The following is a 57,671-nucleotide window of genomic DNA, read 5'->3' as shown; positions in this document are numbered from 1 at the left end:
ACGAATCAAAAGATCGAGATGTCACGTACAATGCTCCACTTCGCGTGAAGGTTCGTTTAATCAATAATGAGACCGGTGAAGTGAAAGAGCAAGAAGTATTTATGGGTGATTTTCCACTCATGACAGACACGGGTACATTTATCATTAATGGGGCTGAGCGTGTCATCGTTTCTCAGCTTGTACGTTCACCTAGTGTTTATTATAATGAGAAATTCGACAAAAATGGAAAACGCGGTGTTACAGCAACGGTTATTCCGAATCGTGGTGCATGGCTGGAATTTGAAACAGATGCCAAAGATGTCGCATACGTAAGAATTGATCGCACACGTAAATTGCCAATCACGGTACTTTTACGTGCACTTGGTTTTGGTTCTGATCAGGAAATAATCGATGTACTAGGTGAAAGCGAGTACCTTAAGAATACATTAGAAAAAGATAATACAGAAACAACAGATAAAGCGTTATTAGAAATTTATGAACGTCTACGTCCTGGTGAACCACCAACAGTAGATAACGCAAAAAGTTTATTGGTTTCACGTTTCTTTGATCCGAAGCGTTACGACCTTGCCCATGTAGGTCGTTACAAAATGAATAAAAAGCTGGACATTAAAAATCGCCTGTTTAATCAAGTGCTAGCTGAACCAGTTGTCGATCCGGAAACTGGGGAAGTCTTAGCGCAAAAAGGTGATAAATTAGAGCGTAAACTACTTGATAAGATAATTCCTTATTTGGAAAATGAGGAGAATAAACTCGGCGCAAAAAGTGTTGAACTACAAGAGGGAGTTCTTGAGGATCCGATACTTGTACAATCAATTAAAATAATAGACCCTACTGACCCAAGTGGTGAAAGAGAATTAGATGTTATTGGTAATGCCGGTGTGGACAGAAACGTTAAAAACATAATGCCTGCTGACATTTTATCGGCGGTTAACTATTTCTTTAATCTACTTCACCGTGTTGGAGGCACAGATGACATAGATCATCTGGGTAACCGCAGACTTCGTTCTGTTGGGGAATTATTACAAAACCAATTCCGTATCGGTCTATCTCGTATGGAACGTGTTGTGCGTGAAAGAATGTCGATTCAGGACACGTCTAGTATTACACCGCAACAATTAATTAATATTCGACCTGTGATTGCGTCAATCAAGGAATTTTTCGGGAGTTCACAGCTATCACAGTTTATGGACCAAACAAATCCATTAGCAGAGTTAACACATAAGCGTCGTTTGTCTGCCCTGGGACCAGGTGGTTTGACCCGTGAGCGCGCAGGATTCGAAGTTCGTGACGTTCACTATTCTCACTACGGCCGTATGTGTCCAATTGAGACACCAGAGGGACCAAACATCGGTTTAATAAACTCGTTGTCCAGTTATGCAAAGGTTAATGAATTTGGCTTTATTGAAACGCCGTATCGTCGAGTTGACCCTGAAACAGGTAAAGTAACAGCACGAATTGATTACCTAACGGCGGATGAAGAAGATAACTACGTTGTAGCTCAGGCGAACGCTCGTTTAAACGAAGATGGCAGTTTTACAGACGATGAAGTAATTGCACGTTTCCGCGGTGAAAATACAGCTGTACCGCGTGAACAGCTTGATTACATGGATGTATCTCCTAAACAAGTTGTCTCGGCTGCGACTGCATGTATTCCGTTTTTAGAAAACGATGACTCTAACCGTGCATTAATGGGAGCTAACATGCAGCGTCAAGCAGTACCGTTGTTGCAACCTGAAGCACCAGTTGTTGGAACAGGTATGGAATATGTTTCCGGTAAAGACTCGGGTGCAGCGATTATTTGTGTTAACGATGGTATTGTCGAACGTGTAGAAGCAAAAGAAGTTCACATTCGTCGTGTTTCTGAAGTGGACGGAAAAGAAGTAAAAGGTGATTTAGACCGTTATCGTTTGCAAAAATACATTCGTTCCAACCAAGGAAGTTGTTATAACCAACGTCCTATCGTAAGCCAAGGAGATCGTGTTACAAAAGGCGAAATTCTTGCGGATGGTCCATCCATGGAAGATGGGGAGCTGGCATTAGGCAGAAATGTCCTTACCGGCTTCATGACTTGGGAAGGTTACAACTACGAAGATGCAATCATCATGAGTGAACGACTTGTAAAGGATGACGTTTATACTTCTATTCATATAGAGGAATACGAATCTGAAGCTCGTGATACGAAACTCGGGCCAGAAGAAATTACCAGAGATATTCCGAATGTTGGCGAGGATGCCTTAAAAGACCTAAATGAAGAAGGAATTATTCGTGTAGGTGCCGAAGTCTCGGATGGAGATATCTTGGTTGGAAAGGTAACACCTAAAGGGGTAACCGAACTATCCGCTGAAGAACGTTTGCTACATGCAATCTTTGGTGAAAAAGCACGTGAAGTTCGTGACACATCACTACGAGTGCCTCATGGTGCTGGCGGAATTGTTTTGGATGTTAAAATCTTTAATCGTGAAGATGGCGATGAACTGCCACCAGGTGTTAATCAGCTTGTTCGAGCATATATCGTTCAGAAACGTAAGATATCTGAAGGTGACAAAATGGCCGGACGACATGGTAACAAAGGTGTTATTTCCAAAATACTACCTGAAGAAGACATGCCGTTCTTACCAGACGGGACACCAATCGATATCATGCTTAATCCATTGGGTGTACCATCACGTATGAATATCGGACAGGTGTTTGAAATGCACTTAGGTATGGCTGCACGTCAACTTGGTATTCATGTGGCAACACCGGTATTTGATGGTGCTTCAGAGCAAGATGTTTGGGATACATTGGAAGAAGCGGGTATGCCAAAAGACGCCAAGACCGTATTATATGATGGAAGAACGGGAGAGCCGTTTGACAACCGTATATCAGTTGGTGTCATGTACATGATTAAACTTGCGCACATGGTTGATGACAAGTTGCACGCTCGTTCAACAGGACCGTATTCACTTGTAACACAGCAACCACTAGGCGGAAAAGCGCAATTTGGTGGACAGCGTTTCGGTGAGATGGAAGTTTGGGCACTTGAAGCATACGGTGCCGCATATACACTTCAGGAAATATTGACGGTTAAATCTGATGATATTGTCGGTCGCGTAAAAACGTATGAATCAATTGTTAAAGGCGACAATGTTGCCGAACCAGGAGTTCCAGAATCCTTTAAAGTCCTTATTAAGGAATTACAAAGTCTTGGCATGGACGTTAAGATGCTCGCAAGTGATGAGTCAGAAATAGAAATGCGTGATCTTGAAGAAGAAGAAACGCAAGCAGCAAGCAAACTGAACTTAGAAGTAGAAGGCAACTAAAAATAACGGAGTGTTGACTCAATACTGGGTCAGCACCTCCATCTATATAATTCTAAGTAATTGGTAAAATCGGACACTAAAAGGGAGGTAGGCCCCTTGCTAGATGTAAATAACTTTGAGTATATGAAAATAGGTTTAGCTTCATCAGAAAAAATTCGCTCTTGGTCATACGGCGAGGTCAAAAAACCAGAAACGATTAACTACCGCACACTAAAGCCAGAGAAAGACGGATTATTTTGTGAACGTATTTTCGGTCCACAAAAGGACTGGGAATGTCATTGCGGAAAATATAAGCGTGTACGGTATAAAGGTGTCGTTTGTGATCGATGTGGTGTAGAAGTTACCAAAGCTAAAGTGCGTCGTGAGCGTATGGGTCATATTGAATTAGCTGCACCAGTATCACATATTTGGTATTTTAAAGGGATTCCAAGTCGAATGGGTCTTGTATTAGATATGTCCCCACGTGCGTTAGAAGAAGTGATTTATTTTGCTGCATATATCGTTACAGAGTCAGGTGATACACCATTAGAGAAGAAACAACTTCTATCAGAAAAAGAGTATCGGGCATATTATGACAAGTATGGCAAAACTTTCAAAGCACAAATGGGAGCCGAAGCAATACGCAAGCTTTTACAGGATATCGATCTTGAAAAAGAAGTTGAAGCATTGCAAGAGGAGTTAAAAACAGCGCAAGGACAACGCAGAACTCGTGCAATCAAACGTTTAGATGTTTTAGAGGCATTTCGCCATTCAGGTAATGACACGTCATGGATGGTCCTTGATGTACTTCCAATTATTCCACCAGAAATTCGTCCAATGGTGCAACTTGATGGAGGACGTTTTGCGACTTCGGATCTGAACGATTTATATCGTCGTGTTATTAACCGTAATAATCGATTGAAACGTTTATTGGATCTTGGTGCACCAAGTATTATTGTGCAAAACGAGAAACGTATGTTACAGGAAGCTGTTGACGCATTGGTTGATAACGGGCGTCGTGGCCGTCCAGTTACAGGTCCGGGAAACAGACCATTAAAATCCTTATCTCATATGTTAAAAGGTAAACAAGGTCGTTTCCGCCAGAACTTACTTGGTAAACGTGTAGACTACTCAGGGCGTTCGGTAATTGTTGTTGGCCCAAGTCTTAAAATGTACCAGTGCGGGTTACCGAAAGAAATGGCGCTTGAGTTATTTAAGCCATTTATCATGAAAGAACTCGTTGAAAGAGGTATAGCTCATAATATTAAATCGGCAAAACGAAAAATTGAACGGGTGCATCCAGATGTTTGGGATGTATTAGAAGATGTTATTAAAGAACATCCTGTACTGCTTAACCGTGCTCCAACGCTGCACCGCTTGGGTATTCAGGCATTCGAACCAACATTAGTAGAGGGTCGGGCAATTCGCCTTCACCCATTAGTATGTACAGCTTATAACGCTGACTTTGATGGTGACCAAATGGCGGTCCACGTGCCACTTTCGGCAGAGGCTCAAGCGGAAGCACGTATTCTAATGCTTGCTGCTCAAAACATCCTAAATCCAAAAGATGGTAAACCGGTTGTAACGCCATCACAGGATATGGTGTTAGGTAACTATTATGTGACACTTGAACGCGAGAATGCAATTGGAGAAGGCAGCGTATTTAAAGATCTTAATGAGGCGCTGATAGCTTATCAAAATGGTTATGTTCATTTACACACGAGAGTTGCCGTGCAGGCATCCAGTTTGAACAAGAGATCATTCACTGATGAACAGCAGACTCAATTGTTAATTACGACAGTAGGTAAGCTCATATTTAATGAGATATTACCTGAATCATTCCCGTATATTAATGAACCAACAAATGATAATCTGGAAATTAAAACTCCAGAGAAGTATTTTGTTAAAAAAGGAACAGATATTAGGGAAGAGATTAAATCACGTGAGATTATTCCTCCATTTAAGAAAGGTATACTTGGAGATATAATTGCTGAAGTGTTTAAACGGTTTAAGATTAGTGAAACATCTAAAATGCTTGACAGAATGAAAGACCTTGGATTCAGCTATTCAACAAAAGCAGGAATGACTGTTGGTGTATCCGACATCGTTGTTTTAGCCGAAAAACAAAAGATTATCGAAGAATCACAATCTAAGGTTGATAACGTGTCAAAACAGTTCCGACGCGGCTTAATTACCGATGAAGAACGTTATGACCGAGTTATTGCAATCTGGTCTAAATCAAAAGATGATATTCAAGAACGTTTAATGCAATCACTTAACCCAAGAAACCCGATATTTATGATGAGTGATTCAGGTGCAAGAGGTAACGCATCTAACTTTACACAGCTTGCAGGTATGCGTGGTCTGATGGCCAACCCGGCTGGTAAAATTATTGAATTACCGATCAAATCAAGCTTCCGTGAAGGTTTAACGGTGTTAGAATACTTTATTTCTACACACGGTGCTCGTAAAGGTCTTGCTGATACTGCACTGAAAACAGCCGACTCTGGTTACTTAACCCGTCGTCTCGTCGATGTAGCACAGGATGTAATAATTCGTGAAGACGATTGTGGTACAGATCGTGGTTTACCTGTTTCAGCGTTAACCGATGGAACAGAATTGATCGAACCACTGTTGGATCGGTTAATCGGACGTACAGCGTTTGAAAAGGTTAGCCATCCTGAAACAGGTGAAGTAATAGTAGATATCAATGAAGTTATCTCAGAGGATCAAGCAAAACAAATTATTGAAGCAGGACATGAGCAAGTTACCATAAGAACTGCTTTCACATGTAATACCAAACATGGCGTTTGTAAGAAATGCTATGGCCGAAACCTAGCAACGGGTGATGAGGTAGAAGTTGGTGAAGCGGTAGGTATTATCGCTGCACAATCTATCGGTGAACCAGGTACACAGCTTACAATGCGTACATTCCACACAGGTGGGGTTGCAGGAGACGATATTACACAAGGTTTACCACGTATTCAGGAGCTGGTTGAGGCGCGTAACCCTAAAGGGCAAGCAGTTATCAGCGAAGTTCATGGTACAGTCTATGAAATAAAAGAAGTAAAAGATAAGCAGGAAATTGTTGTTCAAGGTGATGTAGAACAGCGCTCTTATCCTGTTCCGTACAATGCACGCATGAAAGTTACTGTTGGCGATGAAGTATCCGCTGGTCAAGAGCTTACCGAGGGTTCTGTTGATCCAAAAGAACTTCTTCGTGCACAAGGCGTACAAGGAGTTCAATCATACTTGTTACGTGAAGTACAGCGTGTTTATCGCATGCAAGGTGTTGAAATCGGGGATAAACACGTAGAAGTAATGGTTCGCCAAATGCTTCGTAAAATTCGTGTTGTTGAATCCGGAGATACAAATGTACTCCCTGGATCATTACTCGAAATACACCAATTCAAAGATGCAAACAACGCAGTATTACAGGAAGGAAAACGACCAGCTGTCGGTAAACCTGTATTACTGGGGATCACAAAAGCATCACTGGAGACTGATTCATTCTTATCAGCTGCATCCTTCCAGGAAACAACTCGTGTGTTAACGGATGCTGCCATTAAGGGTAAACGCGACGAACTGTTAGGTCTTAAAGAGAATGTAATCATCGGTAAACTGGTCCCTGCTGGAACTGGAATGCAACGTTACCGTAAGCTCAAATCATCTTTAGATCAAACGAGTGAAAAAGAAGAAGAACAAGAAGAAACAGAGACGGTAAAGTAACCATTTAACTTGGCTTTCGTCGTCGTGACTCTTGAGAGTCCTAGTTGAACTTATGCAGGAAGGAAAGTTCTATAATTTTCTTCCTGCCAAAAACAAGTGACTAAATTTCGGAAACACTAATAAAATAGTAAAATTTCAGTTGACATTAAAAAACGAGAATGATACTATGTTTAAGGTGTTTCCGATTGTACTTGTTACTTTGGAGGATATGCTAATGTCTTATGAAAAAGTAACTCAGGTTCAAACACAGCTGATAATCGGAACGAAGCAAACACTTAAAGCTATGAAAAATGGCGAGGTAAGTGAAGTTTTTATTGCTGATGATGCAGACCAACAAATCACACAAAAGGTAGAGCGTTTAGCTAATGAGCTGGATATGCCTTGTCACCGTGTTGATTCGATGGAACGACTAGGCGCTGCTTGCGGCATAGACGTTGGTGCATCGACAGTAGCAGTAAAACAATAGAGGTTTTGGCGGATTTTTTCGCGAAGGCTTTGTTTTTTGCTAAAGGATGAACCACCTGGATATGTGGGATTACAAATAACCAAAAATTGGGTGGCAACTGGGTTAAATTAAGCTTATAAACAAGAAGGGAGGATAACAATTATGCCTACAATAAATCAACTTGTACGTAAAGGTCGTGTGAACAAACCAAGAAAATCTGACTCTCCTGCACTAAATAGAGGGTACAACAGCTTCAAGAAAAGAGCTACGGATGAAAATTCACCACACAAACGTGGCGTTTGTACACGAGTTGGTACATTAACACCGAAAAAACCGAACTCTGCACTTCGTAAGTATGCACGTGTTCGTTTGTCAAATAACATGGAGGTAACTGCATATATTCCTGGAATTGGACACAATCTACAGGAGCACAGTGTAGTATTGATCCGTGGCGGTCGTGTTAAAGATTTACCGGGTGTTCGTTACCACATTGTACGTGGAGCACTTGATACCGCTGGTGTAGAAGGCCGTGCACAAGGCCGTTCTAAATATGGTGCAAAAAAACCTAAAAAGAAATAATTTTATAATATAGTTCTAGGAAAGGAGGGGGACATATGCCACGTAAAGGACCAGTACCTAAACGCGATGTCTTGCCAGATCCGCTTTATAATTCAAAGCTAGTTACACGTTTAATCAATCAAATCATGATAGACGGTAAAAGAGGTAAAGCACAAAAAATTCTTTATAATGCGTTTGAACTTGTCGCAGAAAGAAGTGGACAAAACGCAATGGAAGTTTTTGAACAAGCAATGAAAAATGTAATGCCAGTACTTGAGGTTCGAGCACGTCGTGTTGGTGGTTCAAACTACCAAGTACCGATGGAAGTACGCCCAGAACGCCGTCAAGCACTAGGTTTACGTTATGTTGTTAATTACTCACGTCTTCGCGGAGAAAAAACAATGGAAGAGCGACTTGCCAATGAAATTCTTGACGCTTCCAACAACACAGGATCATCAGTTAAAAAACGCGAAGAATTGCATAAGATGGCTGAAGCCAATAAAGCATTTGCTCACTATCGCTGGTAATAAAACAAAATAAAGATTTTTACAGGAAGGAGAAGAATACATGGCTAGAGAGTTCTCCTTGGAAAAGACGCGTAATCTTGGTATTATGGCACACATTGATGCAGGTAAGACCACTACTACTGAGCGTATTCTTTTCTATACAGGACGTATTCATAAAATTGGCGAAACTCATGAAGGCGCTTCTCAGATGGACTGGATGGAGCAGGAGCAAGAGCGCGGTATCACAATTACATCCGCAGCAACTACTGCTCAATGGAAAGGTTATCGTATAAACATCATTGATACACCAGGACACGTAGACTTCACAGTAGAAGTTGAACGTTCATTGCGTGTACTTGATGGGGCGGTAACTGTTCTTGACGCGCAATCAGGTGTGGAACCACAAACCGAAACTGTATGGCGCCAGGCAACAACTTATGGTGTACCTAGAGTGGTATTTATTAACAAGATGGATAAAGTGGGAGCAGATTTCCTTTATTCCACAGAGACATTAAAAAAACGTTTAGGTGCTAACGCTCATCCAGTTCAATTACCAATTGGAGCTGAGGATGATTTTGAAGGTATTATTGACCTCATCACAATGGATGCTTACTATTATCTAGATGATCTGGGAACACGTGCAGAAGCGCGCGAGATTCCAGCAGAATATAAAGAAAAAGCAGAAGAGCTGCGTGCTAGCTTAGTAGAAGCTGTTTCCGAGTTAGACGAAGAGCTAATGATGAAGTATCTAGAAGGAGAGGAAATCTCCAACGACGAACTTAAAAAAGCGATTCGTACAGCAACACTAAATATTGAATTTTACCCTGTATTTGTTGGGTCAGCTTTCAAAAACAAAGGTGTTCAACTAATGTTGGATGGTGTAATTGATTATTTGCCAGCACCAACTGATGTTCCACCAATAGAAGGTAAGATCCCTGGTACGGAAGAGGAAGTAGTTCGTGAGTCATCTGATGACGCGCCTTTCTCTGCACTAGCATTTAAAGTGGCGACAGACCCATACGTTGGTAAGTTAACATTCTTCCGCGTATATTCTGGAACATTATCTTCTGGTTCTTATGTTAAGAACTCAGTAAAGGATAAGCGTGAGCGTGTAGGACGTATCCTGCAAATGCACGCAAATTCCCGTGAAGAAATCTCAACTGTATATGCAGGAGAGATAGCTGCCGGAGTTGGTTTGAAAGATACATCAACAGGGGATACACTTTGTGCTGAGAAGGATCTTGTAATCTTGGAATCAATGGACTTCCCTGAACCGGTTATCGGTGTTGCAATTGAACCTAAAACAAAAGCTGACCAGGATAAAATGGCAATTGCTTTAGGTAAACTTGCAGAAGAGGATCCTACATTCAGAACAGAAACAGACGTAGAAACTGGTCAAACAATTATTTCTGGTATGGGTGAATTACACCTTGATATTATCGTTGACCGTCTAAAAAGAGAATTTAAAGTAGAAGCAACTGTTGGTGCACCACAGGTAGCGTACCGTGAGACATTCCGCGGATCAGCTGAAGTTGAAGGTAAATTCGTACGTCAGTCTGGTGGTCGTGGACAATACGGACACGTTTGGGTTAAATTTGAACCTAACGAAGAAGGTGCAGGCTTTGAATTCACTAATAAAATCGTTGGTGGTGTTGTACCACGTGAATACATTCCATCTGTTGAACAAGGTATTAAAGAATCAACAGCAAATGGTGTATTAGCTGGCTACCCATTAATTGATATTAAAGCAACACTTTATGATGGAAGTTATCATGATGTAGACTCAAACGAAATGGCATTTAAGATAGCTGGTTCAATGGCCTTAAAGGCTGCTAAAAACAAATGTCAGCCTGTTCTTTTAGAGCCTATGATGAAAGTTGAAATCGTAATCCCTGAAGAATACATGGGAGATATCATGGGTGATGTTACTTCACGTCGTGGACGTGTAGAAGGAATGGAACCACGCGGGCCGGCACAACTTGTTAAATCATTTGTACCACTTGCAGAAATGTTCGGTTATGCAACTGCATTACGTTCAAACACGCAAGGCCGCGGGACATTTACAATGCACTTTGATCATTATGAACAAGTGCCGAAAAGTATTTCAGAAGAAATTGTCAAGAAAAATGCAGGCGAATAATTGATTTTTTTCTAAATCTGAAGTATAACTTTTATTGAAGGCTAAGAAATAACATAATTGTTATTTCTTGGCTGAAAATATAAAATCTAAAACATACTTTTATTTATTTAAAGGAGGAACTATAAATGGCTAAAGAAAAGTTCGATCGCTCAAAAAGTCACGTTAACATTGGAACAATTGGACACGTTGACCATGGTAAAACAACATTAACTGCTGCAATTACTACTACATTGCACAAACAATCTGGTGAAGGTACTGCAATGGCGTTTGACCAAATCGACCATGCTCCAGAAGAAAGAGAACGCGGTATTACAATCGCAACATCTCACGTTGAGTATGAAACAGATACTCGTCACTATGCTCACGTTGACTGCCCTGGACACGCTGACTATGTTAAAAACATGATTACCGGTGCAGCACAAATGGATGGTGCTATTCTAGTAGTATCTGCCGCTGATGGTCCTATGCCACAAACACGTGAACACATTTTGCTTTCACGCAACGTTGGTGTTCCGGCGATTGTTGTTTTCCTTAACAAAACAGATATGGTAGATGACGAAGAATTACTAGAACTAGTTGAAATGGAAGTTCGCGATCTATTAACTGAATACGACTTCCCTGGTGACGATATCCCAGTAATTAAAGGTTCTGCACTTAAAGCTCTTGAAGGCGATGCAGATTACGAAGAAAAAATCTTCGAACTTATGGCTGCAGTTGATGAGTACATTCCAACTCCAGAACGTGACAATAACAAGCCATTCATGATGCCAGTTGAGGACGTATTCTCAATTACTGGCCGTGGTACTGTTGCAACTGGCCGTGTTGAACGTGGTTCAGTTAAAGTTGGTGACGATGTTGAGATTATCGGTCTTGCTGAAGCTCCATCTAAAACAACTGTAACTGGTGTTGAAATGTTCCGTAAGCTTCTTGATTATGCTGAAGCAGGTGACAACATTGGTGCACTTCTTCGTGGGGTATCACGTGATGATATCAACCGTGGTCAAGTACTAGCTAAACCAGGTTCAATTACACCACATACAAATTTTAAAGCAGAAGTTTATGTGTTATCTAAAGAAGAAGGTGGACGTCATACTCCATTCTTCGCTAACTATCGTCCGCAGTTCTACTTCCGTACAACTGACGTAACTGGAGTTATTCAACTTCCAGAAGGAGTAGAAATGGTAATGCCTGGCGATAATATCGAAATGGATGTTGAGTTAATTTCAAAAATCGCTATTGAAGACGGTACACGTTTCTCAATCCGTGAAGGCGGACGTACTGTTGGATCAGGCGTTGTATCTTCAATTCAAAAATAATTATTATGTTAAATAAAAAGCAGACAGCGTGACGACGCTGTCTGCTTTTTTAGTTTCGTTTTATTCAGCAGGTAAGAAAATAACTTGGCTGTCGAATGCGCAGCACCATTTATTATGAAAATGAATTTAATCTAATTAGAAACATTTTTTATAGCAAATATGTGGTTTTGCGGACACTGTGGACCTTAAAGCATTCTATTAATCAAGGTATATGTTAGAAAACTTGGCATTCGCCAAACCTTAATAGAGATAAGTCTTAGTTGCACTTATGCAGTAAGAAAGTATTTATACTTAACTGCTAAAATAAGGGCTTCTGTCCGGATAACGATAGAAGTCGCGTAGAAATTAGCATAGATTTCGCCTCTTTTATTTCAGAAGCCATTTCTAACGGAATTAGGAATCGCTTCAACTGATTTGGCGGATCCTCATTCCGTTATTTCCTTGAAAACCATCGTTTCAAGCCTGGGTTCGGATCCTCGTTCCGCTATTTGTCATTTTCACCTCAAAATTGGCTGATTTACAGCTATTAACGGAACGAGGATCCGTCTCACCCTTCTAAGAGCACCTTTTTTGCCAATTAGCGGAATGAGGATTCATTTCGCTCGTTTGTCAGACTATCATTCCGAGTGGCAAACTTCATGCCCTAAAGTACGCGTAGTAAATTTCCGGCGGGTTATTATGAGTTGGGGCGGTACCTGGCATTTGCGGTAATTCTCGAGATACTAACCCACATATGAAATGAGAGATTAAGGCGAGTGGTCACGCACACAAAACCCGCTCAACAGAATTTAATTCTAGTTTGAGCAAATTTCTACAAAAAAATTTCTCTAACTCCTTGCAATCAGCGGAATAAGTTTGTATAATACATAGATGTGCAATCAAATAGTTATTCATAAAAAAAGGTTGCATTGACCACGTTTTTTCTTTATAATATTAATGTTGGTCAAAAAAGGCGATGAAGTGAAAGGTTGTTGACACACCCGGCCCCTTTGCCATGGCGGATGGTCAAGAAATTTTCACGGAGAATGTCTATTATAAAATGGGCGAAAAGGAGGGAAAATAATGGCAAAAGAAAAGATTAGAATTCGATTGAAAGCATATGATCACCGTATTTTAGATCAGTCTTCTGAAAAGATTGTAGATACAGCGAAGCGTTCTGGAGCGAGTGTTTCTGGACCGATTCCGTTGCCTACAGAAAGATCTGTTTACACTGTATTGCGTGCGGTGCACAAATACAAAGATGCTCGTGAGCAGTTCGAAATGCGTACTCATAAGCGCTTGATCGACATTGTTAATCCAACACCACAAACAGTTGATTCATTGATGCGTCTTGACTTACCATCCGGTGTGGATATTGAAATTAAATTATAAATTATTGAATTATATAGGAGGTGTAACGGATGACGAAAGGAATCTTAGGTCGTAAAATCGGCATGACTCAGTTATTTTCTGACGAGGGAGAGTTAGTCCCGGTAACAGTTGTTCAAGCTGAGCCAAACGTAGTATTACAAAAAAGAACATTAGAAAATGATGGCTACGAAGCAGTACAAATCGGTTTTGCAGATGAAAAGGAATCACGTACAAACAAAGCGGAAAAAGGCCATGCTGATAAAGCAAACACAGCCCCTAAGCGCTACGTTCGTGAAATCCGTAACGCAAATCTTGATGAATATGAAGTTGGTCAAGAACTTGGCGTTGATGTTTTTCAAACTGGCGATAAAGTCGATGTAACTGGTACTTCTAAAGGGAAAGGTTTCCAAGGGGTTATCAAACGCCACGGACAACAACGCGGACCGTCCACTCACGGCTCTCATTTTCATAGATCGCCAGGTGCGATGGGTGTAATTGACCCAATGCGTGTTTTCAAAGGCAAGAAACTTCCAGGTCAAATGGGTGGTAAACAAATCACCATTGAAAACCTTGATATTGTGAAGGTAGACGCTGAACGCAATCTGCTTTTAATCAGAGGTAATATCCCTGGTGCAAAAAAATCATTCGTAAAAATTGCGAGTGCATTAAAGGCTAACTAATCATATACACGAAGGGAGGATATGTCATGCCTAAAGTAGCACTATTAAAACAAGATGGATCTAAAGCTGGAGATTTTGAATTAAACGACTCCGTATTCGGTATTGAGCCAAACACACATGTTTTGAATGAAGCAGTATTAATGCAACGTTCATCACTACGTCAGGGCACACATGCTGTTAAAAACCGTTCACAAGTTCGTGGCGGCGGAGCTAAACCGTGGAGACAAAAAGGAACAGGTCGTGCACGTCAAGGTTCAACTCGTTCACCACAATGGGTTGGCGGTGGAACTGTATTTGGCCCAACACCACGTAGCTACAGCTATAAACTACCGAAAAAAGTACGTCGTTTAGCACTTAAGTCGGCACTTTCTTCAAAAGCAAAGGAAGAAGACTTGATTGTAGTGGAAAGCATTGCAATAGATGCTCCAAAAACAAAAGAAGTTGTACAAATGCTTAATGCGCTTAATGCAGATAAAAAAGCATTAATCGTAACTGCTGACAGAGACGAAACAGTAGTTCGTTCTGCCAATAATCTACAGAACGTAAATGTACTTACTGTAGAAGAAGTGAATGTACTAGACTTGCTTACGCATGACAAGCTGATCATAACCAAGGATGCAGCTGAAAAAGCAGGGGAGGTGCTTGCATAATGAAAGATCCACGTGATATTATAAAGCGCCCTGTCATTACAGAAGGTTCTGCTGACTTAATGGCAGAAAAGAAATATACTTTTGAAGTAACTCCAAAAGCAAACAAAACAGAGATTAAAGACGCTGTTGAGCTAGTTTTTGGTGTGAAGGTAGAAAAAGTAAACACTATGAATATTAAAGGTAAATTCAAGCGAATGGGCCGTTACGGCGGATACCGTTCAGATCGCAAAAAAGCTATTGTGCAGCTTTCAGAAGATAGTAAAGACCTAGACTTCTTTGAAGGTTAAATAGAGAAACTAGTGAAGGAGGGAAAACAAAATGGCTATTAAAAAATTCAGACCAACAACTAACGGCAGGCGTTTCATGTCTTCATCTGACTTTGCAGAGGTTACTACGGATACTCCGGAAAAGTCACTATTAAGTTCAATTTACAAGCGTGGCGGTCGTAATAACCAAGGTAAGCTTACAGTTCGTCATAAAGGCGGAGGTCACAAGCGTCAATACCGTATAATTGACTTTAAGCGTGATAAAGATGGAATACCTGGACGCGTTGCTACAGTGGAATATGATCCGAACCGCTCAGCTAATATTGCATTAATTCATTATGCAGATGGAGAAAAGCGTTATATATTAGCACCAAAAGGAATCAAAGTAGGACAAAAAATTGAATCTGGCGAACAAGCAGATATTAAGCTAGGTAATAGTCTTGCACTTCAAAACATTCCAGTGGGTACTATTATCCACAACATTGAATTGAAGCCTGGACGTGGCGGACAACTTGTACGCTCAGCTGGGGCAGAAGCTCAGATTCTTGGACGTGAAGATAAATATACGTTGGTACGCTTGAAATCAGGCGAAGTTCGTTTAATATTATCTTCATGCCGTGCAACAATTGGCCAAGTTGGAAACCTTGAGCATGAGCTTATAACTATAGGTAAAGCTGGTCGCTCTCGCTGGTTAGGCAAGCGCCCGACTGTTCGTGGTTCTGTTATGAACCCTAATGATCACCCACATGGTGGTGGTGAAGGACGTGCACCAATCGGACGTAAATCACCAATGTCACCTTGGGGTAAGCCTACACTTGGTTACAAAACGCGTCAGCGTAATAAACCTACAGATAAATATATCGTTCGTAAGCGTAAAAAATAAACGGATGAGACGACGGGCGGTAAGATCCGTCGTTCAATTACGAAAGGAGGTTTATCCATGGGTCGTAGCTTGAAAAAGGGACCTTTTGCAGATGACCATCTATTGAAAAAGATTGATACTTTAAATGAATCTGACAAGAAACAAGTAGTTAAATCTTGGTCTCGTCGCTCAACAATATTCCCTACTTTTGTTGGTCATACGATTGCTGTATATGACGGACGTAAACACGTACCTGTCTATGTTACAGAAGATATGGTCGGACATAAATTAGGTGAATTCGCGCCAACCCGTACTTATAGAGGACACGGTGGCGATGATAAGAAAACAAAACGCTAATGAGAGGAGGCGCTCCACATGCAAGCTAAAGCCGTTGCGAAATCTGTTCGTATTGCTCCTCGTAAAGTTCGTTTAGTCGTAGATTTGATTCGAGGAAAAGAAGTTGGTGAAGCAGTAGGAATACTACGCCACACACAACGTGGTGCTTCTCCAGTTGTAGAAAAAGTACTAAATTCTGCAATTGCGAATGCGGAACACAACTATGAAATGGAAGCAGATAACCTGGTAGTTTCTGAAGTATTTGTAAATGAAGGTGCTACATTGAAACGTTTTCGTCCACGTGCACAAGGACGTGCAAGTAAAATCAATAAACGCACAAGCCATATTACAGTGGTTGTAACTGAAAAGAAGGAGGGATAGTCAGTGGGTCAAAAAGTAAATCCAAAAGGTCTTCGCGTTGGTATCATTCGTGACTGGGAGTCAAAGTGGTATGCAGGCAAAGACTATGCAGACTTACTACACGAAGATATTAAGATTAGAGAATATCTTGAAAATCGCTTACGCATTGCTGCTGTTTCTTCTATCGACATCGAACGTGCAGCAAACCGTGTAAACATCACCATTCATACTGGTAAACCAGGTATGGTTATTGGTAAAGGCGGTTCAGAAGTAGAAGCTCTACGTAAATCATTAAATAGTCTGACTGGCAAGCGTGTTCACATCAATATCGTTGAAATTAAGAAAGTTGATTTAAACGCTGTATTAGTTGCTGATAACATTGCTCGTCAATTAGAAAATCGTATTTCATTCCGTCGTGCTCAAAAGCAAACTATTCAACGCGCAATGCGCGGAGGAGCAAAAGGAATTAAAACACAAGTATCCGGACGTTTAGGTGGCGCAGACATCGCTCGTGCGGAACATTACAGTGAAGGAACAGTACCACTACACACATTGCGTGCTGATATCGACTATGGCACAGCTGAAGCTGACACAACTTATGGTAAGTTGGGCGTTAAAGTGTGGATCTATCGTGGAGAAGTCCTTCCAACTAAAACTAATAAGTAAGGAAGGGGGAAATGCATTATGTTAATGCCTAAACGTGTGAAATATCGTAAGCAACATCGTGGTAAAATGAATGGCCGTGCTAAAGGTGGAACTACAGTAGCTTTTGGTGAATATGGTCTACAAGCACTTGAAGCTTCTTGGATTACAAGTCGTCAAATCGAGGCCGCTCGTATTGCAATGACTCGTTACATGAAACGTGGCGGTAAAGTTTGGATTAAAATCTTTCCAGACAAACCATATACTGCAAAACCCCTAGAGGTCCGCATGGGTTCCGGTAAAGGTGCTCCAGAAGGATGGGTAGCAGTAGTTAAACCAGGAAAAATAATGTTTGAAATCGCTGGTGTACCAGAAGAAGTTGCACGTGAAGCGTTGCGTCTTGCTTCTCATAAACTGCCGATTAGAACTAAATTCGTAAAACGTGAAGAAATTGGTGGTGAAATCAATGAAGGCTAATGAAATTAGAGAACTAACCACTGCCGAAATTGAACAAAAAGTTAAATCGTTAAAAGAAGAACTATTTAATTTACGCTTTCAGCTAGCAACAGGCCAATTGGAAAACACCGCACGTATTCGTGAGGTAAGAAAGTCTATTGCTCGTATGAAAACAGTTGTACGTCAACGTGAAGTAAGCGTGAATAACTGAAACAAGAGAGGAGGATAACCTCAATGACTGAGCGTAATGATCGTAAAGTATATACAGGCCGTGTCGTTTCAGACAAAATGGATAAAACAATTACTGTTTTAGTTGAAACTTACAAGTTTCATTCCTTATACGGTAAGCGTGTAAAGTACTCTAAAAAATTCAAAACACATGATGAAAATAATCAAGCTAAAAATAATGATGTTGTTCAAATCATGGAAACTCGTCCGCTATCAGCAACTAAACGTTTCCGTCTAGTTGAAATCGTTGAAGAAGCGGTAATAATATAATAAAGTTCGCTCGGAAGGTATCCGAAGGGAGGTCACAGCGATATGATTCAACAAGAAACTCGTTTAAAAGTTGCAGATAACTCTGGTGCTCGTGAAGTATTAACCATTAAAGTATTGGGTGGTTCTGGACGTAAAACAGCTAACATTGGTGATGTAATTGTTTGTTCCGTAAAACACGCAACACCAGGTGGCGTTGTTAAAAAAGGTGAGGTTGTAAGAGCCGTCATCGTACGTTCAAAGACAGGAATGCGCCGTAAAGATGGATCATATATTCGTTTTGATGAAAATGCTGCCGTAATTATCCGTGATGATAAAGGTCCACGAGGTACTCGTATCTTCGGACCAGTTGCACGTGAATTACGTGAAGCAAAGTTCATGAAAATCGTATCTCTAGCTCCAGAAGTTCTATAATGAGTAATGAAAAGCCTTGTCAAGGAGGTGCGTAAAGCATGCATGTAAAAAAAGGTGATAAAGTCAAAGTAATTTCCGGTAAAGACCGTGATAAACAAGGTACTATTTTAGAAGCATATCCTAAAAAAGAACGTGTCCTAGTAGAAGGTATCAATATGATTAAAAAACACGCAAAACCTTCACAAGACAATCCACAAGGTGGAATTCTTAACCAGGAAGCACCAATTCATGTTTCTAACGTAATGCCATTAGATCCAAAATCCGGTGAACCAACTCGCGTTGGATATGAAGATCGTGACGGAAAAAAAGTCCGCATCGCTAAAAAATCCGGTGAAGCATTAGATAAATAGTTTAGCGACGAAAGGAGGGCGACATGATGAATGAACTTAAACAAAAGTACCATGACGACGTATTGCCGTCATTAATGAATAAATTTAATTATGATTCTGTTATGCAAGCACCGTCTATCGAGAAAATTGTTATCAACATGGGTGTTGGTGATGCAGTACAGAACTCAAAAGCATTAGATAATGCAGTTGAAGAACTTGCACTAATTTCTGGGCAAAGACCAATGGTGACTCGTGCTAAAAAGTCAATTGCTGGATTTCGTTTGCGTGAAGGGATGCCAATTGGAGCAAAAGTAACGCTTCGTGGCGATCGTATGCATGAATTCCTACAAAAGCTTATTGCAGTTTCACTTCCACGTGTTCGTGATTTCCGTGGTATCTCAAAGAAAGCATTTGATGGTCGTGGCAACTATACATTAGGTGTTAAAGAACAGCTAATTTTCCCAGAAATCAACTATGATAAAGTAAGTAAAGTTCGTGGTATGGACATTGTTATTGTAACATCTGCCAATACTGACGAAGAAGCACGTGAACTTTTAGCTCAGCTAGGCATGCCTTTCCAAAAGTAAGCTAGGAGCTAATACAAGGAGGGAAAATTGTGGCTAAAAAATCAATGATTGCGAAACAAAAACGCCCACAAAAGTACAAAGTACGTGAATATACACGTTGTGAACGATGTGGACGCCCGCATTCTGTAATTCGTAAATTTAAACTTTGCCGTATTTGTTTCCGCGAACTTGCCTATAAAGGTCAAATTCCTGGTGTCAAAAAAGCAAGCTGGTAAACCCCGATTCGGGAAGGAGGTAATGTAGTAATGGTTATGACAGATCCAATCGCAGATATGCTAACTCGTATTCGTAATGCAAACATGGTGCGCCATGAAAAGTTAGAGCTTCCGGCTTCAAAAATCAAGAACGAAATCGCTGATATCCTTAAACGTGAAGGTTTCGTACGTGATTATGAATTTATTGAAGACAATAAGCAAGGCGTACTGCGTATTTTCCTTAAGTACGGCGCAAGCAACGAACGAGTAATAACAGGTATCAAACGTATAAGTAAACCAGGTTTGCGTGTCTACGCAAAAGCTGATGAAGTACCTCGTGTACTAAATGGCTTAGGTATTGCTGTTGTATCAACATCAAATGGAGTGCTATCTGACAAAGAAGCACGTACACAAGCTATTGGTGGCGAAGTACTAGCATATGTTTGGTAATAATATATACTTTTAAGACAGGAGGTGCATGGGATGTCTCGTATAGGACTTAAGCCAGTGGAAATTCCAGAGGGTGTTGAGATAAACATTAATGGAAACACTGCTACAGTAAAAGGCCCAAAAGGTGAATTAACAAGAGACTTTCATCAGGACATGAAAGTTGTTATAGAAGATAATGTTTTAACTGTTGAACGTCCAAGTAACCATAAAGAACACCGAGCTCTGCACGGTACGACTCGCAGTTTGATTGGTAACATGGTTCAAGGAGTTCATAAAGGTTTTGAGAAAAATCTTGAAATCAGTGGTGTTGGTTACCGTGCCTTAAAACAAGGTGACAAAGTAGTGATTAACGCAGGTTATTCACACCCGGTTGAACTTGACCCAATTGATGGTATCGAGATAGATGTTCCTAAAAACACACAAATTATCGTAAAAGGTATTAGTAAAGAGTTGGTTGGTGAGGTTGCGGCAAACATTAGAGCAATCAGACCACCAGAACCTTATAAAGGTAAAGGTATTCGCTATGAAGGTGAATATGTAAGACAAAAAGAAGGTAAAACTGCTAAGTAAGGTTAGTTAGGGAGCAGAAAGGAGTGACCTAGATGATCACAAAGCCTGACAAAAACGCTGTACGCAAGAGAAGACATGCGCGAGTTCGTAAATCCGTTTTTGGAACAACCGAACAGCCTCGTCTAAATGTGTACCGTTCAAATAAACACATCTATGCACAATTAATTGATGATACTCAAGGAGTTACTGTTGCAAGTGCTTCTACAAAAGATAATGAAATGAAGATTGAAGCGACAGGCAATGTAGATGCAGCTAAACAAGTCGGAGAAGTAGTTGCAAAACGTGCCCAGGATAAAGGTTTCAAATCGGTTGTGTTTGATCGCGGAGGCTACCTTTATCATGGACGTGTAAAAGCATTAGCTGAAGCTGCCCGTGAGGCAGGTCTTGAATTTTAATCGATAGATAAAGGAGGGACATAGATGCATACTAGCATTGATCCGAACAAATTAGATCTTGAAGAACGCGTTGTTACAATCAACCGTGTTGCAAAAGTTGTTAAAGGTGGACGTCGTTTCCGTTTTGCTGCATTGGTTGTAGTTGGAGATAAAAACGGCCATGTAGGTTTTGGTACTGGAAAAGCACAAGAGGTACCAGAAGCAATTAAGAAAGCTGTTGATGATGCAAAGAAAAGCCTAATCACAGTACCTATCGTTGGAACAACTATTCCACACGAAATTAATGGAAGATTTGGTTCAGGTAACGTATTAATGAAGCCTGCAACTGAAGGTACTGGAGTAATTTCCGGAGGACCTGTCCGTGCTATACTAGAACTTGCAGGTGTCGGCGATATTTTAACTAAGTCACTTGGTTCAAATACACCAATCAACATGATTCGTGCAACACTAAGTGGACTATCAAACTTAAAACGTGCAGAAGACGTAGCTAAACTACGCGGAAAGTCTGTAGAAGAACTGTTAGGATAAGGAGGGAAATACTATGTCTAAAAAATTAGAAATCACCCTCACGCGAAGTGTTATTGGTCGAACAGAAGTACAACGTCAAACTGTTCAAACACTAGGTCTGAAAAAAATTCATCAATCCGTAGTTCGTGAAGATACTCCAGCTGTACGCGGTATGGTTAACAAAGTATCTCATCTCATAGCGGTTAAAGAAGTTTAATTAAACATTAGCGTAAAGAGGAGGTGCTCGAATGAAACTTCATGAATTGAAGGCGTCAGAAGGAACTCGCAAAAAGCGTAATCGCGTAGGTCGTGGTATGTCATCTGGTAACGGAAAAACTTCCGGCAGAGGACATAAAGGACAAAAAGCACGTTCAGGTGGAAACACTCGCCCGGGCTTTGAAGGTGGCCAATTGCCATTATTCCAACGCCTGCCTAAACGAGGATTCACAAATATTCACCGTAAAGAATTTGCGATTGTAAACCTGGATGCATTAAATAAATTTGAAGAAGGCACAGAAATTACACCTGAGCTATTACTTGAAAAAGGTGCCGTTAGCAATCTGAAAGCTGGTATCAAGGTACTAGGTAAGGGTGCTGTTGAAAAGAAACTTACTGTAAAAGCTCATAAGTTCTCTGCTTCAGCGAAGGAAGCTATCGAAGCAGCGGGCGGTAAAACAGAGGTGATTTAATGTTCCGTACGATTTCCAATTTAATGCGAGTAGGTGACATTAGACGGAAGATCATATTTACATTACTAATGTTAGTTGTATTCCGTCTTGGTACATTTATTCCGGTGCCATATACAGATAAAGAAGCTATCGATTTTATGAATCAACAAAACGTATTCGGCTTTTTAAACACATTTGGTGGTGGGGCATTACAAAACTTCTCTATTTTTGCGATGGGGATTATGCCTTATATTACTGCAGCGATTATTATGCAATTACTGCAAATGGATGTTGTACCAAAGTTCACCGAATGGAAAAAGCAAGGAGAAATGGGCCGCAAGAAGTTAGCACAAATTACTCGATACGGCACAGTTGCACTTGCGTTTGTCCAGGCGATCGCGATGTCAATTGGTTTTAATGCAATGGCTGGTGGATTATTAATAGCTGACCCAAGCGTATTAAAATTTATTATCATTGCTCTCGTACTAACAAGTGGAACAACATTCTTGATGTGGTTGGGAGAACAAATCACAGCAAATGGTGTTGGAAACGGAATCTCTATTTTAATTTTTGCTGGTATCGTAGCAGCAGTTCCAAATGGAGTAAATCAATTATATAGCCAGTATTTTGTAGATCCTGGTGATGAGTTATTTATTAACATTATAATTGTTGCTTTAATTGCATTGGTAGTAGTGGCGGTAGTTGTTGGTGTTATCTTTATCCAGCAAGCACTACGTAAAATTCCAATTCAATATGCTAAAAAGCTTGTAAATCGTTCGCCAGTGGGTGGACACTCTACACATTTACCGTTAAAAGTAAATGCTGCCGGAGTTATCCCGGTAATCTTTGCAATTGCATTTATTATCGCACCAAGAACGGTTGCAGGGTTATTTGAAGGTAATGAGTTTGCTGAAACAATTGGAACGATATTTGACTATACCCAGCCGATTGGCATGGTCATTTATGTAGCATTAATCATTGCATTCACTTATTTTTATACGTTTGTTCAAGTAAATCCAGAACAAATGGCAGAGAACTTGCAAAAACAAGGTGGATATATACCAGGTATTCGTCCTGGGAAAAATACAGAAACGTATCTTACACGCGTTATGTATCGTTTAACATTTGTAGGATCTATCTTCCTAGCAGCTGTTTCTGTGCTTCCTATCCTCTTAGGTGGTCTTGCAAATCTGCCGCAAGCAGTACAAATCGGTGGCACTAGCTTACTAATCGTTGTAGGTGTTGCACTGCAAACAATGAAACAATTGGAAAGTCAATTAGTGAAACGACACTACACAGGTTTTATTAAGTAACAGATTGCTGCCAATGAGAGCGAGGGGAAAATTGTTGAATTTAATCTTGATGGGTCTACCTGGTGCTGGTAAAGGCACACAGGCAGAAAAAATAAATGAAAAATATCACATCCCTCATATTTCAACAGGAGATATGTTCCGATTAGCAATTAAAGAAGGAACTGACCTTGGTAAAAAGGCTAAAGAATATATGGACCAAGGTGAACTTGTTCCGGATGAAGTAACAATAGGAATTGTTAAAGAGCGTTTAGGAAAAGATGATTGTAAAAATGGTTTTTTATTGGATGGTTTTCCAAGGACCATTGCACAAGCTGAGGCATTGCAATCTCTTTTAGCTGATCTGAAGGAATCAATTGACTATGTCCTGCATGTAGATGTACCAGAAGAAAAATTAGTGGAGCGTCTAACGGGTCGTAGAATTTGTCCGAATTGTGGAGCAACATATCATGTCATATATAATCCTCCTAAACAAGAGGGAATATGTGATAAAGATGGCTCTGAACTGATACAACGAGAAGATGACCAAGCAGACACGGTAAAAAAACGTTTGGAAGTCAATATGAAACAAACGCAACCGTTATTGGATTTTTATCAAGAGAAAGGATATCTTGTGACCGTTGATGGTGATCAAGAAATTGATCAAGTCTTTCAGGATATTCAAGCAAAAATAGAAAAGTAAGTATCTTGGCTGTATAACCAGCACAGGATAGATGCAATTCTTTTTTGTTAAAGTTATAATGTAAATCGTAGAATATGCGGCAGAACGTGTATTACTTGATATAACAGTGACACAGAATAGCAACTGGTAGTGTGCCTATGATTGGCAGGATTAAAATAAAAGCCTAAGTGAAGGTGATCGTTGTTGAGCGAAGCTGATTCGATTCCGCGGATAGGTCAAGTTGTTCGTATAAAGCAAGGGCGAGAAGCAGGACAATATGCTGTAGTACTAAAAATGATAGATGATCGATTTGTCTTGCTTGCAGATGGGGAAAAACGTAAATATGATCGACCAAAGAAAAAGAATCTACATCATATTGAAGTTATGGATTATATTTCTCCGGAAGTCCAAAACAGCCTTCTAGAAACTGGTCGTGTCACAAATGGTAAATTACGATTTGCCATAGATAAATTTGTCAATGAAATTGTGACTGATTTAATGAAGGGAGATCAACACGATGGCGAAAGACGATGTAATTGAAGTGGAAGGTACCGTTACTGACACATTGCCGAATGCACAGTTTAATGTCGAACTTGAAAATGGCCATACGGTTTTAGCTCATGTATCTGGCAAAATTCGTATGCATTTCATCCGCATTTTACCTGGTGATAAAGTGACGGTAGAACTTTCCCCGTATGATTTAACAAGAGGACGAATTACGTACCGTTATAAATAGACGAGTGAGCTCCGATATAAAAGGAGGTAAAGATGATGAAAGTAAGAGCATCTGTAAAGCCAATATGTGAAAAATGCAAAGTCATTAAGCGTAAGGGCAAAGTAATGGTGATTTGTGAAAACCCTAAACACAAGCAAAAACAAGGCTAATAAACAAGGAGGTGCATTGAGCTATGGCACGTATTGCAGGTATAGATATTCCGCGTGATAAACGTGTAGTTATTTCATTAACCTATATTTACGGTGTTGGAAAAAATACTGCACAGGAAGTCCTTAAAGAAGCAGGCGTTTCAGAAAATACTCGTGTACGCGATTTGACAGAAGATGAATTAGGTAATATTCGTAAAGCAATTAACGAATTTACAGTTGAAGGTGACCTTCGTCGTGAATTATCCCTCAACATTAAACGCCTAATCGAAATTGGTTCTTATAGAGGAATCAGACATCGTCGTGGATTGCCAGTACGTGGTCAAAAAACGAAAAACAATTCACGTACTCGTAAAGGTCCACGTCGTACAATGGCAAACAAGAAAAAGTAAGGTAAAGGAGGTAAGCTAATCAATGGCACGTAAAACAAATACACGTAAGCGTCGTGTGAAAAAAAATATTGATACGGGTGTAGCACACATTCGTTCTACGTTTAACAACACAATAGTTACGATTACGGATGTCCAAGGTAATTCTATTGGCTGGAGCTCATCCGGCGCACTAGGATTTAAAGGCTCTCGTAAATCTACACCATTTGCTGCACAAATGGCTGCTGAAACCGCAGCTAAAACTGCAGTTGATAACGGTATGAAAACATTAGAAGTAACTGTTAAAGGCCCTGGTGCTGGACGTGAAGCAGCAATTCGTTCACTACAGGCAGCAGGTTTGGAAGTTACGGCTATCCGTGACGTAACCCCAGTACCTCACAATGGTTGCCGCCCACCAAAACGTCGTCGTGTATAATTGTACTGTATAGAATTTGTCACCCTGTCTATAATGGGTTATGATAGCTAAAAGTATAAAGCTTAAGGGAAATTTCCTTTTTGAACAGACTTTACTATACAACATGACAGAGACAAGAGAGTACGAATGAAATTTTAATAGCGCAGAAACGCCAACTGCCTATTTGAGGAATTTCGGTTAGACACGAAAAGTCTAACCGGGGTTTCGACGTTTTAAAGGAGGGTTTTATTGAATGATCGAAATTGAAAAACCGATAATAGAAACGGTAGAGATCAGCGATGATGCTAAATTTGGAAAGTTCGTCGTCGAACCGCTTGAACGTGGATATGGTGCCACTCTAGGAAACTCCTTGCGTCGTATCCTATTATCCTCACTTCCGGGTGCTGCTGTTACATCAGTTCAGATGGATGGAGCGCATCATGAGTTTTCAACAATCGAAGGCGTTGTTGAGGACGTAACAACAATTATTTTGAACTTGAAAAAGCTTGCTCTAAAGATTTACTCTGAAGAAGAGAAAACCTTAGAGATTGATGTGCAGGGAGAAGGAAAAGTTACGGCTGCAGATCTGACATATGATAGTGATGTAGAGGTATTAAATCCTGACTTACCACTTGCTACAATTAACGGTAAAGGTAAATTGCATATGAAGATTACGGCAGAACGTGGCCGCGGCTATCGTCCAGCTGATGCAAACAATCATGATGAGCGACCAATCGGCGTAATTCCGGTTGATTCAATCTTTACACCAGTATCACGTGTAACATATCAAGTCGAAAATACCCGTGTGGGGCAAGTTGCAAACTACGATAAATTAACAATGGATGTATGGACAGACGGAAGCATTCGTCCTGAAGAAGCAGTTTCTTTAGGTGCAAAAGTCTTCACAGAGCATCTAAATATTTTCGTAGGGTTGACAGATGAAGCACAAAATGCAGAAATCATGGTCGAAAAAGAAGAAGATCAAAAAGAAAAAGTTATGGAAATGACAATCGAAGAACTCGATTTATCTGTCAGATCCTATAATTGCTTGAAACGTGCTGGAATTAATACAGTTCAAGAGCTTTCAAATAAATCTGAAGAAGATATGATGAAGGTGCGTAACTTAGGTCGCAAATCACTAGAAGAAGTAAAAGTGAAACTAGAGGATTTAGGCTTAGGCTTACGTGATGATGACTGATCGATACAGACACCTTTAGAATAGAACAAAAGCGGAAGTGCCTGTTCAACGACGTATGAACTGCAACCCGTGCAACACGGGTGGTTCACTAGACGTTAGGCGCTGGTCGATAAAAACGTCACGTCCTGTGACTTCATCGACACTTGCACGTCCTGTGCGTCGAAGCTGGACGTGGCCCTGCGCAGATGTTCAATAATCAACGTTACTAGAAGTAATGAATATCTATGTAGCAGTATAAGGGAGGGATAGTCCATGGCTAGAAAATTAGGTCGTACAACAGACGCTCGTATGGCACTACTTCGCAACCTTGCATCTGATTTGATTATTCACGAACGGGTTGAAACAACAGAAGCAAAAGCGAAAGAGTTAAAATCAGCAGTAGAGAAAATGATTACACTTGGAAAACGCGGTGATCTTCACGCGCGTCGTCAAGCAGCAGCTTTCTTATATAATAAAGAAGCGAACGAAAACGAAAGTGTTATGCAAAAACTCTTCGATGACGTCGCTGCACGCTACGAAGACAGACAAGGCGGATATACACGCGTTCTTAAGCTAGGTGCTCGTCAAGGTGACGGAGCAAAAATGGCAATCATTGAACTAGTTTAATGAATTCGTGCGCTTAAGGGGCAGGACAGAATCTCTTCCATGAGGTGAATCCCGGCCCTTTTTTTGTATGCAAAAGGCTCAGATGACTTTTCAGTAGCTTAAAGATGGAAACATCAACAGAAGAGCGGTGAACATCAACAGAAGAGCCCAAAACATCAACCGGAAGACCAATATAAACTCACGCTACACCCAGGGCATTGAGCAGAGCAGGAGGAATTATTGCTATGAAAAGTAAGTTAATAGAATTTAGAAACGTGTCATTCAGGTACACTGAAGAAATGCCTTGGGTGCTGAAAGATTGTTCGTTCGAAATCTATGAAAACGAAGAAGTAGCGATTATAGGTCATAATGGTTCAGGTAAATCAACTATTGCTAAGTTAATGAATGGTTTACTTTTCCCGGAAGAGGGAGCAATTTTTATTAACGGCCAGCAGGTTACACAAGAGTCAATCTGGGAAATCCGGAAAGATGTTGGCATGGTTTTCCAAAATCCCGATAACCAATTTGTTGGAACAACCGTACAGGATGACGTTGCATTTGGTATGGAAAATCGTGGGGTACCTCGTGCTGAAATGGTTAAACGAATTGATGATACTTTATCTGCTGTCGGTATGCTGGATTACCTTATGATCGAGCCACATAAACTTTCGGGAGGTCAAAAGCAGCGAGTAGCAATTGCAAGTGTCTTAGCGATTTTCCCACAAGTTCTTATATTGGATGAAGCAACAGCTATGCTAGATCCAAAAGGTCGAACCGAAATTATGGAAACAATAACTAGTGTCCAGGAGAAACATCAACTTTCATTGATCACGATTACCCACGATCTTCAGGAAGTAGTAAGAGCTGAGCGTGTAATTGTGATGAATGAAGGTGAAATCTGGGATGAGGCTGCACCACGGGAAATATTTGCAAAAAGGGCTGAACTGCGGAAAATTGGCTTAGATGTTCCATTTATTGCAATTTTATCTGATGCGTTATTAAAAGCTGGGGTATCGATTACAAATGAACCCTTAAATCAAAGAGAACTTCTGGAGGATTTATGGATATCACATTCAAGAACGTAAACTATATCTACCAACAGGGCACACCATTTGAACATAAAGCAATTGAAGATTTATCTTTTGATATTCCGTCGGGTTCATTTGTAGCGATAATTGGTCACACTGGCTCTGGTAAATCAACACTTATTCAGCATCTGAATGGTTTGGTTCGTCCCAGTTCTGGTGATGTTACAATCGGTGATTTTTATTTAACAAAAGATGCAAAAGTTAAAAACATGAAAGAATTACGCAGTCGAGTTGGCGTTGTATTTCAATATCCGGAACACCAATTATTTGAAGAAACTGTTGAAAAAGATATAGCATTCGGCCCAGAAAATTTTGATGTTCCGAAAGATGAAATACAAAAACGGATTCGAGAGATAACACCTGATGTAGGAATACCTGAAGAATTATTGAAACGGTCACCATTTGAATTAAGTGGTGGGCAAATGCGCAGGGTAGCCATTGCGGGAGTGCTTGCCATTAAACCTGAGGTTCTCGTATTGGATGAGCCTACTGCCGGACTTGATCCACGAGGGCAAAAAGAAATGATGAACATGTTCTATGAAATGCATAGTAGACAAGGCCTAACTACAATTCTTGTAACTCATAGCATGGAAGACGCAGTTAAATATGCTGATCATGTAATTATATTAAATAATGGCACTAAATATATGGAGGGGAAGCCAGAAGAAGTATTCATACAGAAAAAAGCCCTTGAAAAGGTTCAACTCGAAGTCCCGGATATAGTTCAATTTTTGAATGCTTTCGAGGAAAAGTTCGGGAAAAGAATTCCGTATAGACGGCAATCAATTGAAGAAATTGCAAGTGAAATTCAGCAATTTTTAGAGGGAGCTGAATCATCATGAGCAATTCATTAATTATTGGGCAATACGTTCCCGGAAAATCCGTTATTCATCGGTTGGACCCACGAACAAAGATAATTATTATTTTCTTCTTCGTGTTCATCGTATTCTTTGCAAACTCTGTTTTAAGTTATGGTGTTCTAACTGCTTTTGCGCTAGCGAGCATGTTTACGACACGAATTCCAATGTACTATATTATCAAAGGGTTAACGCCTGTGTGGTTCCTAATTGTGTTTACTTTCCTATTGCATCTAATCGTTACAAAAGAAGGATCAGTACTAATAGAATTCTTAGGTTTTAAAATTTATTCTGGTGCACTTATTCAAGGTTTTGCTATTTCAATGCGGTTTTTCCTGCTTATTCTGGTAACATCACTCTTGACCTTAACAACAACACCGATTGAAATCACAGACGCAATCGAGAATATACTACATCCTCTGAAAAAAATGAAGTTCCCTGTCCATGAGCTTGCACTTATGATGTCTATTTCGCTACGATTTATTCCGACGCTCATGCAGGAAACAGAGAAAATATCAAGAGCACAAGCATCACGAGGTGTGGATTTTCGGACCGGTCCGCTTAAAGAACGAGTGAAAGCAGTTGTTCCCTTATTGGTTCCGCTATTCGTTAGTGCATTCAAGCGTGCTGAAGACCTTGCAATGGCCATGGAGGCTCGGGGGTATCAGGGAGGCGAAGGCCGAACGAAACTGCGGGAGCTAAAAATCGAAAATCGCGATATATTTATTTATATATTATTCGTATTTGTAGTTGCCAGTCTATTTTTCACGAGAAACTGGAGTTAGAAAGCAAGAAAGGGTTGGAGGAAGCATGGAAAAAATCAAATGTGTTATTAGCTATGATGGTACGAACTTTTCAGGCTTTCAAATCCAGCCAAGAACACGTACCGTTCAAGGAGAACTAGAAAAGGCATTAACAAAGATTCATAAAGGGGAGCATATCCGGGTGCATGCCTCTGGCCGCACAGATACAGGAGTGCATGCGAAGGGGCAGACAATTCATTTTGAAACACCATTCACTCTGCCTCCTCAAAATTGGAAACAGGCGCTTAACACCCTTCTCCCCGTCGATTTAAACGTGTATAAAGTCGAGGTAGTTCCAGAATCGTTTCATGCCCGCTATGATGTTGCGGAGAAAGAGTATCGGTATTATGTCTGGAATGAACGGGAAAAAGATGTTTTTAAGCAAAATTATATGTATCAATTTCCGTATCCTCTCGATATTCAAGCGATGCAATATGCATGCCGCTATTTTGAAGGAACCCATGATTTCACCACATTTTCATCAGCAAAAGCGACTATAAAAGGTAGCAAGATACGCCATATGTACGAAGTATCTTGCCACAAAGAGGGAAGTAAGATCGAATTTATTTTTCGTGGGAGCGGTTTTTTATACAATATGGTAAGGATTATTATCGGGGCTCTTTTGGATATTGGACAGGGAAGACGCGAGCCATCTGATATTACTGATTTATTGGAAAAAAAAGACCGGAGATTGCTTGGAGAAACTGTGCCAGCACAAGGATTATATTTATGGCGGGTCAAGTATGAAGAGCCTCACCAGTAAACTTAACAAGCAAAAAACGGTCAGAATTTGATCGGAGGTTTTTTGATGCAATCATATACTATCCTTGTTGAACCAAGTACTCTTCACAAAGTCCTCATCCGACGATATTGCCTAAGTACATTTAGCGGAACCGGAGTCAGTTTTGCAGATTTAGCGGATCCTCATTCCGTTATTTCCTGTAAATCGGATGATTGGAGCACGTTATGTAATCCTCTTTCCGCTATTTGTACATTACACCTTCAAGTTTCATGTTTTTTGAGCAATTAACGGAACGAGGATTCATCTCATCCCATTTGGGATGGTTTTTCCCCTATTTAACGGAATGAGGATCCGCACCGCAGATTTATCGGTTCCCCTTTGCCTGTGTCACAATAGACAAAGAGCAATAAAATTCACGAAAAGAGCTCCTTTTAAAAAATCCCTCTAAAGCTTGACAAACACATTAGTGATGGTATATGATGATTATTGGCATTTTATTTCTAAAACCGCGATTAGCCCCGGAATCTAATTGTGTTGAAAATATAGGAATAACAACTGAAACGAATTATTGAAATATGGAGGGAAACCATCATGCGCACAACTTTCATGGCGAATGAAAATAACATTGAACGTAAATGGCTAGTTGTGGATGCTGAAGGTCTACGTTTAGGCCGCTTGGCAAGTGAGGTTGCTGCTATTCTTCGCGGGAAGCATAAACCAACTTACACACCACACGCTGATACAGGTGATAATGTAATTGTTATTAACGCTGAAAAAATAGAACTATCAGGTAATAAATTAAATGACAAAATGTACTATCGTCATACAGGCCACCCAGGTGGAATAAAAGAACGTAATGCAAATGAAATGCGTACAAATTACCCTGAACAAATGATAGAGCTTGCTATAAAAGGTATGCTTCCAAAAGGTCCTTTAGGCCGTAAAATGGGTAAGAAATTGCACGTATTCAGAGGTTCTGAACACAATCACCAAGCACAAAAACCAGAAGTTTACGAGCTTCGTGGATAATTAAAAGGAGGTTAATCAATTGGCACAAGTACAATACTACGGCACTGGTCGTCGTAAAAGATCAACTGCACGTGTACGTCTAGTTCCAGGAACTGGCCGTGTAGTTATAAATGACCGTGATGCACAAGACTACTTTCCATATGAAACGCAACTATTAATTTTAAATCAACCACTTGCAACTACTGAAACTCAAGGAACTTATGATGTTTTAGTAAACGTGCATGGTGGAGGATTTACTGGCCAAGCTGGTGCTATCCGCCACGGTGTCGCTCGTGCGCTTCTTAAAGCAGATCCTGAATACCGCGGTTCTCTAAAACGCGAAGGATACCTAACACGTGACGCACGTGAAACAGAACGTAAGAAATACGGTCTTAAAGGCGCTCGACGTGCACCACAATTCTCAAAACGTTAATAGACTTATTGATATACCAACGTTTACGAACCTTTATTGGTTCAAGTTGGTTCAAATCAATATTAAATCTTACAAAGCACTTAACAGATTTAAAGCATCGGCATCTTGCTGGTGCTTTTTTTCTGGCATTAATTCGAGATAATAATTTTGTGTTGTTTGTATATTTATGTGTCCTAATCGTTTTGATACATATCCAATATCTATATCTTGGGCAAATAAAAATGATGCGTGTGTATCTCTTAAGCCGTGAAAGGTCGTTTTGTTAATATCCAATTCCGTTAATAATTGGGCTAATAGTTCAGATTGCTTAAAGCCTCCAAAACTAAAGATATGACCATTCTCTTTAACGGGAATTTTACGAATAAGCTCAAATACTTCTTTGTTTATAGAAACGTCACGTTTTGCATTTTGTGTCTTTAATGAAGTGTCATCAGAAGTAGGACTAATCGAATGTCTAACCTCTATTCCATATTCATAAAGGTTCTCTGGTCGTAATGCTAATAACTCTCCACGTCGCATACCTGTTTCTAGTGCTAATAATACAAGTACGTTAAACTCATCTTCTGGGTGCTGTAGGACGTGATTACGAAGCTTTTTAAAATCAGTAATAGATAAAGCTTTGTTCCGCTTAGTTGGGTTTTCTCCACGTGTTTTTACTAAGCGAGCAAAATCATTTGCAATATACCCACGAGCATATGCATCACGTAGAGATGTTTTGATTTTAAGAAGTACCTCATGAGTTGTTTTTCGAGAATGTGTTTTTGCATATTCATCAATTTTCTTTTGAACAACGATATCATTTAAGTCTTTTAATTGGATATCTTGAAATAAGTTTCGAATTACTCCTAAAGTACGAACGTAATTTTGGAATGTTGTTTCTTTCACATCATTTATTTTCACAAGATAAATCCAATTCTCAAAGAAATCGCTAAATGTTGTTGACCTCTGAGCGAGTTCTTTACCCTCTCCTTTCGCTAACTCTACCTCTAGTGTCCAAAGCTTGGCTTCTTTTTTAGTTGCAAATGTTTTAGTAAGCTTTTTATGTTCTCCATATTTGTATAAAGAAACCTGTGCTCTATATGACCTACCTCTTTTTACAATACTAGCCATGCTATCAATTCCTTCCATAAAAAAATTGATAGATGCTAGTTGAATACGTTTTAATTGTATTCCTAAACTAACACCTTATCAACTTTTGGTAATTTAAATAGAGTAATTTTCTATAAAGTGCATTAAAGACTTCATTGTGTATCGTTCCTGCCTACCAATCATGAACCTATCTAACTCGTTATGTGGTCGGATATATTTGTCAAAAGACTTTGGATCTATACCTAAAAAGTCTGATGCTTGTTCACGAGTTAATAGATAGGGATGGTTTTCTGGTTTTGTGATAGCATTCATAAAATATCATCTCCTTGTAAATGAATTCATTGTTATTTGAATGGATACCCTTGCTGTGTATACATTGCAGAATACTTTTTTAGCCACAACATAACATCATCGTTTGGTTCGTAATTGTTAAATTCCTCATTAAGAAATGCCACACACTCTTTTAATCCTTTCTCTCCCCAAATATGTCTAATTTTAAATAAATATGGAAACAATCCAGATCCATTTAAAATATGTTGCTGGGATTGTTCTAATAAGTTCATTCGAGGTGAAGGGGAACTAAACATAAAGGTTTTTTTATCCAGTAAATTAAGCATACTTTTACTATACGTTGTTAATCTATTAGACTTTGTATAATAAAACTGATATCGATCAGTTAACGCAGATACAAGCAAATTTTTTAGTTCTACATCTTTTTTTATGCTCTTTAATTCATCGGATATGTTATGAGCATATTCACCTTTAAAAACTGCTTCGAATCTTACCCAGTTACTATATTGGAGAGCCTCCTTAAAGCGACTTCCCATCGTTTCTGTTTGCTCTTTCTTCTTATCGTAAACCCGCAATAATGCTTTTATATTTTTACCTTTAGTACCTAGATAAAAGGTGGATGTTTCATTGTTTTTGGTTAATGCTGATAGACTCGATAGATTGTTTCTTCCAGATGCAGTTTTAACAATCTGGTTCTTTTTAGAAAGTTGATTATAAATTGTATTAACAGAAATATCTTCATCAATATAATCAATTGCAATATCAATTCTTGAAAGCCTTGAAGTGTACAAATTAGTGTTATCTATATTAGATATTAATTGATGTATTTGTACCGGTTGATTAAATAATTTTTCGAATTGTTCTCTGTATTTCATCCAAGCATATGCAGAAAACTTTATACAAACACCCATTTGGATAAAATCAGTATGATAAGCAACTGAAAAATAGTACGGTTTATCTTTGCAAGATAATCCATGTGAATAACCTCTAGGTAGTGAATCCGTTGAATCCTCAAGTTCTCCAAGTACTAACTCAATATTTGATAATCTAGTAAACTCATTAATTAAAGCATGCGCCATACCAGACCATGTTTCGATGGAATAAGGTTTTTTTGTAGTCTGTAAAACCAATGTAAATTCATCGACCTGAACATCTAACAAAATATCACTCCTTTCAAGTCAAGAGACATTGATACAAAAGCATTGAGCGGGCTATTTATTTGTTTAGGAGCGGGGGTTATTACATAACCCCCGCTTACTTAATTTAAACTATCCACTGCTTCTAAGATATTAAAATCTAAATAACTGAAATGGCAAAGTTTTGGTTGATTTGCTATTAAAGGACAGACAAAAAGCCCCTCACCTAATTGAAAATTCTTTTCTTTTGTATCAACTCCTGTGCCAAAAGCTGTTTTGTTCGTCTGTGTCTCGGCATTTCCAATTACGAATTTTACAGGGAGATTCTCACGTATATATGTTGGTATTAAGTTTGAATCTGATTTCTGCATAACAAACCAGATAAAGAAGCCTAGTTGTCTTCCTTGTAAAACTACTTGTGAAATTAAAGACATTACTTCATCACGTTTCTTCTTATCCTTCGTCTGTAATTCTGTATGAAAGCTGGCAAATTCATCAAAGATTAAAACATGTGCTGGGTTTGCAAAATCTGCATACGTAGCTTCAAGCTTAGTGCCTAGTTTCTCTTTCAATTCGAATTTATATTGATTCATTAAATCATTGAAGTCTTCTAATAAATTAACAATTTCATTGAAATTAGAAGCTGAATTGTGAGCAGTTATCTTTTCACCTATTACAGATAAACTCGAGCTTTTAGGATCGGCAAAGTAGAGATTATATAATTCTTTCTGGAGCAGCATTTGAAGAATTAAGGAATACAGAGCATACGTTTTACCTGACCCTGTTTGTCCAACAAATAACGAGCTATGCATCGGTATTTTTGTGAATTTGTCTATGAACAGATGCTGTTCCTCTATTTTTAATGAATACTCTTGAAACTCATCTAAACTTTCAAAAGTAAGCTGACGGTTAATGTTGCTATCATAAATTTCAAATATATAATATTTTTCATCTCTAGATAAATAGCTTCTCTCTACAACATATCTATTTAAAGCAATCGATATATTGCTAGAACTAAGATCTTTTTCCAAATGAATATTTTCAATAGACAACTTACCTATGGATAAACCTTTTTCAAAATCTATTTTGATCTTTGGTAACTGTGCTATTTTTTTATTAAGGTGAAATCTGATGTTATAGTATGTTGAATCTAGAAATGTTTTTCTTAAATTCAGTACAGTAGAATAGTGGGTAAAAGCATATCTTATCCCTCTATTACCTTTATTCCTTATCATCCAAATAAGAATTTGAACTGTAATTATTGAAAAGATAATAGTTATTAAAAAGGGGTTACTGTATTTCGTAACCCCTATATTCAATAAATTATCAATAATTGAGATAATTACTGTAAATATTGTAAGGAAGGTAAGTGCCGTGTATACAAAGATGCCATTTTGAATTCTACTTGTACTGATAGTCCTATTTCTTATTGACATTTACTTTCTCAACATCTTCAAATCTAAGAATTAAATCAAACTCTATAACAAAAGATTTTTCTGGAACGAAATTTATAAGTTTTACGTATTCACCTTTTTTTACGTCGATAGAGGCTTTATTATTTAGCACAGTTACATCAAAAGTATTTAGAACATTGTTATCACGTTTCAGGCCACTTTTTTTATCTACTCCATACTCTGTTTCATCTTTAGTGATAGATAATGTTAATGTTACTCCACTTTCATTAGGATCTTTCTTACTTGTATACGGTCGCTGTGATACTAATCGATAAAGGTTGTGTGTGTTTGTAAGAAACTCATCTGATTTGAAATTGGTTTCAGTAAAAACCCATGCATTTGCAATTGGCATAATTAACTCCTTCTTTCTTTAAATTATTATTTATTAATAAACTTTTAACAAACAATGCCTATCTATATCTTCACCTCCAATAATGTTTTCAGGTAAATTACTTCTCCTTTCTTTTAACTTATATAAATCTTACCAACAGGAGAGAAGATTATGGTGGTATAATATTTGTAGAAAATAAAAGAAATTTCTACCACATAAAATGGGGTGTAAATATTGTTGAATTTCCAGAGGTATTTATACAAAAATATTGGAAATAGAATAAAAAAACACAGAATTCAATTAGAGTTAAACCAAACTGATTTCATATCCTACTTTCAGGTGAAATATCATATTCATTTGGATAGAAATAGGCTATCTTCTATTGAGAATGGAAGGAATTATATTTATAAAAATCCTTATTTACTAACAGCTGAGCAAATAGAGATATTTTCAGAGGATATGGAATGTATTCCGAAAGAATTGATATTTGGAGATTATGAAGAGAGAGAGAGAAGTGTTAAATTAGTTTTATTAGCAATAATAATGAATAGTGAAAAAATTAAAGAAAATGGAGTAGAAGAATATATTATACCTTTTATAGATAATATATTTGAAACCAAAAATAGTCGCGAAATTCTTTTTGCATTTAATAATTATCTGGAAGAAAATGATAAAGAGAAGGAGCGAATATTGAAACCTATTCATGGACTTGAAGAGGAAACCGCAGAAAAAGAGGGAGTAAATATAATTTTAGAGTGGTTTAAAAATGAATATCCATTCTTCACAAGTAGTGAAAACGTTGAAAATTACAAAAACATAGCAGGTGAGTCTAGTCCTAGTATCAATTTTATTTCAAATTTGTTAATTAAGTTGTTGGTAGGAAATATAGGGTTTGCAGAATTCCTTAGTAGAAAGTTAAGAGGTGCTTTAAATAATAACTCAAAATCAAACTATTCTAAGCTGGATTTATCTTCTTTTAATAAAAACATTGGCCAACACGGAGGTATATTAGTAAGAAGTAAAGATGGCTTTTATCTTTTTGTACATGCATTTAATGAAATGTGGGAACGTCATAAAAAAGTATTTATGGAGTACTTTGAAAGTAGTATATTTAGCAAGGAAAATTCAACATCCAGATACAAATATTTAAATAATGATTTATTTCATAATGTAATTACTTCAAGTGAATTATCAAACATTGTTTTTACACTTATAGAAAATGAAAAATTCACTATTGAAAGCATAGATGGTCATTATTTATTTTATAGATCTATGTATGAGATGGCTTACGAAAAAATACTTCATGTATAAATTAATGATAGAAATATTCCTAGTAAAATTTGAAGGAAAAAATGTTCTGATATTTATCCTTTCAGTTTCCCAAAATTAAAATGATTTTAGTTAAAACATTATGATATTATTGTTTTATTATATTAGATAAAAAAAGAGGTAATTATATGACGAATGAGGCAAGTACGGATCTATGGGTATATGATTTATTAAAAGAAGCAAATCTAGGCAAATTAATTTCTCCACAAGGAAGTAATATTAAAGAAATTAACGAGGCTCTAAAAACTGCTTCAAAAAGTAGAACAGGAAATGTAGGGAGACCAGAATATGTTGGTGTAGTTCATGATTTTGTTATCGTTATAGAAAATAAATATAATACCAGCAAACATATTGATAGAAGTGATAATGGTTTAATTGTTCGAGAAACCCCTTCAATAAGAGATTATGCGGTTAATGGTGCAGTATATTACGCAAAGCATATAGCACGAGAAACAAACTTCAAGAAAATATTTGCTATTGGAGTGTCAGGGGACGAAAAAAGACATTATATCTCCCCAATATTTATAGATGAGAGAGGAGGACATAAAGAACTTCCTGAGATTGAAACATTTATTTCTTTTAGTCACGAAAACATTCAAGAATATTATATAAAAGAAGTGCTTGAAGAAGATACAGACAAAGAAAAAGAATTAACTATGATATTGAAAGATGCTCAAGAATTACATGAAGATTTGAGGAATTATGGAGCTATTCAAGACAAAGACAAACCGTTAATTGTTTCAGGAATCTTATTAGCACTGAGGGAAACAGAACATGGTAGCTTCTCGATTGATTCTTTAACAGGGGATACGACAGTTACTGATGGTCAAAAAATATATAGAGCGATAGAAAATAATTTGCAACGGTCAAATGTGTCTCCAACCGTTAAGAAAGACAAAATAATGAGTCAATTTGATATCATAAAAAATACTGTTCAAATTAATGAAATGAATGAATCATTAGGTAAAACGCCATTAAAATATTATACTGAATTTTTATATAATCGTGTATATACTAACATTGTATACTCGAAATCTTCTGAAGATATTTTAGGGCGCTTTTATGGTGAATTTATGAGTTATTCTGGTGGAGATGGACAAACATTAGGAATTGTTTTAACACCTCGACATATTACAGATTTATTTTGTGAGTTATTAGAGATATCTTCAGATGATAGGGTGTTTGATCCTGCGTGTGGCACAGGTGGTTTTTTAGTATCTGCAATGCATCATATGTTAGAACAGACTGCTGAAGATGATGTAGTAAAAAGAAAAAGTATAAAAAAAGACCAAATTTACGGTATTGAAATTCAAAACTATATGTTTACGATTTCTACAACAAATATGATTTTACGTGGTGATGGAAAAAGTAATCTTGAAAACACTGATTTCTTAAAATTAAATTCATCTGAAATCCAACTTAAAGGTTGTAATGTTGGTATGTTAAATCCACCATATAGTCAAGGGTCATCTAAAAACGCTGATTTATATGAAATAGCATTTACTGAACATCTACTTGACTCTCTTGTAGAAGGTGGGCGAGCGGCAGTTATTGTTCCTCAAAGTTCTATGACAGGGAAAACGAATGTGGAAAAAGAAATTAAACGAAGTATATTAAAAAAACATACGCTTGAAGGAGTTATTATTCTTAATAAAGATACTTTTTATAATTTTGGTGTCAATCCATGTATAGCAGTATTTACTAGTGGGGTACCCCATGATAAAAATAAAAAATGTAAATTTATAAACTTTAAGGATGATGGATATAAAGTGGCGAAACATATTGGTTTAATAGAAACGCCTCAAGCAAAAGATAAAAAGCAGTATCTTTTAGATGTTTGGTTTGACCGTATTGACGCCGAAAATAAATTTTGTGTGGAAACAAGAATCGATTCTGGAGATGAATGGTTACACTCCTTTTATTATTTTAATGAAGAAATTCCATCAAGAGAGGAATTTGAAAAAAATATTTCTGATTATCTTTCTTTTGAAATACAGATGGTACTTCAAGACAAAGAATATTTGTTCAATGATTATGGTGATAAGAATGAATGATGTCGATTGGAAGGATTTTCAAATAGGTGGGGAAAACGGAGTTTTTTCAATAACATCTAGCACTAGTGAGATAGATAAAAATAAGCTTAACCAAAAACCCGGAAAGATCCCTTATGTAACAAGATCTGAATTAAATAATGGAATTGATTTGTTTATTACTAAAGATCAAGATGAAAAATACCAAATCAATAAAGGAAATGTAATTACTATTGGTTTAGATACACAGACAGTATTTTATCAATCAATAAATTTTTATACTGGTCAAAACATTCAAATTTTAGAACATAAAAAAATGACAAAAAATATAGCTTGTTTTTTAATACCATTATTGAAAGAGCAAATGGAAAAGTTTAATTGGGGTGGAAATGGAGCGACTCTAAAAAGATTAAAGAATACTCGAATTATGTTACCAGTTAATAACCTTGGAGAAATTGATTTCGAACATATGGAAAATACTGGTAGAAAAATGTATAAAGAATCGCATGAATATCTTTCGGAATATATTCTGCAGAAACACAATAGGTTAGCCGAAGAGTTACAAAACCTTGATATCTTAACACTTGAAGATAGAGACTGGTTACCTTTTAGTTTAGACGATCTTTTCCCTAAACTTCAGCGAGGAAAAAGATTAACAATAGCCAATCAAGTTGCAGGGCATACACCCTATATTTCTTCAACTGCACTTAATAACGGTGTTGATAGCTTTATCGGTAATAAAAATAATGTAAGAACGTCAGCTCAAGATATAACAATTGCTAATAGTGGAAGTGTTGGTAATGCTTTTTATCATCCTTATAACTATGTGGCAAGTGATCACGTGCATTCTCTGAATAATGATAAATATAATAAGCATCATTATTTATTTATTGTTACTCTGCTGAATAGATTGCAAGATAAATATCATTTCAACTATGAAATTAACGAACATAGATTAAAAAATGATAAATTGATGTTGCCTGTTAACGATGAAGGGAATTTAGATTTGGATTTTATGGAAAATTACATGAAACAAATGGAATTAAGACAACTAGGAAAAATAAAGGGTTACCTCGTTTGAAAATAAATAGTAGAAATGCCCTAGACTACGAAATACTTAAAGTTCACAAAGATATCTTTTAAAAAAATATAATTTATCTAATGATGTATAAAAGTAACTACTAGACTTTTTATTATTCGTTCTATATATAACATATGAATTGATAATTGATATAAACGGATTTTAGCATTAGTACCAAATTTTTTGATCTGAAAGAAGGTGGTTTATTATGAGTTACTTGTCTGCATTGAACTACAAATATAAGCAAGATGATTCAGAGGAAACTTTATTTGTCTTTGATACTAATTATTTCTTATATGCTTATCAAAGTTACTCTAATGGAGATAGTTATATAAAAGCATTAGAGAATAAAAAGAAGGATATATATATTCCTTTTATGACGTATATAGAGTTCCTATCCAATATAAATTCTGTAACGAACTCCTTGAAAAGTGATATTAAAACTTTGGAAAGCTATGTTAATTCAGTTGTTGAAGAAGTAAAAATATTTGATATTGCAGCAATTAAGCAAAAACTAAAATCTGAGAGTTTTAGAAATAAATCTAAGAATTATGATCAATTAAATAATTTGCTCAAAAAGGATATAGAAGAAATTATAAATGAATATGTTGAAAGTTCTGTAATGGAAGTTGAAAATAAATGTATTGAGATAGAGAATATACTCAATAAAAAACTAAAAGGATTTTCTGATTCTGAAAAGAATATACCTAAGATATCAGAGTATGAAAAAAAAATAGAAGACCTTACAGATCGAATTGATAAATTGTTTGAAAGTACAAGTGTTGTTGGAGAAATGTATACTCAAGAAAATATTGATGAATATATATCCGATATGGATGATAGGTACGCAAAGAATATCCCCCCAGGATTTTGTGATGAAAGTAAATATGATAAAGAAAAGATATTTGGAGACCTAGTTATTCCTGATAAAGCAGGAGATCTTATCTTATGGAAAGATTTAATAAATTTGTTACAAGTTAATGAAGAAAAAAAGAAGAAATTCTCTAAAGTTGTAATTGTAACAAATGATGGTTTATCAGATGAAAAATCAGATTGGAGAATAAAGTTAGGAAAAGAAAGAGTAGTACATGATCAATTAAAGATAGAGTTCTACCAAAAAACGGGTAAATTACTAGATTTAATGAAGGTTGAAGATTTTATTGAATACTTTAGTCAGGAAGATGAAGTTACTAAAGAACACATAGCAAATGAGATTAAAACATTTAAAGAAGAATATTTTTCAAAAGAAGAAAAAATTGTATTTACTTTGTTTGGTGATGTGTATGAATTAAATAATCAGAAAGAAATGATGGAAAAAGTATTTATTACCGTAATTCATATGAAAGATTTAAGACACAAAGATTTAAGAGACTTGCCGTGTATATCAACTAGACATGAAGAATTAAACACAACTTTTGATTCATATACAGAATTGTTTATAGGAGAAGAAAATGTATTACTGTTGGGAACTAGGTTAAATATAACTGATAAATTAAGGTATATTTATAAATTATTTAAAATTGCAGGGGCTGATCCAAGAGACTTAATATTTGATAGTAGAAAGTTACAAAAAATATGGCAGAAATTTTTCCAAAGTAAAGAAAAACTCTTATTTTCAGATGAGATCATAATCTCATTAGAGAGACCCGAAAATCTTTTGGGAAAATCTGTTATTGAAGATGTGAAATTTTTTGATTCAGGAGAGGAAATTGAAAATAATTTAACTAGTCAAATACGAGATAAGTTAATAAATTTTGAATTTCATGATGAGTCAAGAGAACCAAAGGAAATTGAATTTAAGGATATTATGTGGAACTTAGGATATAATGTTGAGAAGCATTTTGTTGATTTTAATGATTTTTAATTTAAATTGTATTCAACTACCATCTACCATGGTTCAAATTGGTTCAAATGCTATCTACAAGAGTCCATTTATATCCGTTTAAGTCTATAGAGAAAAACCTCAGGATGTTGATATAAAAGGGTTCATATAGATTAACGTTCCTAAAAAACAATGATAGCATTTCTCAAAACGTTAATATATCTACATTCAAAGGCTCTCAACCATTATTGGTTGGGGGTCTTTTTTATGTGTAAAGTTGTTTGCCTAAAAAATAACAGCTCGAATAACTTGAACACCTACAACGGATTGCTCATAATTCGAGGAGTGACAGGGCACTTATAATAAAACTCCTATTTTATTACACGGAAAGTACTTTAACCCTATTTCATCGCAGTTAATGTGTGATTTCATAGGCAAATTTGTTTATTTTCCTATTGTTTAGAAGGATTATCTTAATGTTTAATAGAAACTTATATTAAATAAAAAAGAGGAGGGATTATAATGACCTTTGAATCCAGAATATTTTTAAAATTATCTTTCGCTATTGTATTGGGACTTAGTTTATTGTTCGTTTTATTAGGTTTCTTTAACCTTGATGAAGAAAGAGAAACTGTTGCGGCTACAGTAGATTCAGTTGATCTACAGGAAGTGTTCGAAAAGGCAGCTAAGGAATTTGGAGTTCCGCAAAGTGTTTTGATGGCAGTATCATATAATCAATCGCGATGGGATCATCATGAAGGTCATAGTGAAGTAGGTGGCTACAGTCTTATGAACCTGGTGCATATTGATGGGAATCAAGATGCCAGCGGTAAGAATGAGGAACAAATTGAAGCCTCTACAGACGATAATGATTCCGTTAACACACTGGACAAAGCAGCTCAATTGCTCAATGTGGATTTGGAAGTATTAAAAAATGATCCCGAACAAAATATTCGTGGGGGAGCAGCCCTTCTTGCAATGTATGCAAAGGAAACAGTCGGAGAAACCCCATCTGATCTATCTGATTGGTATGGAGCAGTTGTAAAATACAGTGGTTCTGATATTAAAACTGTTGCTCAAGGGTTTGCAGATGATGTTTATAACACGCTTCAAGAGGGGGCAGAGAGAGTAACAATTAATGGACATGAAGTAAAATTAAAGGCGAAAAATGTTGAGCCAAATAAAGACACTGCAAAAAATATTCCGCTACGAAATGCCAAAAAGACAGGTGCTGATTGTCCAAACGGTCTAGAATGTACATTTATTCCTGCACTTTATGAGCAATTCTCTAGTAGTCCTGGTAGTTATGGGAACTATGATATCGCGAATCGTCCTGATGATGGTCTAGATATCCGATATATAATCATTCATGATATTGAAGGCACTGCCGAATCAGCGATTAACCACTTTCGAAACAGATCTTACGTAAGCGCTCATTATGTTCTTGACTCAGAAACAGGGGCCATTACACAGATGTTGAGAAATGAAGATGCAGGTTGGCATGCAGGTAATTGGTATTTTAATGCGCACTCCATTGGCTTGGAGCTTGAAGGATTTGCGGTTGAAGGGACAGATTGGTATAGTGAGCAAATGTATCGCTCATCTGCAAAATTGGTGAAATATTTGGCAGAAAAATATGACATTCCACTTAATCGCCAGCATATAATTGGGCATGACGAAGTTCCGGGATTAACTCAAGCCAGACAGGGAGCAATGCACTGGGACCCAGGTGCTTATTGGAATTGGTCGCACTTCTTTAATCTTTTGGGAGAACCAGTTAACCCAAGTAATGGCAACAAAGACAGCGACATTATAACGATAAATCCTAATTACAATACAAATAAGCCGACATTCACATACGGCTCAGAAGTACTGGAGCCTCAATCATCGAGTTTTATACATCTATACACTGAACCTAGTTTTGAGGCTCCGCTAATCACTGATCCACTTCTTAGCAATAGTGGAACCAACCGTATTAATGATTGGGGGAACAAGGCTGCTATTGGGCAAAATTATTATAAAGTTGACGAAGAGGGAGATTGGACCGCAGTTTATTACGGTGGTCAGAAGGCGTGGTTTTTTAATCCAAACAATAAAAACGTTTCTCCAGGGAATGGAATTGTAATTAAACCTAAGGAAGGAATGGGGTCAATTCCTGTTTATGGGGCTGCTTATCCTGAAGTCGCTGCCTATGACGAAACAGGAATAGAAGAGTGGGCACAAGGAAACACTGAAACACTATACCAAATTTCTGAAGGACAATTCTATATAGCCACAGGACCGTTTCAATCAACTTATTACCATGCAAAGTATTTTAACGATCCGAAAACGAACCAAGTGGTGATAGGTGAAGAAGAATATTATCAAATTTCCTTTAATCACCGGCTTGGATTTGTTAAAAAAAGTGATGTTGAAGTCGTGAATCCTTAACTAGAAGGGTTCAGTAACTAGAATATGTGTTGATGCTTTTATGTTAAGCGCCTATACCCTCAGGGATGTAGGCGTTTTTTAATATTGAATTAATAACATGATGATATTCCTTTCATTAATACTGGACATTTAGTTGATGGAAAAATAGATTTAGAAAACATGAATTATATCCAATGAAAAATTTAATACTTTGGGAAGAAGCAAAATCGTTGTAAATACATCTTATATTGACTAAGGGGGACTTAAGGAAATATTTGAAAAAGAAACAAAGGGTCTTGAACCTATTAATAGCCTAGAAGATTAACATGATTTAAAAAAGCACGTAATTATATCAAAGACTTTCCAAGGTAAACTGGGATTCTGAGTAAGTAAAATAAACCTTTAACGAATGCCAAGTTTTCTAAAGTTTTTATTTTTTAATAGAGCTTACTGTAAAAGTCTAGTATTATAAATATATGAATAATAGGTAGGGGAGGACAAATCATTGAACAAGATTAAAACCTTAACTGATAAGGACTTTGATAAGATTTTCTTGCTGTCGCAATACGCCTTTCAATATGATTTATCTGAAGAAGCTTTATTAAAAAAGCAGGAGGAAGCAAAGCGACATACTATTTGGGGCTGGATGGAGGATGACCAGCTGGTAGCAAAACTCCACCTCATCCCACTGTCCTGTTATATTAATGGCAAAGCGTTTGAGATGGGTGGGATCAGCTCTATTGCAACATGGCCGGAATACCGCAGGCAAGGTTCTGTGAAACATTTGCTTCACCATGCACTTAAACATATGAAAGAACAGGGTGAAGTCGTGTCATTTCTTCATCCATTTTCTTTTTCCTTTTATCGAAAGTATGGTTGGGAACACATTTTCTCAGAAAAAAAATACACAATCCCTCTGGAGAATTTGAAACGTAAATGGGGAGCTGATGGATATATACAACGTGTGGATTCTGAAATATCCATTCTCCATAAGGTTTATACCGAATACGCCAAACAATTTAACGGTACGCTTGTCCGTGACGAAAAATGGTGGGAACAGCGTGTGCTTAAAGGGGATTGGCATAAAGCAATCGCTTATGACGGAAATGATCAAGCGGAAGGTTATATTATATATAAAGTAAAAGAAGAAAAAGTAACCGTCCATGAACTGGTATACAACTCTTTAAATGCTCAAAAGCTGCTGATCCAGTTTATGGCAAATCATGATTCGATGGCTGACACAGTAGAGATGGTTGTACCAGAAAATGATAATCTGCCTCTTTTAATCGATGAGCCACGATTTGATCAAAAGACGGAACCCTTTTTTATGGCGCGTATCGTGGATGTATTGGAATTCCTAAAACAATATGCATTTCATGATGGTGGCGAACAATCACTTTCATTACATGTGGTAGATTCCTTTCTTCCTGAAAATAGCGGGGTTTATCAACTAAGACAAATCGGCAGTGAGACAGCAGTGAACCATTTATTTTATGGGGATCAGGGTGATCACGAGGGAATCCATTGTACCATTCAGTATCTTACTTCTATGCTACTAGGATATAAACGTCCAATGGAACTGTATCATCTTGGTTTAGTCCGTGGTAATTATGAACAAATTGAGCAGCTGGATAGCATAATACCAAAGCAACAAACCTTTTTCCCGGATTTCTTTTAATGAATATGGAATTAATCCCTGCTTTTGGCAGTTAAGAAGAAAGTATAAATACTTTCTTACGTATAAGTCCAACTATGACAAGTATTAGGGGTTCTGAAGGCAAAATACGTACTTTCATAAGAATCCCTTTAATGAATTTCAAGTTTTCTAAGCAGAAAATATTAAAAAGTGGGATATTTTAGTATATTACGTTAAAATAGATAGACATAGAAATATAATAGAACTATAAAAAGGAATGTCGTATATGATCTATCCGGTTAACATTCTAAAGTTTCTCTTTTCACTAAATGATCATCTCTATCGTGTTCATAAAACAGAAACGCTAAAAAATCTGTGGAAGATCGTTTCTTTGCTCGTTTTGTTTAGTGTGGTCGTATACGCTTGGATGGCTATTTTAGGTATCGGGTCGGATATTATCTCGGAAAACGCGACAGCATTTAATCCGCTAGAATACGAGGAAAGTAAATTCTGGTTTATTCTTGGCAGGATTGGTTTTGCAATTTTATTTGCACTTTTGGTTTTATTTGTACCATCCTATTTATTTTATTTAATAACAGGTATACCTTATCAAAAACTATTAATCATGCAGGAAGTCGTTCTTTTGGTTTTACTGATTGAGCGAGTTATCTGGATACCATTAGTCGTTTATTTCGGCTTGGATTGGTTCGTTTCACCACTATCATTTGGGGTCATTGCATCCTATTTCACTGATATACCTTGGGTTGTCTTTTTCTTTGGAACTATTTCACTTTTCCAGCTTTGGATCATTTGGTTTCAGGTAAGGTTTTTAAATTATATGGCGACAGTTAGAAAACGCTGGATATGGTTTAGTGTCATCTTTCTACATATTTTCTACTGGGCTGTTGTGACTACGTTAGCTTATATGGATATTCATATGATAAGTGGGTGGTTTGAATGAATCGCAGGAAGCTTATTTGGACGTTGGTGATTCTATTTATTGCAGTCAATAGTTTACTTGTTTATTTAGACGAAGAAGAAAAAGTAGCACGCTTGTCTTATATTGAGGAATGGTCAGAAATAGTTGAAATGGATATGTTTGAAACAATTGACACTTCGGGAGTATTAGCGACAACAAATGAGAAACGTGTATACTTTGATGAGGACAGAGGGAGCTTTCTGGAGTTTCTAATTGATGAGGGTACCCAAGTCGATGTTGGTGATGGGTTATTCACATATAAAGTAGAGGATTATTACGAAACGAGATCCTTTCTTGAAAGTGAAAGAAGCAAGCTTACCGGTGAAGTTAGTGCTATCGAGCAAGCAATAGATTCTATTTCCTTTTATCAGATACCAGAAACAGATTTAAATGCAGAATATGAGGATGAAAACAGCAACCTTGATATTACGAGCAAATCTGTAACTGCTAACTATATGAAAGAACAATATCTAGCAGAGAAGGAAAAAGAACTTGATCAGAAGAATGCGCAACTGCAAAACATTCAGGCGCAGTTATCGGACCTTGAATCGACTGGGGATACCATTACAGTGGAAAGCTCTTATCAGGGGCAGGTAACTAAGATATCCAAAAGCTTAAGTAATCCTGTTGTTACCATTCGTGATATGCAGCTCCAAGCAGAGGGCGAATTCACGGAAGCGGAGCGGATGGAAGCTGAAAGGGAAATGCCTGTCGAAGTGTCTATTAGAGAAAATGGAACATTACTAAAAGGGAACTTGAATGAGATTAATGATTCGCCAAAGACAGTAAACGTTCATGGAACAAGTATCTACTCGTTTGATGTAAGCTTTTCTGAGGATGCTGAAACGGAGCAATTATTGCCAGGGTTTCATGCGGATCTAGCCATTACAACTAATAAATCGCTTGGTGCAACAGCCGTCCTGGAAAAGCAACTATTCAATCAAAATTTGTGGAAAATGACGACTGAAGGAACCATTCATAAGCAAAAAGCCGAAACAGGGATTCACATGAATGATGCAGTTGAGGTTACGAAGGGTGCCAAACCCGGGGAATGGGTAGCTGAAGAAGATCACTCACAATTTCGTGAGGCAGCAACTTTTATTACGCCATTGAAACTGGGTAACATAAATTGGAAACGTTTAGGGAAATATGATAATGTGAATTGGGAAAAATACTTTGTTGTCGGGTTGTTATCAAGATAAGTTTCAGTGCAACCTGCTAGTGGTAAACCTTTTAAAGGAGGGTACATATCCAAATGGAATTAGTCTATGTAGGAGTTTTATTGTTTGCATTGGCATTTGCCTTAATAGTTATCTATATTTCCTTCGTATTAAAGCGTGTATCAAGCACCATAGAAACACTGGGTGAAACCTTAGGAGAAGTAGAAGGGAAACTCCAATATATCACGCCTGAAATAAGAAATACCTTACACGAAACTGAAAAAATGGTCGATGACTTTGATGATAAGATAAAGGCAACTGACAATGTATTTAAATCGCTGGAGAATGTAGGTACTTCTTTAAATTCATCAAGTGAAATGTTGGCTCAACAAGCAAAAAAACTACCTGAATATACATCAACTCAATCAATGAATCGAATTGCGGAAAGCATAAGATGGGGTGAAGTAGCATATCGGATAGCTAAGAAGTGGAAACATCGAAATGATAAGAATGAATTAATTGCTCAAGAAGAAAATTTACCAGCAAAGAAATAAGGCTGAGTGCTTCGACTCGTTCCGGCAAAATACTTCGCTTTCACTGCTCCAGGTACAGCGGCGACATATATTCCAGCTATCGCTTTCGTAGTGTCCTATTAGGCATGGGCATGACCTCAGCCTCCTCGTGACGCCAAGAACGCTTCTTTCGGGGGGGCTTCGGAATGTGCTGTTCCCATAGGAGTCTACGTATTCTGCGTCCACTGGTAGAGACTTCTTAATTAGAGGCTGAAGTGTCCCTAGGGGCTAAGAAGCAATGTCACAATAAGCATTGTTTAATTTACAGGATAAAGTGAGCAAAACCAACCGAAGCGAGATCATAGCACTGCAATTATTTTTCCACAGTACATCGCAGTTTATATCAATTGCGAAGATTAAAAAGAAACAAAACTGATAAAATGAGCAAAAATAATGAGATGAGGGATAACAATGACTTTAGTTGGAATAGGTGTATTATTAATAGGAATTGCTTTTTTAGTATTAGCTGTATATTTATCATGGACATTGAATAATTTAGCACACGTACTGCGTGGAGTTGAGAAGACAGTTGAGCATTTACCGAATCAGCTTAACGATATTTTTAAAGAAACCGGGAATCTTATCAATCATACGAACAGTACGCTTTCTGATGTTAATGAAAAGCTAAGAACGTTAAGTCCTTTATTTTATATTGTCGAAGATGTCGGAGAGATGTCGAGAAAGCTGACAACACCACTAGCGAACTTTAATGTATCGAGGAAAAAGAAAACGGAAGAAAAGAATTAGAAGGCAAGAAAAAGTCCCCTATTGTTGTAACGGGTTCCGTTCAACTCGGGGTTACACTTTAGGTGATAACTATTTGCATCGTATTTGTAGTGATATTTATACCATCTTATATGGACATCGAATCCATTGAAAATCTTTACTCAGTAAAGTAATTAAATTAATAGTTATACTAGACGATATGCTCCCCATTTGGTAACTTGATGGGGAGTATTTATTATGTCTTAAAGAGTTTATTCCAATGTTATTTTTAATAAAAATTAATCAAGTAGATGAACTTCATCATCCACATGAATATCACCTGTTTTTATCACAGAAGCATAAACGCCAAAATTATTTTTTCTTTCCTTTATAACCGTTTTATGCAAACTTGAATCTCGCTCAGCATTATCAGGATTAACAGTAATAATCATGCACCTTTTACAGTGTCCTACTAATTCAATTTCTACTTCACTTCCTATTTTAATTCTCTTACCAATCCATTCTTCTTCAATAAACGGTTTTTTTTCTTTTAATGAAATAAATAAATTAGGACGAAAACGTCGAAAGTCTACCTCGGCTTCTCCCCATATTTCTTGCAAATAATCTATTGAAGCATCCGTTACAAGCTGAATGTTTTCTACTGCAATTGGTCCAATAGGCACGTGAGAAGGGGGATATTCAATAGTAGAAATTTTTCGGTTCGATTTGTTTTCCATTTCTTTAATTAATTCTTCATCTTCCCAATCATATATCTTGCCCTCAGGTGTTATGACTTCTACTTCCGGATATTCGTCCAGCAATTCTTCTCCTATGTATCTTGCTTTATATCGAACCATTTCCGGGAACTGTGTTATTGTTAAGAAATTTTGTTTTTTTGATTCATCTAAATAAGCATGGCCACGGTCTCCATATAAACCATAATCCATTATTTTGGATTTTCGTACACTTTCCCCGGAAAAAGATTTTACTGGATGACGGACAATTTCTTTCATATGACCGATTAGCATTTCATTCACTCCTAATAATTTTTAACCCACGATAAGCTTAACAGAGGACTTTTTAACTCGGTCTGTTATTCTTTGTTTAGCAGTTAAGAAAGTATAAATCCTTTCTTACTGCATAAGCGCAACTAAGGCTTATCTATATTAAAGCTTGACGATAAGCCAAGTTTTCTAAAAAATAATCGTTCACAATCTTTGTAGTTATTTTAACATAGATATTCAAAAATCAAGCGGGCACTGGCTATTGTTCCAGAATACACGATTACACCAAAAGATGACCATCAACTTAGCATATAAGTTGATGGTCATTTCACATCTGTTGCTATTGTTAGGGATTCCTTCGTTGAAATGCGTAATATCCTAGTGTTATTGCACCATATAGTCCTTCAAGGTTTTTTCGTTCGATAAATGTGCTTCCTTCTTTGGTGTTTGCTTTCATTTCCTTTGTGATATCAACCATTGATGATGATAGTTTATTTGTTGTTTCTCCAACGTCTCCTAAGATCGTAAAAATTGGGCTTAATTCGCTCATTTGATTATTTAGTTGTTGTATCGTTTCCCTTCCGGTGGTGAGCGTATCTTTTGCACTAGACGTTATATCAGCAACTTGCTGAGGCAGGGCATCTGTTGTTGACCTCAAGCTCGAAAATACACCCGATAAATTTTTTAGCGGCTTAATTAACATTATTACGAATGCGAGAAATGCGATTCCAATAATCAGTACTCCAATTCCAAGCCAATCCATGTGTTCGCCTCCTTCCGAGAACAAGATTCACTACTTTTTTATTACCACTGCTATGTTTTGATTAAACTGGCCATTATGTTTAATCATAATCAACAATCTTGTCCCATACAATAGTTGAAGTAGAATAAATAAGGAGCGAATGTTATGGGACGATTTGGGAAGGTGTTTACCTGGGGAGTAGGTTTTGTCATTTTGGCCTTTCTTATTCAATATCCAATTCAAAAAACGGAAACCACTTGGGAAACATGGTCATTACCTCTTTCGGGTAAAACAATAGTTATCGACCCAGGTCATGGTGGTGTAGATGGTGGAGCGGTTGGAAAGGACGAGACATTGGAAAAAGATATTGCGCTTGCTGTTGCCAAAAAAACACAGGACTTCCTGCAACAATCAGGTGCTCTTGTTTATTTAACGCGAGAAAAAGATAAAGATCTGGCGAACGATGATACAAAAGGATTGTCGAGGCGAAAAGCAGAAGATATAAGAAAGCGCCTTAAGTTTATACACGATAAAGATGCTGACTTTTTTGTTACGCTTCATTTAAATGCATTGCCATCCAATAAATGGAGTGGAGCACAGACATTTTACTACTCAAAATATGATAAGAGTAAGCATTTAGCCACAATGATTCAATCTGAAATTATTCGAAATTTGGAGAATACTACACGGAAGCCGTTGCCAATAAATGGTGTATATCTTTTAAAATATGCTGAAGTGCCTGGTTCACTTGTTGAGATTGGATTTTTATCAAACGAGCATGAGCGCGAACATCTGAAGAAAGATTCCTACCAGCGGAAAATTGCCGGGAGTATTTATGAGGGGATTCTCCGTTATGTTACAGAAGAACCTGAAAAAAAGTAACGAATTATACAAAACATCCTATGATACATATCACTTAGATTTTACGTGATTTGTGTTATACTAGCGTTGTGTGCAAATAAAATGATATTATTTTGTATATATAACGACTCTAGGAAAGGGATGGTGACTAACGTGTTATCACAAGAAGAAGTAAAGGAACTACTTCACCCTGTTAAGGATCCATTTTTACATAGAACGCTTGAAGAAACAGACGGTGTGAAAGAAATTACAATTAAAGAAGAAAAGAAGCATGTCAGTGTGAAAATCGGTATTGGAAAGACGAATACTGGTGAACAGATGCAGCTACAGCAAGAGATTGTTGGCATTCTGAAAAAGAATGGAGCAACAACAGTCGGTTTACGTTTTGAACAGTTGCCTGACGAAACCATTGAAAAGTTCCAGCCTGCTGCTGAAGCAGAACAGGAAAAAACATTAATGGGCGGAGGTAAACAACCTAACTTTATCGCTGTTGCTAGTGGTAAAGGCGGTGTAGGTAAATCGACTGTTACAGTTAACTTAGCTATGTCCTTAATGCGCCTAGGTAAAAAAGTAGGTATTATCGATGCAGACATATATGGCTTTAGTGTTCCAGATATGATGGGAATTGAAGAAAGACCTGCAGTTCGTGCCGAAAAAATAATTCCGGTTGAGCGGTTTGGAGTTCAGGTTATTTCCATGGGCTTCTTTGTGGAGGACAACTCTCCAATCATTTGGCGTGGACCAATGCTTGGTAAAATGCTTAACAGCTTTTTTAAAGAAGTAGAGTGGGGCGATTTAGACTACTTGCTACTTGATTTACCACCAGGAACCGGTGATATTGCAATGGATGTCCATGAATTGCTTCCAACGTGTAAAGAGCTAATCGTCTCAACACCACATCCAACTGCAGCATTTGTGGCAGCGCGCGCTGGTCAAATGGCATTGAAAACAGATCATGAAATCTTAGGCGTTGTGGAGAACATGGCCTATTTTGAAAGTAAAAAAACAGGTGAAAAAGAATATGTATTTGGTAAAGGTGGCGGTAAAAAGCTTGCCGAGGTTTTACAAACGCAAGTACTTGGTCAATTACCTTTACAACAGCCATATGAAGAAGAGGATGAGTTTGCTCCATCTGTATATCAGCAGGATCATCCAATTGGAAAAGAATATCACAAGATTGCTTCAAAAATCGTAGCAAAAATAGAAGAATAAAAAATTAGAGGTGGCGTGTGTCACCTCTTTTTAGATGATTAAATATTAACTGGATCCACCGGAACCTCCACCTGAGCCTCCAGAACCACCGCCAGAACCACCTCCACCTGATCCTCCAGAGCCACCACCGGAACCGCCGCCTTCTCCACCTGATTGCTGGCCGCTTTCCTGCTTACTTTTCTCTTCAGCTGCTTTTAGTAATAATTCGGATATTTTTGCTTGGAAAAGTGGTGTTTGCAAGGTTTGTTGAACGGTCTCTTCTAAATGCTTGCGGAACTCTTGACCTTTCATGACACTTAGCATTTGTTCGCTAATCTGAGGATTTTGCATAAGTTCAAGCATCTGTTTCTGGAATTCGGAATCGTTCATTAAATTCTTCATTAGCTTTTTTTGTTCCTCAGACATTGATTTTGCATAACTTTTAACAAATTCAGGGTCTTCAAATAGTTTTTTCCACATTTCTTTTCCTTTTTCGGAAACAAGTACTTCATTTATCGATTTTTTAACAACTTCAGATTCAATCACAAGTTGTTGCTTTAATTTTTCATCAGCTAATATTTCTCTAAGTGCTTTCTTTCCATCTTCTGTCTGTAATATATCAACCACCATTTTTTTCGTTGCATCATAATCAGCTTCTTTTCCAGAAGCTCCTCCTCCATTACATGCGGAAATGAAAATGATGGATAAAATTATTAATGAAGTTAAAATCATACGAAACATTTATGATCCTCCTTCCTCTCATATTTAATATGAGTTATGAAACAAAAAAATATTCTTCATGGAGGAAAAAAGACAACGTTCATGATAAAATATGACTGGATGCTGAACATAGTTGTAGGAGGAAATAGGATTGAATAGTCGTAAGTGGGTAGGATTATTTTTAAAGACGTTACTGATAGGTGGAATTATAGGGCTATTAACTAGCTTTTTTGTGAAGGCCTCATTATATACCGATTTTTTGAATCCATTTGATTTTATAGAGTTAACTGGGTTAATTATCTATTTCACAGGATTAGGGTTACTATTTAGCATCATAAGTCAGACCGGTTTTTTTGTTTATTTATTCATCAATCAATTTGGCCTAAGCCTGTTTCGGACATTCTGGCCAACTGTTCAGGTATTACTAATTGCATTTGTTGTATTTGATTTAATTTATTTTCCATATAATGCAGTTGGTGGCGATGTTTCGTTATTTTGGTTTATCTTAATGGCGGCAGCAATACTCGGGTATGGATGGATTATAGCTAAAATAAAAGCACGTGAGACGAACCAGCGAGCTTTTATTCCGGCATTATTCTTAATGGTCGTTATGACAGCTATCGAATGGGTTCCTGGCCTGCGTACAAGTGGAACTGATTATGCATGGCTAATGATTGTTACATTACTTGCTTGTAATACATATCAATTACTTGTATTACATCGAATAACCAATAGTGATTCAATAGGTAAAGAAAAAATTAACTAAAAGATTAGTTCGAATAAAGCATAACGTTTATTTTGCCCTAATATGCCAAAGACATATTAGGGCTTTTAAGTTTAGCTTATTTATAATTTTTTATGAATAATTGAACTTCCAAATCAGCAACGTTTAGTTCCAGCCATGCGTCTACGATAATAGTTCGGCATTAGCAGAATACCTTAGCAGATTATGCTCTTGTTTATCCTTTTCGCGTTAACTTCAGCCTACCCCGTGCAGATACCTGCGCTTTGTCTTTATTCCACAATTTTTGATTTTGCATGTGCTTGGTTAACCAGTTCAGATATAGTGACAAACTGGAAGCCCTTATTCTTCAATCCAGGTAAAATTGTTTTTAGCGAATCAGCCGTCTGCTTAACGGAATCTGATGCATGCATCAATATGATATCGCCATTTGATGTTTGTTTCATTACGGTGCTCTCAATTTTTTTGGTGCCCGGATTTTTCCAGTCACTAGGGTTAACATTCCAATGTATTACTGTAAAACCTAATTGTTCAGCAAGTTCAATGATTTCCTTGTTAAACTTTCCACTTGGTGGACGTAACATTTCTATGTCCTTATAGCCAATTTTCCCAAATACTTCTTTTGCATGTAATAGATCATCACGTACTTGATCGATTTCCTGATCCAAATAATTTTCATAACGGTATCCAAGCATTCCTACTTCGTGCTCTGCTTCAGTTATCTTCTCTAATATTTCAGGATGACGTTCTGCCCATTCCCCGCTAACAAAGAAGGTTGCTTGTACTTGTTTTTGGTCTAACTGCTTTAAGATAGCATGGACTTTGTCCTCACCCCAACTGATATTAAAGGTTAATGCAATATTAGACTCACTGGCATTCCCTTTTGTTAAAGCCACCGGCTCATCCTCTGAAAACACAGAAAGAGCCCCTTCACTTTCAAACCATAAAAATGTAGCAGTAAATAAAGCAAAGATAAAAACAATTAACCAGCGTTTCCATTTATTAAATCGTACAACATAAAAATGTTCCATAATATCAATCCTCCCAATATCCTTACTTTATTCTATGAATGACAGTCTGTAATATGAACAAGCTGTTGCTCGGTAATAGGAAAAGATAAAAAAGTTGCGAAAAAGGGATGAAAATATATAAATATGGGGAATAGTAATTCTACACATAATATTTGTATGGGTATTTTTGTATGTAGCTTGGGGTTCAAAAAAATAGTAACCGACGGATTTCGATAATAAAAACGAACGACTATTATTAAATAAGAGAAGAGAGAATTCAACACGGAAATATACTGACGTAAACAGTAATTACTGATCAGATAAAGAAGGTTAGGTGTATATAATGTTAGGTTTGTTAATTAATGATGGAGAGCAAAAAGAAATAGAATATCTGGTAAAACGAGAGTTAGAAGAATTATTGATGGATTTAGAGGACCACCGAATAGATAATATGGTTAAACATGCAATGAGGGAGAGGTATAAGGTCTTGTTTAACGTGTTCCGCCGTGTAGCTAATGAACAGGAATGCATGAAATATATCCCCAAACGGACTGGTAATTGATACCTTTATTTCTAATGAGGAATTAAGTCATCCAAAAAATCATTTAATTTAATTTATGGTTTTTTGGTTTTTCTATTGAACTTATCAACATATTATGCTATATTATTTTTTGTTGTCAGTTAAGAAAACAACAAATTATGCAGACAAAAAAGTCATTGAAAAAAGTTATTGACAATCATCTGCAGCCATGATAAATTATATCTTGTCGCAAAAAAACGACAAACGGAAAAATTGATCTTTGAAAACTGAACAAAACAACCAGTATGTCAAGAAAACAGG

Annotated in this window: 66 protein-coding genes (1 of these 66 running past the window's edge); 57 read left to right on the top strand and 9 right to left on the bottom strand. The window is 37.5% G+C overall.

Annotated elements, in window-relative coordinates; genetic code table 11:
- From rpoB to rpsI, 43 genes are all read left to right on the top strand, one after another.
- Positions 1–3,302, top strand: the 3' portion of a protein-coding gene (rpoB, locus tag BLS02_RS18535) for a DNA-directed RNA polymerase subunit beta (protein ID WP_092494521.1). 235 nt of this gene lie to the left of the window's left edge; only the last 3,302 of its 3,537 coding nucleotides appear in the window; the start codon falls outside the window, past its left edge; it ends in the stop codon at positions 3,300–3,302.
- 96 nt (positions 3,303–3,398) lie between these two features.
- Positions 3,399–7,010, top strand: a complete 3,612-nt coding sequence (gene rpoC / locus BLS02_RS18530; protein WP_092494520.1) for a DNA-directed RNA polymerase subunit beta' — start codon at positions 3,399–3,401, stop codon at positions 7,008–7,010.
- A 214-nt stretch (positions 7,011–7,224) separates the two neighbouring features.
- Positions 7,225–7,476: a 50S ribosomal protein L7ae-like protein gene (locus tag BLS02_RS18525; RefSeq protein WP_092494519.1), complete on the top strand. Its 252-nt coding sequence runs from the start codon at positions 7,225–7,227 to the stop codon at positions 7,474–7,476.
- 141 nt (positions 7,477–7,617) lie between these two features.
- Positions 7,618–8,034: a 30S ribosomal protein S12 gene (rpsL, locus tag BLS02_RS18520; RefSeq protein WP_092494518.1), complete on the top strand. Its 417-nt coding sequence runs from the start codon at positions 7,618–7,620 to the stop codon at positions 8,032–8,034.
- A 35-nt stretch (positions 8,035–8,069) separates the two neighbouring features.
- A complete protein-coding gene (rpsG, locus tag BLS02_RS18515; RefSeq protein ID WP_092494517.1) occupies positions 8,070–8,540 on the top strand; it encodes a 30S ribosomal protein S7 in 471 nt (156 codons plus the stop codon).
- A gap of 40 nt (positions 8,541–8,580) precedes the next feature.
- Positions 8,581–10,659 carry an elongation factor G gene (fusA, locus tag BLS02_RS18510; protein ID WP_092494516.1) on the top strand — a complete coding sequence of 693 codons (2,079 nt, stop codon included), beginning with the start codon at positions 8,581–8,583 and terminating at the stop codon, positions 10,657–10,659.
- 125 nt (positions 10,660–10,784) lie between these two features.
- Entirely contained in the window at positions 10,785–11,975 is a 1,191-nt protein-coding gene (tuf, locus tag BLS02_RS18505; RefSeq protein ID WP_092494515.1) for an elongation factor Tu, read from the top strand.
- Positions 11,976–13,037: 1,062 nt separating this feature from the next.
- Positions 13,038–13,346: a 30S ribosomal protein S10 gene (gene rpsJ / locus BLS02_RS18500; protein ID WP_092494514.1), complete on the top strand. Its 309-nt coding sequence runs from the start codon at positions 13,038–13,040 to the stop codon at positions 13,344–13,346.
- Between the two features lie 29 nt (positions 13,347–13,375).
- Complete coding sequence (gene rplC, locus BLS02_RS18495) at positions 13,376–14,005, top strand: 50S ribosomal protein L3 (RefSeq protein ID WP_092494513.1); 630 nt, start codon at positions 13,376–13,378, stop codon at positions 14,003–14,005.
- A 26-nt stretch (positions 14,006–14,031) separates the two neighbouring features.
- Positions 14,032–14,655 carry a 50S ribosomal protein L4 gene (gene rplD, locus BLS02_RS18490; RefSeq protein WP_092494512.1) on the top strand — a complete coding sequence of 208 codons (624 nt, stop codon included), beginning with the start codon at positions 14,032–14,034 and terminating at the stop codon, positions 14,653–14,655.
- Positions 14,655–14,942, top strand: coding sequence for a 50S ribosomal protein L23 (rplW, locus tag BLS02_RS18485; protein ID WP_092494511.1), 288 nt, complete (start codon positions 14,655–14,657; stop codon positions 14,940–14,942). Before rplD ends, rplW begins: the two co-directional genes overlap by 1 nt.
- Before the next feature lie 31 nt (positions 14,943–14,973).
- Positions 14,974–15,804: a 50S ribosomal protein L2 gene (gene rplB, locus BLS02_RS18480; RefSeq protein ID WP_092494510.1), complete on the top strand. Its 831-nt coding sequence runs from the start codon at positions 14,974–14,976 to the stop codon at positions 15,802–15,804.
- A gap of 57 nt (positions 15,805–15,861) precedes the next feature.
- The gene (rpsS, locus tag BLS02_RS18475) at positions 15,862–16,140 is read left to right on the top strand and encodes a 30S ribosomal protein S19 (RefSeq protein WP_092494509.1); all 279 of its coding nucleotides are present in this window, start codon (positions 15,862–15,864) and stop codon (positions 16,138–16,140) included.
- An 18-nt stretch (positions 16,141–16,158) separates the two neighbouring features.
- A complete protein-coding gene (rplV, locus tag BLS02_RS18470) occupies positions 16,159–16,500 on the top strand; it encodes a 50S ribosomal protein L22 (protein WP_092494508.1) in 342 nt (113 codons plus the stop codon).
- 3 nt (positions 16,501–16,503) lie between these two features.
- Positions 16,504–17,145, top strand: coding sequence for a 30S ribosomal protein S3 (gene rpsC, locus BLS02_RS18465; RefSeq protein ID WP_092494507.1), 642 nt, complete (start codon positions 16,504–16,506; stop codon positions 17,143–17,145).
- Positions 17,146–17,163: 18 nt separating this feature from the next.
- Entirely contained in the window at positions 17,164–17,598 is a 435-nt protein-coding gene (gene rplP / locus BLS02_RS18460; RefSeq protein ID WP_092494506.1) for a 50S ribosomal protein L16, read from the top strand.
- The gene (rpmC, locus tag BLS02_RS18455) at positions 17,588–17,788 is read left to right on the top strand and encodes a 50S ribosomal protein L29 (protein ID WP_036578662.1); all 201 of its coding nucleotides are present in this window, start codon (positions 17,588–17,590) and stop codon (positions 17,786–17,788) included. The genes rplP and rpmC overlap by 11 nt, the downstream gene beginning before the upstream one ends.
- A 23-nt stretch (positions 17,789–17,811) precedes the next feature.
- Positions 17,812–18,075: a 30S ribosomal protein S17 gene (rpsQ, locus tag BLS02_RS18450; protein WP_092494505.1), complete on the top strand. Its 264-nt coding sequence runs from the start codon at positions 17,812–17,814 to the stop codon at positions 18,073–18,075.
- A gap of 42 nt (positions 18,076–18,117) precedes the next feature.
- Positions 18,118–18,486 (top strand): 50S ribosomal protein L14, encoded by a 369-nt coding sequence (gene rplN, locus BLS02_RS18445; RefSeq protein WP_092494504.1) that lies wholly within the window; start codon positions 18,118–18,120, stop codon positions 18,484–18,486.
- Positions 18,487–18,524: 38 nt separating this feature from the next.
- Positions 18,525–18,836, top strand: coding sequence for a 50S ribosomal protein L24 (rplX, locus tag BLS02_RS18440; protein WP_092494503.1), 312 nt, complete (start codon positions 18,525–18,527; stop codon positions 18,834–18,836).
- Positions 18,837–18,862: 26 nt separating this feature from the next.
- A complete protein-coding gene (gene rplE / locus BLS02_RS18435; RefSeq protein WP_092494502.1) occupies positions 18,863–19,402 on the top strand; it encodes a 50S ribosomal protein L5 in 540 nt (179 codons plus the stop codon).
- 29 nt (positions 19,403–19,431) lie between these two features.
- The gene (locus tag BLS02_RS18430; RefSeq protein ID WP_092494501.1) at positions 19,432–19,617 is read left to right on the top strand and encodes a type Z 30S ribosomal protein S14; all 186 of its coding nucleotides are present in this window, start codon (positions 19,432–19,434) and stop codon (positions 19,615–19,617) included.
- Positions 19,618–19,647: 30 nt separating this feature from the next.
- The gene (gene rpsH, locus BLS02_RS18425; RefSeq protein WP_092494500.1) at positions 19,648–20,046 is read left to right on the top strand and encodes a 30S ribosomal protein S8; all 399 of its coding nucleotides are present in this window, start codon (positions 19,648–19,650) and stop codon (positions 20,044–20,046) included.
- Positions 20,047–20,079: 33 nt separating this feature from the next.
- Positions 20,080–20,616, top strand: coding sequence for a 50S ribosomal protein L6 (gene rplF / locus BLS02_RS18420; protein ID WP_092494499.1), 537 nt, complete (start codon positions 20,080–20,082; stop codon positions 20,614–20,616).
- A 32-nt stretch (positions 20,617–20,648) separates the two neighbouring features.
- Positions 20,649–21,011 carry a 50S ribosomal protein L18 gene (gene rplR / locus BLS02_RS18415; RefSeq protein WP_092494498.1) on the top strand — a complete coding sequence of 121 codons (363 nt, stop codon included), beginning with the start codon at positions 20,649–20,651 and terminating at the stop codon, positions 21,009–21,011.
- 24 nt (positions 21,012–21,035) lie between these two features.
- Positions 21,036–21,539: a 30S ribosomal protein S5 gene (rpsE, locus tag BLS02_RS18410; RefSeq protein ID WP_092494497.1), complete on the top strand. Its 504-nt coding sequence runs from the start codon at positions 21,036–21,038 to the stop codon at positions 21,537–21,539.
- A 13-nt stretch (positions 21,540–21,552) separates the two neighbouring features.
- Complete coding sequence (gene rpmD, locus BLS02_RS18405; RefSeq protein WP_092494496.1) at positions 21,553–21,735, top strand: 50S ribosomal protein L30; 183 nt, start codon at positions 21,553–21,555, stop codon at positions 21,733–21,735.
- 31 nt (positions 21,736–21,766) lie between these two features.
- Positions 21,767–22,207 carry a 50S ribosomal protein L15 gene (gene rplO, locus BLS02_RS18400; protein ID WP_092494495.1) on the top strand — a complete coding sequence of 147 codons (441 nt, stop codon included), beginning with the start codon at positions 21,767–21,769 and terminating at the stop codon, positions 22,205–22,207.
- Positions 22,207–23,499 (top strand): preprotein translocase subunit SecY, encoded by a 1,293-nt coding sequence (gene secY, locus BLS02_RS18395; RefSeq protein ID WP_092494494.1) that lies wholly within the window; start codon positions 22,207–22,209, stop codon positions 23,497–23,499. Before rplO ends, secY begins: the two co-directional genes overlap by 1 nt.
- Positions 23,500–23,533: 34 nt before the next feature.
- Entirely contained in the window at positions 23,534–24,178 is a 645-nt protein-coding gene (locus BLS02_RS18390) for an adenylate kinase (protein WP_092494493.1), read from the top strand.
- A gap of 183 nt (positions 24,179–24,361) precedes the next feature.
- A complete protein-coding gene (locus BLS02_RS18385; RefSeq protein WP_092494492.1) occupies positions 24,362–24,697 on the top strand; it encodes a KOW domain-containing RNA-binding protein in 336 nt (111 codons plus the stop codon).
- On the top strand, positions 24,675–24,893 hold the full coding sequence (infA, locus tag BLS02_RS18380) for a translation initiation factor IF-1 (RefSeq protein WP_092494491.1): 219 nt from the start codon (positions 24,675–24,677) through the stop codon (positions 24,891–24,893). The genes BLS02_RS18385 and infA overlap by 23 nt, the downstream gene beginning before the upstream one ends.
- Before the next feature lie 35 nt (positions 24,894–24,928).
- Entirely contained in the window at positions 24,929–25,042 is a 114-nt protein-coding gene (rpmJ, locus tag BLS02_RS18375; protein WP_010095733.1) for a 50S ribosomal protein L36, read from the top strand.
- 23 nt (positions 25,043–25,065) lie between these two features.
- On the top strand, positions 25,066–25,431 hold the full coding sequence (rpsM, locus tag BLS02_RS18370) for a 30S ribosomal protein S13 (protein ID WP_092494490.1): 366 nt from the start codon (positions 25,066–25,068) through the stop codon (positions 25,429–25,431).
- Positions 25,432–25,453: 22 nt separating this feature from the next.
- Complete coding sequence (gene rpsK / locus BLS02_RS18365; protein ID WP_092494489.1) at positions 25,454–25,843, top strand: 30S ribosomal protein S11; 390 nt, start codon at positions 25,454–25,456, stop codon at positions 25,841–25,843.
- A gap of 232 nt (positions 25,844–26,075) precedes the next feature.
- Complete coding sequence (locus BLS02_RS18360) at positions 26,076–27,020, top strand: DNA-directed RNA polymerase subunit alpha (RefSeq protein ID WP_092494488.1); 945 nt, start codon at positions 26,076–26,078, stop codon at positions 27,018–27,020.
- A gap of 252 nt (positions 27,021–27,272) precedes the next feature.
- Positions 27,273–27,626, top strand: coding sequence for a 50S ribosomal protein L17 (gene rplQ, locus BLS02_RS18355; protein ID WP_092494487.1), 354 nt, complete (start codon positions 27,273–27,275; stop codon positions 27,624–27,626).
- 224 nt (positions 27,627–27,850) lie between these two features.
- The gene (locus BLS02_RS18350; protein WP_092494486.1) at positions 27,851–28,690 is read left to right on the top strand and encodes an energy-coupling factor ABC transporter ATP-binding protein; all 840 of its coding nucleotides are present in this window, start codon (positions 27,851–27,853) and stop codon (positions 28,688–28,690) included.
- Positions 28,666–29,535: an energy-coupling factor ABC transporter ATP-binding protein gene (locus tag BLS02_RS18345; protein WP_092494485.1), complete on the top strand. Its 870-nt coding sequence runs from the start codon at positions 28,666–28,668 to the stop codon at positions 29,533–29,535. The genes BLS02_RS18350 and BLS02_RS18345 overlap by 25 nt, the downstream gene beginning before the upstream one ends.
- Positions 29,532–30,335 carry an energy-coupling factor transporter transmembrane component T family protein gene (locus BLS02_RS18340; RefSeq protein WP_092494484.1) on the top strand — a complete coding sequence of 268 codons (804 nt, stop codon included), beginning with the start codon at positions 29,532–29,534 and terminating at the stop codon, positions 30,333–30,335. Before BLS02_RS18345 ends, BLS02_RS18340 begins: the two co-directional genes overlap by 4 nt.
- A gap of 25 nt (positions 30,336–30,360) precedes the next feature.
- On the top strand, positions 30,361–31,116 hold the full coding sequence (gene truA, locus BLS02_RS18335) for a tRNA pseudouridine(38-40) synthase TruA (protein WP_092494483.1): 756 nt from the start codon (positions 30,361–30,363) through the stop codon (positions 31,114–31,116).
- A gap of 570 nt (positions 31,117–31,686) precedes the next feature.
- Positions 31,687–32,124: a 50S ribosomal protein L13 gene (rplM, locus tag BLS02_RS18330; protein WP_092494482.1), complete on the top strand. Its 438-nt coding sequence runs from the start codon at positions 31,687–31,689 to the stop codon at positions 32,122–32,124.
- Positions 32,125–32,143: 19 nt separating this feature from the next.
- Entirely contained in the window at positions 32,144–32,536 is a 393-nt protein-coding gene (gene rpsI / locus BLS02_RS18325; protein ID WP_092494481.1) for a 30S ribosomal protein S9, read from the top strand.
- Between the two features lie 69 nt (positions 32,537–32,605).
- On the opposite strand, the gene BLS02_RS18320 is transcribed toward rpsI, so the two are convergent.
- From BLS02_RS18320 to BLS02_RS18300, 5 genes are all read right to left on the bottom strand, one after another.
- On the bottom strand, positions 32,606–33,646 hold the full coding sequence (locus BLS02_RS18320) for a tyrosine-type recombinase/integrase (protein WP_092494480.1): 1,041 nt from the start codon (positions 33,644–33,646) through the stop codon (positions 32,606–32,608).
- Positions 33,647–33,739: 93 nt separating this feature from the next.
- Positions 33,740–33,937, bottom strand: coding sequence for a MerR family transcriptional regulator (locus BLS02_RS18315; RefSeq protein ID WP_092494479.1), 198 nt, complete (start codon positions 33,935–33,937; stop codon positions 33,740–33,742).
- Positions 33,938–33,969: 32 nt separating this feature from the next.
- Positions 33,970–35,076 carry a replication initiation factor domain-containing protein gene (locus BLS02_RS18310; RefSeq protein WP_092494478.1) on the bottom strand — a complete coding sequence of 369 codons (1,107 nt, stop codon included), beginning with the start codon at positions 35,074–35,076 and terminating at the stop codon, positions 33,970–33,972.
- Between the two features lie 98 nt (positions 35,077–35,174).
- The gene (locus BLS02_RS18305; protein ID WP_217633993.1) at positions 35,175–36,488 is read right to left on the bottom strand and encodes a hypothetical protein; all 1,314 of its coding nucleotides are present in this window, start codon (positions 36,486–36,488) and stop codon (positions 35,175–35,177) included.
- Positions 36,472–36,858 carry a hypothetical protein gene (locus tag BLS02_RS18300; protein WP_092494477.1) on the bottom strand — a complete coding sequence of 129 codons (387 nt, stop codon included), beginning with the start codon at positions 36,856–36,858 and terminating at the stop codon, positions 36,472–36,474. Before BLS02_RS18300 ends, BLS02_RS18305 begins: the two co-directional genes overlap by 17 nt.
- 213 nt (positions 36,859–37,071) lie before the next feature.
- Here BLS02_RS18300 and BLS02_RS18295 point away from each other — a divergent pair, with 213 nt between their 5' ends.
- The 10 genes from BLS02_RS18295 (at position 37,072) to BLS02_RS18250 (ending at position 50,602) form a co-directional block, all read left to right on the top strand.
- Positions 37,072–38,148: a hypothetical protein gene (locus tag BLS02_RS18295; RefSeq protein ID WP_092494476.1), complete on the top strand. Its 1,077-nt coding sequence runs from the start codon at positions 37,072–37,074 to the stop codon at positions 38,146–38,148.
- Between the two features lie 146 nt (positions 38,149–38,294).
- Positions 38,295–40,220 (top strand): HsdM family class I SAM-dependent methyltransferase, encoded by a 1,926-nt coding sequence (locus BLS02_RS18290; RefSeq protein WP_092494475.1) that lies wholly within the window; start codon positions 38,295–38,297, stop codon positions 40,218–40,220.
- Positions 40,213–41,277: a restriction endonuclease subunit S gene (locus BLS02_RS18285; protein ID WP_175559536.1), complete on the top strand. Its 1,065-nt coding sequence runs from the start codon at positions 40,213–40,215 to the stop codon at positions 41,275–41,277. Before BLS02_RS18290 ends, BLS02_RS18285 begins: the two co-directional genes overlap by 8 nt.
- A 208-nt stretch (positions 41,278–41,485) precedes the next feature.
- Positions 41,486–43,141, top strand: a complete 1,656-nt coding sequence (locus tag BLS02_RS18280; RefSeq protein ID WP_092494473.1) for a PIN-like domain-containing protein — start codon at positions 41,486–41,488, stop codon at positions 43,139–43,141.
- A 480-nt stretch (positions 43,142–43,621) separates the two neighbouring features.
- The gene (locus BLS02_RS18275; RefSeq protein ID WP_092494472.1) at positions 43,622–45,529 is read left to right on the top strand and encodes an N-acetylmuramoyl-L-alanine amidase; all 1,908 of its coding nucleotides are present in this window, start codon (positions 43,622–43,624) and stop codon (positions 45,527–45,529) included.
- 484 nt (positions 45,530–46,013) lie between these two features.
- On the top strand, positions 46,014–47,186 hold the full coding sequence (locus tag BLS02_RS18270; protein WP_092494471.1) for a GNAT family N-acetyltransferase: 1,173 nt from the start codon (positions 46,014–46,016) through the stop codon (positions 47,184–47,186).
- Positions 47,187–47,430: 244 nt separating this feature from the next.
- Positions 47,431–48,105, top strand: a complete 675-nt coding sequence (locus BLS02_RS18265) for a hypothetical protein (RefSeq protein ID WP_092494470.1) — start codon at positions 47,431–47,433, stop codon at positions 48,103–48,105.
- Positions 48,102–49,325: an efflux RND transporter periplasmic adaptor subunit gene (locus tag BLS02_RS18260; RefSeq protein WP_092494469.1), complete on the top strand. Its 1,224-nt coding sequence runs from the start codon at positions 48,102–48,104 to the stop codon at positions 49,323–49,325. The genes BLS02_RS18265 and BLS02_RS18260 overlap by 4 nt, the downstream gene beginning before the upstream one ends.
- Positions 49,326–49,378: 53 nt before the next feature.
- Positions 49,379–49,837 carry a DUF948 domain-containing protein gene (locus BLS02_RS18255; protein WP_092494468.1) on the top strand — a complete coding sequence of 153 codons (459 nt, stop codon included), beginning with the start codon at positions 49,379–49,381 and terminating at the stop codon, positions 49,835–49,837.
- Between the two features lie 429 nt (positions 49,838–50,266).
- Positions 50,267–50,602 carry a DUF948 domain-containing protein gene (locus BLS02_RS18250; protein ID WP_092494467.1) on the top strand — a complete coding sequence of 112 codons (336 nt, stop codon included), beginning with the start codon at positions 50,267–50,269 and terminating at the stop codon, positions 50,600–50,602.
- Positions 50,603–50,859: 257 nt separating this feature from the next.
- Here BLS02_RS18250 and BLS02_RS18245 read toward each other — a convergent pair whose 3' ends face one another.
- Together BLS02_RS18245 and BLS02_RS18240 are read right to left on the bottom strand one after the other, a co-directional pair.
- Positions 50,860–51,588 (bottom strand): MOSC domain-containing protein, encoded by a 729-nt coding sequence (locus tag BLS02_RS18245; RefSeq protein ID WP_092494466.1) that lies wholly within the window; start codon positions 51,586–51,588, stop codon positions 50,860–50,862.
- 322 nt (positions 51,589–51,910) lie between these two features.
- Positions 51,911–52,327 (bottom strand): DUF948 domain-containing protein, encoded by a 417-nt coding sequence (locus BLS02_RS18240; RefSeq protein WP_092494465.1) that lies wholly within the window; start codon positions 52,325–52,327, stop codon positions 51,911–51,913.
- A gap of 144 nt (positions 52,328–52,471) precedes the next feature.
- Here BLS02_RS18240 and cwlD point away from each other — a divergent pair, with 144 nt between their 5' ends.
- Both cwlD and BLS02_RS18230 read left to right on the top strand, forming a co-directional pair.
- Positions 52,472–53,188 (top strand): N-acetylmuramoyl-L-alanine amidase CwlD, encoded by a 717-nt coding sequence (cwlD, locus tag BLS02_RS18235; protein WP_092494464.1) that lies wholly within the window; start codon positions 52,472–52,474, stop codon positions 53,186–53,188.
- 132 nt (positions 53,189–53,320) lie between these two features.
- A complete protein-coding gene (locus BLS02_RS18230) occupies positions 53,321–54,379 on the top strand; it encodes an Mrp/NBP35 family ATP-binding protein (RefSeq protein ID WP_092494463.1) in 1,059 nt (352 codons plus the stop codon).
- A gap of 45 nt (positions 54,380–54,424) precedes the next feature.
- Here BLS02_RS18230 and gerD read toward each other — a convergent pair whose 3' ends face one another.
- Positions 54,425–55,099 carry a spore germination lipoprotein GerD gene (gene gerD, locus BLS02_RS18225; protein WP_092494462.1) on the bottom strand — a complete coding sequence of 225 codons (675 nt, stop codon included), beginning with the start codon at positions 55,097–55,099 and terminating at the stop codon, positions 54,425–54,427.
- A gap of 130 nt (positions 55,100–55,229) precedes the next feature.
- On the opposite strand from gerD, the gene BLS02_RS18220 reads away from it, so the two are divergent.
- Entirely contained in the window at positions 55,230–55,844 is a 615-nt protein-coding gene (locus BLS02_RS18220; protein WP_092494461.1) for a KinB-signaling pathway activation protein, read from the top strand.
- Between the two features lie 248 nt (positions 55,845–56,092).
- Here BLS02_RS18220 and pdaB read toward each other — a convergent pair whose 3' ends face one another.
- Positions 56,093–56,851, bottom strand: coding sequence for a polysaccharide deacetylase family sporulation protein PdaB (gene pdaB / locus BLS02_RS18215; protein WP_092494460.1), 759 nt, complete (start codon positions 56,849–56,851; stop codon positions 56,093–56,095).
- 322 nt (positions 56,852–57,173) lie between these two features.
- On the opposite strand from pdaB, the gene BLS02_RS18210 reads away from it, so the two are divergent.
- Positions 57,174–57,392, top strand: coding sequence for a hypothetical protein (locus BLS02_RS18210; protein ID WP_092494459.1), 219 nt, complete (start codon positions 57,174–57,176; stop codon positions 57,390–57,392).
- The last annotated feature ends 279 nt before the right edge of the window (positions 57,393–57,671 follow it).

Source organism: Virgibacillus salinus (assembly GCF_900102415.1).
GTDB classification, from domain to species: Bacteria; Bacillota; Bacilli; order Bacillales; family Amphibacillaceae; genus Lentibacillus; species Lentibacillus subterraneus.
This window is presented reverse-complemented; position numbering and strand designations above follow the sequence as displayed.

Coding starts and splice junctions, on each gene's coding strand:
- BLS02_RS18525 (WP_092494519.1), top strand. CDS start 7,225: ATGTCTTATGAAAAAGTAACTCAGGTTCAAACACAGCTGATAATCGGA.
- rpsL (WP_092494518.1), top strand. CDS start 7,618: ATGCCTACAATAAATCAACTTGTACGTAAAGGTCGTGTGAACAAACCA.
- rpsG (WP_092494517.1), top strand. CDS start 8,070: ATGCCACGTAAAGGACCAGTACCTAAACGCGATGTCTTGCCAGATCCG.
- fusA (WP_092494516.1), top strand. CDS start 8,581: ATGGCTAGAGAGTTCTCCTTGGAAAAGACGCGTAATCTTGGTATTATG.
- tuf (WP_092494515.1), top strand. CDS start 10,785: ATGGCTAAAGAAAAGTTCGATCGCTCAAAAAGTCACGTTAACATTGGA.
- rpsJ (WP_092494514.1), top strand. CDS start 13,038: ATGGCAAAAGAAAAGATTAGAATTCGATTGAAAGCATATGATCACCGT.
- rplC (WP_092494513.1), top strand. CDS start 13,376: ATGACGAAAGGAATCTTAGGTCGTAAAATCGGCATGACTCAGTTATTT.
- rplD (WP_092494512.1), top strand. CDS start 14,032: ATGCCTAAAGTAGCACTATTAAAACAAGATGGATCTAAAGCTGGAGAT.
- rplW (WP_092494511.1), top strand. CDS start 14,655: ATGAAAGATCCACGTGATATTATAAAGCGCCCTGTCATTACAGAAGGT.
- rplB (WP_092494510.1), top strand. CDS start 14,974: ATGGCTATTAAAAAATTCAGACCAACAACTAACGGCAGGCGTTTCATG.
- rpsS (WP_092494509.1), top strand. CDS start 15,862: ATGGGTCGTAGCTTGAAAAAGGGACCTTTTGCAGATGACCATCTATTG.
- rplV (WP_092494508.1), top strand. CDS start 16,159: ATGCAAGCTAAAGCCGTTGCGAAATCTGTTCGTATTGCTCCTCGTAAA.
- rplP (WP_092494506.1), top strand. CDS start 17,164: ATGTTAATGCCTAAACGTGTGAAATATCGTAAGCAACATCGTGGTAAA.
- rpmC (WP_036578662.1), top strand. CDS start 17,588: ATGAAGGCTAATGAAATTAGAGAACTAACCACTGCCGAAATTGAACAA.
- rpsQ (WP_092494505.1), top strand. CDS start 17,812: ATGACTGAGCGTAATGATCGTAAAGTATATACAGGCCGTGTCGTTTCA.
- rplN (WP_092494504.1), top strand. CDS start 18,118: ATGATTCAACAAGAAACTCGTTTAAAAGTTGCAGATAACTCTGGTGCT.
- rplX (WP_092494503.1), top strand. CDS start 18,525: ATGCATGTAAAAAAAGGTGATAAAGTCAAAGTAATTTCCGGTAAAGAC.
- rplE (WP_092494502.1), top strand. CDS start 18,863: ATGAATGAACTTAAACAAAAGTACCATGACGACGTATTGCCGTCATTA.
- rpsH (WP_092494500.1), top strand. CDS start 19,648: ATGGTTATGACAGATCCAATCGCAGATATGCTAACTCGTATTCGTAAT.
- rplF (WP_092494499.1), top strand. CDS start 20,080: ATGTCTCGTATAGGACTTAAGCCAGTGGAAATTCCAGAGGGTGTTGAG.
- rplR (WP_092494498.1), top strand. CDS start 20,649: ATGATCACAAAGCCTGACAAAAACGCTGTACGCAAGAGAAGACATGCG.
- rpsE (WP_092494497.1), top strand. CDS start 21,036: ATGCATACTAGCATTGATCCGAACAAATTAGATCTTGAAGAACGCGTT.
- rpmD (WP_092494496.1), top strand. CDS start 21,553: ATGTCTAAAAAATTAGAAATCACCCTCACGCGAAGTGTTATTGGTCGA.
- rplO (WP_092494495.1), top strand. CDS start 21,767: ATGAAACTTCATGAATTGAAGGCGTCAGAAGGAACTCGCAAAAAGCGT.
- secY (WP_092494494.1), top strand. CDS start 22,207: ATGTTCCGTACGATTTCCAATTTAATGCGAGTAGGTGACATTAGACGG.
- infA (WP_092494491.1), top strand. CDS start 24,675: ATGGCGAAAGACGATGTAATTGAAGTGGAAGGTACCGTTACTGACACA.
- rpmJ (WP_010095733.1), top strand. CDS start 24,929: ATGAAAGTAAGAGCATCTGTAAAGCCAATATGTGAAAAATGCAAAGTC.
- rpsM (WP_092494490.1), top strand. CDS start 25,066: ATGGCACGTATTGCAGGTATAGATATTCCGCGTGATAAACGTGTAGTT.
- rpsK (WP_092494489.1), top strand. CDS start 25,454: ATGGCACGTAAAACAAATACACGTAAGCGTCGTGTGAAAAAAAATATT.
- BLS02_RS18360 (WP_092494488.1), top strand. CDS start 26,076: ATGATCGAAATTGAAAAACCGATAATAGAAACGGTAGAGATCAGCGAT.
- rplQ (WP_092494487.1), top strand. CDS start 27,273: ATGGCTAGAAAATTAGGTCGTACAACAGACGCTCGTATGGCACTACTT.
- BLS02_RS18350 (WP_092494486.1), top strand. CDS start 27,851: ATGAAAAGTAAGTTAATAGAATTTAGAAACGTGTCATTCAGGTACACT.
- BLS02_RS18345 (WP_092494485.1), top strand. CDS start 28,666: ATGGATATCACATTCAAGAACGTAAACTATATCTACCAACAGGGCACA.
- BLS02_RS18340 (WP_092494484.1), top strand. CDS start 29,532: ATGAGCAATTCATTAATTATTGGGCAATACGTTCCCGGAAAATCCGTT.
- truA (WP_092494483.1), top strand. CDS start 30,361: ATGGAAAAAATCAAATGTGTTATTAGCTATGATGGTACGAACTTTTCA.
- rplM (WP_092494482.1), top strand. CDS start 31,687: ATGCGCACAACTTTCATGGCGAATGAAAATAACATTGAACGTAAATGG.
- BLS02_RS18320 (WP_092494480.1), bottom strand. CDS start 33,646: ATGGCTAGTATTGTAAAAAGAGGTAGGTCATATAGAGCACAGGTTTCT.
- BLS02_RS18315 (WP_092494479.1), bottom strand. CDS start 33,937: ATGAATGCTATCACAAAACCAGAAAACCATCCCTATCTATTAACTCGT.
- BLS02_RS18305 (WP_217633993.1), bottom strand. CDS start 36,488: ATGTCAATAAGAAATAGGACTATCAGTACAAGTAGAATTCAAAATGGC.
- BLS02_RS18300 (WP_092494477.1), bottom strand. CDS start 36,858: ATGCCAATTGCAAATGCATGGGTTTTTACTGAAACCAATTTCAAATCA.
- BLS02_RS18290 (WP_092494475.1), top strand. CDS start 38,295: ATGACGAATGAGGCAAGTACGGATCTATGGGTATATGATTTATTAAAA.
- BLS02_RS18285 (WP_175559536.1), top strand. CDS start 40,213: ATGAATGATGTCGATTGGAAGGATTTTCAAATAGGTGGGGAAAACGGA.
- BLS02_RS18280 (WP_092494473.1), top strand. CDS start 41,486: ATGAGTTACTTGTCTGCATTGAACTACAAATATAAGCAAGATGATTCA.
- BLS02_RS18275 (WP_092494472.1), top strand. CDS start 43,622: ATGACCTTTGAATCCAGAATATTTTTAAAATTATCTTTCGCTATTGTA.
- BLS02_RS18265 (WP_092494470.1), top strand. CDS start 47,431: ATGATCTATCCGGTTAACATTCTAAAGTTTCTCTTTTCACTAAATGAT.
- BLS02_RS18260 (WP_092494469.1), top strand. CDS start 48,102: ATGAATCGCAGGAAGCTTATTTGGACGTTGGTGATTCTATTTATTGCA.
- BLS02_RS18255 (WP_092494468.1), top strand. CDS start 49,379: ATGGAATTAGTCTATGTAGGAGTTTTATTGTTTGCATTGGCATTTGCC.
- BLS02_RS18250 (WP_092494467.1), top strand. CDS start 50,267: ATGACTTTAGTTGGAATAGGTGTATTATTAATAGGAATTGCTTTTTTA.
- BLS02_RS18245 (WP_092494466.1), bottom strand. CDS start 51,588: ATGCTAATCGGTCATATGAAAGAAATTGTCCGTCATCCAGTAAAATCT.
- BLS02_RS18240 (WP_092494465.1), bottom strand. CDS start 52,327: ATGGATTGGCTTGGAATTGGAGTACTGATTATTGGAATCGCATTTCTC.
- cwlD (WP_092494464.1), top strand. CDS start 52,472: ATGGGACGATTTGGGAAGGTGTTTACCTGGGGAGTAGGTTTTGTCATT.
- gerD (WP_092494462.1), bottom strand. CDS start 55,099: ATGTTTCGTATGATTTTAACTTCATTAATAATTTTATCCATCATTTTC.
- pdaB (WP_092494460.1), bottom strand. CDS start 56,851: ATGGAACATTTTTATGTTGTACGATTTAATAAATGGAAACGCTGGTTA.
- BLS02_RS18210 (WP_092494459.1), top strand. CDS start 57,174: ATGTTAGGTTTGTTAATTAATGATGGAGAGCAAAAAGAAATAGAATAT.